The 57,671-nt window shown below is 61.8% G+C and carries 43 protein-coding genes and 1 tRNA gene (1 of these 44 running past the window's edge); 26 read left to right on the top strand and 18 right to left on the bottom strand.

Features of this window, described 5'->3' with window-relative positions:
- On the top strand, positions 1-195 hold the 3' portion of the coding sequence (locus P5205_17595; GenBank protein ID HSA12179.1) for a DUF488 family protein. 216 nt of this gene lie to the left of the window's left edge; 195 of the gene's 411 nt are visible here — the last part of the coding sequence; its start codon lies off the left edge, out of view; it ends in the stop codon at positions 193-195.
- Here P5205_17595 and P5205_17590 read toward each other — a convergent pair.
- The 3 genes from P5205_17590 to P5205_17580 all read right to left on the bottom strand — a co-directional run bounded on the left by P5205_17590 (position 158) and on the right by P5205_17580 (position 2,423).
- Positions 158-928 (bottom strand): AMP nucleosidase, encoded by a 771-nt coding sequence (locus P5205_17590; protein ID HSA12178.1) that lies wholly within the window; start codon positions 926-928, stop codon positions 158-160. The genes P5205_17595 and P5205_17590 overlap by 38 nt on opposite strands.
- Before the next feature lie 10 nt (positions 929-938).
- Positions 939-1,553 carry a 16S rRNA (guanine(966)-N(2))-methyltransferase RsmD gene (gene rsmD, locus P5205_17585; protein HSA12177.1) on the bottom strand — a complete coding sequence of 205 codons (615 nt, stop codon included), beginning with the start codon at positions 1,551-1,553 and terminating at the stop codon, positions 939-941.
- A 93-nt stretch (positions 1,554-1,646) separates the two neighbouring features.
- The gene (locus P5205_17580; protein HSA12176.1) at positions 1,647-2,423 is read right to left on the bottom strand and encodes a dienelactone hydrolase family protein; all 777 of its coding nucleotides are present in this window, start codon (positions 2,421-2,423) and stop codon (positions 1,647-1,649) included.
- Between the two features lie 183 nt (positions 2,424-2,606).
- Between P5205_17580 and P5205_17575 the strand changes: the two genes are divergently transcribed.
- The gene (locus P5205_17575) at positions 2,607-3,110 is read left to right on the top strand and encodes a tetratricopeptide repeat protein (protein HSA12175.1); all 504 of its coding nucleotides are present in this window, start codon (positions 2,607-2,609) and stop codon (positions 3,108-3,110) included.
- A gap of 12 nt (positions 3,111-3,122) precedes the next feature.
- On the opposite strand, the gene P5205_17570 is transcribed toward P5205_17575, so the two are convergent.
- Positions 3,123-4,523: a TonB-dependent receptor gene (locus tag P5205_17570; GenBank protein ID HSA12174.1), complete on the bottom strand. Its 1,401-nt coding sequence runs from the start codon at positions 4,521-4,523 to the stop codon at positions 3,123-3,125.
- 305 nt (positions 4,524-4,828) lie between these two features.
- On the opposite strand from P5205_17570, the gene P5205_17565 reads away from it, so the two are divergent.
- Positions 4,829-5,647, top strand: coding sequence for a prepilin-type N-terminal cleavage/methylation domain-containing protein (locus tag P5205_17565; protein ID HSA12173.1), 819 nt, complete (start codon positions 4,829-4,831; stop codon positions 5,645-5,647).
- Between the two features lie 606 nt (positions 5,648-6,253).
- On the opposite strand, the gene P5205_17560 is transcribed toward P5205_17565, so the two are convergent.
- Positions 6,254-7,663, bottom strand: coding sequence for a hypothetical protein (locus tag P5205_17560; protein HSA12172.1), 1,410 nt, complete (start codon positions 7,661-7,663; stop codon positions 6,254-6,256).
- A 571-nt stretch (positions 7,664-8,234) separates the two neighbouring features.
- Between P5205_17560 and P5205_17555 the strand changes: the two genes are divergently transcribed.
- Complete coding sequence (locus P5205_17555) at positions 8,235-8,882, top strand: choice-of-anchor E domain-containing protein (protein ID HSA12171.1); 648 nt, start codon at positions 8,235-8,237, stop codon at positions 8,880-8,882.
- A 367-nt stretch (positions 8,883-9,249) separates the two neighbouring features.
- Here P5205_17555 and P5205_17550 read toward each other — a convergent pair whose 3' ends face one another.
- Positions 9,250-10,335 (bottom strand): formylglycine-generating enzyme family protein, encoded by a 1,086-nt coding sequence (locus P5205_17550; GenBank protein ID HSA12170.1) that lies wholly within the window; start codon positions 10,333-10,335, stop codon positions 9,250-9,252.
- Between the two features lie 496 nt (positions 10,336-10,831).
- Between P5205_17550 and P5205_17545 the strand changes: the two genes are divergently transcribed.
- The 13 genes from P5205_17545 to P5205_17485 all read left to right on the top strand — a co-directional run bounded on the left by P5205_17545 (position 10,832) and on the right by P5205_17485 (position 31,723).
- Positions 10,832-13,546, top strand: a complete 2,715-nt coding sequence (locus P5205_17545; GenBank protein ID HSA12169.1) for a tetratricopeptide repeat protein — start codon at positions 10,832-10,834, stop codon at positions 13,544-13,546.
- 101 nt (positions 13,547-13,647) lie between these two features.
- Complete coding sequence (locus tag P5205_17540) at positions 13,648-14,349, top strand: endonuclease III domain-containing protein (GenBank protein HSA12168.1); 702 nt, start codon at positions 13,648-13,650, stop codon at positions 14,347-14,349.
- 104 nt (positions 14,350-14,453) lie between these two features.
- A complete protein-coding gene (locus P5205_17535; protein HSA12167.1) occupies positions 14,454-17,465 on the top strand; it encodes a DUF2723 domain-containing protein in 3,012 nt (1,003 codons plus the stop codon).
- Positions 17,466-17,556: 91 nt separating this feature from the next.
- Positions 17,557-18,372: a polyprenol monophosphomannose synthase gene (locus P5205_17530; GenBank protein HSA12166.1), complete on the top strand. Its 816-nt coding sequence runs from the start codon at positions 17,557-17,559 to the stop codon at positions 18,370-18,372.
- A 162-nt stretch (positions 18,373-18,534) separates the two neighbouring features.
- Positions 18,535-19,077 carry a peroxiredoxin gene (locus P5205_17525; protein ID HSA12165.1) on the top strand — a complete coding sequence of 181 codons (543 nt, stop codon included), beginning with the start codon at positions 18,535-18,537 and terminating at the stop codon, positions 19,075-19,077.
- A 393-nt stretch (positions 19,078-19,470) separates the two neighbouring features.
- Positions 19,471-19,743: a WXG100 family type VII secretion target gene (locus tag P5205_17520; GenBank protein HSA12164.1), complete on the top strand. Its 273-nt coding sequence runs from the start codon at positions 19,471-19,473 to the stop codon at positions 19,741-19,743.
- Between the two features lie 4 nt (positions 19,744-19,747).
- The gene (locus P5205_17515) at positions 19,748-20,281 is read left to right on the top strand and encodes a hypothetical protein (protein ID HSA12163.1); all 534 of its coding nucleotides are present in this window, start codon (positions 19,748-19,750) and stop codon (positions 20,279-20,281) included.
- Positions 20,278-20,484 carry a hypothetical protein gene (locus tag P5205_17510; protein ID HSA12162.1) on the top strand — a complete coding sequence of 69 codons (207 nt, stop codon included), beginning with the start codon at positions 20,278-20,280 and terminating at the stop codon, positions 20,482-20,484. The genes P5205_17515 and P5205_17510 overlap by 4 nt, the downstream gene beginning before the upstream one ends.
- On the top strand, positions 20,477-24,388 hold the full coding sequence (locus P5205_17505; protein ID HSA12161.1) for an FtsK/SpoIIIE domain-containing protein: 3,912 nt from the start codon (positions 20,477-20,479) through the stop codon (positions 24,386-24,388). Before P5205_17510 ends, P5205_17505 begins: the two co-directional genes overlap by 8 nt.
- A 206-nt stretch (positions 24,389-24,594) precedes the next feature.
- Complete coding sequence (locus P5205_17500; GenBank protein ID HSA12160.1) at positions 24,595-24,777, top strand: hypothetical protein; 183 nt, start codon at positions 24,595-24,597, stop codon at positions 24,775-24,777.
- 14 nt (positions 24,778-24,791) lie between these two features.
- Positions 24,792-25,406, top strand: coding sequence for a hypothetical protein (locus P5205_17495; GenBank protein ID HSA12159.1), 615 nt, complete (start codon positions 24,792-24,794; stop codon positions 25,404-25,406).
- Between the two features lie 1,745 nt (positions 25,407-27,151).
- Entirely contained in the window at positions 27,152-29,086 is a 1,935-nt protein-coding gene (locus P5205_17490) for a right-handed parallel beta-helix repeat-containing protein (GenBank protein HSA12158.1), read from the top strand.
- A 378-nt stretch (positions 29,087-29,464) separates the two neighbouring features.
- Entirely contained in the window at positions 29,465-31,723 is a 2,259-nt protein-coding gene (locus P5205_17485) for a glycosyl hydrolase (protein HSA12157.1), read from the top strand.
- A gap of 102 nt (positions 31,724-31,825) precedes the next feature.
- Here P5205_17485 and P5205_17480 read toward each other — a convergent pair whose 3' ends face one another.
- The 4 genes from P5205_17480 to P5205_17465 all read right to left on the bottom strand — a co-directional run bounded on the left by P5205_17480 (position 31,826) and on the right by P5205_17465 (position 36,051).
- A complete protein-coding gene (locus P5205_17480; protein HSA12156.1) occupies positions 31,826-33,601 on the bottom strand; it encodes a hypothetical protein in 1,776 nt (591 codons plus the stop codon).
- A gap of 185 nt (positions 33,602-33,786) precedes the next feature.
- Positions 33,787-34,122: a TfoX/Sxy family protein gene (locus P5205_17475; protein HSA12155.1), complete on the bottom strand. Its 336-nt coding sequence runs from the start codon at positions 34,120-34,122 to the stop codon at positions 33,787-33,789.
- Between the two features lie 61 nt (positions 34,123-34,183).
- Positions 34,184-35,707 carry an alpha-L-fucosidase gene (locus P5205_17470; GenBank protein ID HSA12154.1) on the bottom strand — a complete coding sequence of 508 codons (1,524 nt, stop codon included), beginning with the start codon at positions 35,705-35,707 and terminating at the stop codon, positions 34,184-34,186.
- The gene (locus P5205_17465; GenBank protein HSA12153.1) at positions 35,704-36,051 is read right to left on the bottom strand and encodes a hypothetical protein; all 348 of its coding nucleotides are present in this window, start codon (positions 36,049-36,051) and stop codon (positions 35,704-35,706) included. The genes P5205_17470 and P5205_17465 overlap by 4 nt, the downstream gene beginning before the upstream one ends.
- A gap of 523 nt (positions 36,052-36,574) precedes the next feature.
- Here P5205_17465 and P5205_17460 point away from each other — a divergent pair.
- Positions 36,575-36,650 (top strand) — tRNA-Arg (locus P5205_17460).
- Positions 36,651-37,072: 422 nt separating this feature from the next.
- Positions 37,073-37,831, top strand: a complete 759-nt coding sequence (locus P5205_17455) for a prepilin-type cleavage/methylation domain-containing protein (protein ID HSA12152.1) — start codon at positions 37,073-37,075, stop codon at positions 37,829-37,831.
- Here the strand turns inward: P5205_17455 and P5205_17450 are convergent.
- Positions 37,815-40,622 carry a hypothetical protein gene (locus P5205_17450; GenBank protein HSA12151.1) on the bottom strand — a complete coding sequence of 936 codons (2,808 nt, stop codon included), beginning with the start codon at positions 40,620-40,622 and terminating at the stop codon, positions 37,815-37,817. The genes P5205_17455 and P5205_17450 overlap by 17 nt on opposite strands.
- Positions 40,623-41,365: 743 nt before the next feature.
- Here P5205_17450 and P5205_17445 point away from each other — a divergent pair.
- The 3 genes from P5205_17445 to P5205_17435 are packed head-to-tail and all read left to right on the top strand — an operon-like array spanning position 41,366 to position 46,704.
- On the top strand, positions 41,366-42,997 hold the full coding sequence (locus P5205_17445; GenBank protein HSA12150.1) for a DUF1553 domain-containing protein: 1,632 nt from the start codon (positions 41,366-41,368) through the stop codon (positions 42,995-42,997).
- 28 nt (positions 42,998-43,025) lie between these two features.
- The gene (locus tag P5205_17440; GenBank protein HSA12149.1) at positions 43,026-44,438 is read left to right on the top strand and encodes a DUF1501 domain-containing protein; all 1,413 of its coding nucleotides are present in this window, start codon (positions 43,026-43,028) and stop codon (positions 44,436-44,438) included.
- A gap of 19 nt (positions 44,439-44,457) precedes the next feature.
- Entirely contained in the window at positions 44,458-46,704 is a 2,247-nt protein-coding gene (locus P5205_17435) for a PPC domain-containing protein (protein ID HSA12148.1), read from the top strand.
- 92 nt (positions 46,705-46,796) lie between these two features.
- Here the strand turns inward: P5205_17435 and P5205_17430 are convergent, their stop codons facing one another.
- Together P5205_17430 and P5205_17425 are read right to left on the bottom strand one after the other, a co-directional pair.
- Entirely contained in the window at positions 46,797-48,068 is a 1,272-nt protein-coding gene (locus P5205_17430; GenBank protein HSA12147.1) for an alpha-amylase family glycosyl hydrolase, read from the bottom strand.
- Positions 48,069-48,187: 119 nt separating this feature from the next.
- Positions 48,188-50,515, bottom strand: a complete 2,328-nt coding sequence (locus P5205_17425) for a tetratricopeptide repeat protein (protein HSA12146.1) — start codon at positions 50,513-50,515, stop codon at positions 48,188-48,190.
- Positions 50,516-50,667: 152 nt separating this feature from the next.
- Between P5205_17425 and P5205_17420 the strand changes: the two genes are divergently transcribed.
- A complete protein-coding gene (locus tag P5205_17420; protein ID HSA12145.1) occupies positions 50,668-51,864 on the top strand; it encodes a C40 family peptidase in 1,197 nt (398 codons plus the stop codon).
- Positions 51,865-51,882: 18 nt separating this feature from the next.
- Here the strand turns inward: P5205_17420 and P5205_17415 are convergent, their stop codons facing one another.
- The 3 genes from P5205_17415 to P5205_17405 all read right to left on the bottom strand — a co-directional run bounded on the left by P5205_17415 (position 51,883) and on the right by P5205_17405 (position 54,915).
- On the bottom strand, positions 51,883-53,610 hold the full coding sequence (locus P5205_17415) for an NAD-dependent malic enzyme (GenBank protein HSA12144.1): 1,728 nt from the start codon (positions 53,608-53,610) through the stop codon (positions 51,883-51,885).
- Positions 53,611-53,785: 175 nt separating this feature from the next.
- Positions 53,786-54,163: a holo-ACP synthase gene (gene acpS, locus P5205_17410; protein ID HSA12143.1), complete on the bottom strand. Its 378-nt coding sequence runs from the start codon at positions 54,161-54,163 to the stop codon at positions 53,786-53,788.
- On the bottom strand, positions 54,160-54,915 hold the full coding sequence (locus P5205_17405; protein HSA12142.1) for a pyridoxine 5'-phosphate synthase: 756 nt from the start codon (positions 54,913-54,915) through the stop codon (positions 54,160-54,162). The genes acpS and P5205_17405 overlap by 4 nt, the downstream gene beginning before the upstream one ends.
- 99 nt (positions 54,916-55,014) lie before the next feature.
- Between P5205_17405 and P5205_17400 the strand changes: the two genes are divergently transcribed.
- The gene (locus P5205_17400; GenBank protein HSA12141.1) at positions 55,015-55,464 is read left to right on the top strand and encodes a VanZ family protein; all 450 of its coding nucleotides are present in this window, start codon (positions 55,015-55,017) and stop codon (positions 55,462-55,464) included.
- Positions 55,465-55,499: 35 nt separating this feature from the next.
- Here the strand turns inward: P5205_17400 and P5205_17395 are convergent, their stop codons facing one another.
- Positions 55,500-55,805, bottom strand: a complete 306-nt coding sequence (locus P5205_17395) for a PGPGW domain-containing protein (GenBank protein ID HSA12140.1) — start codon at positions 55,803-55,805, stop codon at positions 55,500-55,502.
- A gap of 119 nt (positions 55,806-55,924) precedes the next feature.
- Positions 55,925-56,155, bottom strand: coding sequence for a hypothetical protein (locus P5205_17390; protein ID HSA12139.1), 231 nt, complete (start codon positions 56,153-56,155; stop codon positions 55,925-55,927).
- Between the two features lie 86 nt (positions 56,156-56,241).
- Between P5205_17390 and P5205_17385 the strand changes: the two genes are divergently transcribed.
- Together P5205_17385 and P5205_17380 are read left to right on the top strand one after the other, a co-directional pair.
- The gene (locus tag P5205_17385) at positions 56,242-57,147 is read left to right on the top strand and encodes a LysR family transcriptional regulator (GenBank protein HSA12138.1); all 906 of its coding nucleotides are present in this window, start codon (positions 56,242-56,244) and stop codon (positions 57,145-57,147) included.
- A gap of 170 nt (positions 57,148-57,317) precedes the next feature.
- Positions 57,318-57,557: a hypothetical protein gene (locus tag P5205_17380; GenBank protein ID HSA12137.1), complete on the top strand. Its 240-nt coding sequence runs from the start codon at positions 57,318-57,320 to the stop codon at positions 57,555-57,557.
- Positions 57,558-57,671 lie beyond the last annotated feature (114 nt).

Below are 57,671 nucleotides of genomic sequence, written 5' to 3'. Positions count from 1 at the left end.
GCCGCCGAGTTGGAGCAGAACCCGCGAGCCTGGCAGCCAATCCTGCAAGCGGCTTGTGACGGTATTGTCACGCTTCTGTTCGCCGCCCGCGACACCCGGCATAACAACGCCGCTGCTTTGCGGACGTTCCTGGAGAAGAAACTGGCCGGCCCCGGGGTTAAAACCGCAAGTGTTTCACGGTCAGGCCCTGGTTGATAAGCTGGCAAAGAGAGTCAATCCCCACGCGCAGATGCATATCCGTGTAGTCCGCGGTGACGCGCTGGTCGCTCAGGGAGGTCTTTATGCCTTCCGGGGCCATCGGTTGGTCCGACACCAGCAACAGGGCGCCGCTGGGTATCTCGTTGTGGAAACCGGTGATGAAGATCGTGGCCGTTTCCATGTCAATGGCCATGCACCGGATGCGGCGCAGGTATTTCTTGAAATCCTCATCGTGCTCCCACACCCGGCGGTTGGTGGTATAGACCGTGCCGGTCCAGTAATCGCGCTTGTAATTGCGGATGGTGGTGGAGATGGCCTTCTGCAGGCTGAAGGCGGGCAGGGCCGGCACCTCGGGCGGGAAATAATCATTCGAGGTTCCCTCGCCGCGGATCGCGGCAATGGGCAGGATGAGGTCGCCCAGCTTGTTCTTCCGCTTCAGCCCGCCGCACTTGCCCAGGAACAGACAGGCCTTGGGCTGTGCCGAGCACAGCAGGTCCATGATCGTCGCCGCGTTGGCGCTGCCCATGCCGAAGTTGATGATGGTAATCCCCCGGGCGGTGGCGTTAAGCATGGGGCGGTCTTCGCCGCGCACGGGCACCTTGTGCCATTCGGCGAACCGGCGCACGTAGTTGCCAAAATTGACCAGCAGGATGTATTTCCCGAATTCCGCCAGCGGCGTGCCGGTGTAGCGCGGCAGCCAGTCCGTCACGATCTCGTCTTTGCTTTTCATCGCTCTTTGATCATCCCTGCGGTTCTTTCCGGCCCGCGGCCGGAGCTCCGCGTTCGGCGCGCAGGAACCGCATCATGCTGTCGCCGTGCTTGAGCCGCTTCCGCTCCTGCCAGCAGTCCGGCACGCTCAGCGTATCGCGCCGGGCGTGGCCCAGCACCAGCAAGCCGTCCGCCGCCAGCACCTCGGGCAGCGCCGTTTCGTCCAGCAGCCGCTGGGCGAAGGACGTCGAGCGGTGGCCGACATTCTTCTCGCCGTAGGGCGGGTCCGCCAGGACCAGATCGAACTGCTCCGCCGCCGCTGCCAGTTGGGCCAGGGCGGCGAACACATCCTGCACCCGCAACTGCAACGTCTCGGGCGGGAAGCCGGCGGCTTGAAAATTCTGGCGCAGCACTTCGGCGTGGCGCGCCGATTTCTCCACACATACCGCCATCTGTGCGCCGCGGCTCAGGCATTCGAGACTCAGCGCTCCGGTGCCGGCGAACAGCTCCAGCACCCGCGCCCCGACCACGCGGCCCCCGAGGCTGTTGAAGACCGCCTGCTTGACCAGGTCCGGCGTGGGCCGCACGGACAGCCCCTTCGGCACCTTCAGAATTCGGCGAGCGGCCATTCCACCCGTAATGCGCATGACGGACTATACCGGAAGGGAGAGTGCCATCGCGAGCCCAAACATCCGCAGAAGCGAGGGCAGGCGCGGACGATCGCCCGCCGCCAGCAGGCTTTACCTGAAGATCTCCGCGAAGAACTGCTTCATGTCCTCCCAGGAGCGTCGGTCCGCCCGCTCGTTATACGCCGACCCGCGCTGCGGGTTGTCGCCGGCGTTCCAGTCGGTGAAGCTGTGGACCGCGCCGCCGTATTGCACCAGTTGCCAGTCCACGTTGCCCTGGCGCATCTCATCCTCGAACGCCGCCAGGTCTTTGGCGGCTACGTGCGGATCGTCCGCGCCATGCAACGCCAGCACCTTGCACTGGATCTTCTTGCCGTCTTCGGGCTGGGGCGAATCCAGCCCGCCATGAAAGCTCACCACGCCGGCCATGTCCGCCCCGCTGCGCGCCAGCTCGATCACCGCCGTGCCGCCAAAGCAATACCCGATCGCGGCGACTCGCTTCGGGTCCGTCAGCTCATGCTTCTGCAAGGCTGCCAGCCCGGCCTGGGCGCGCGCGCGCAGCAAGTCGCGGTTGTTCTTGTATTTGCCGGCTTCGGCCCCGGCTTGCTGGCTTGACCCGGGGCGAATCCCTTTGCCGTAAATATCCGCCGCCAGGACGTTATAGCCGAGCTTGGCCAGCATCCCGGCGCGCTTCATTTCGTAGTCCGACAAACCCTTCCACTGGTGAATGATCAGCACACCGGGCCGCTTGCCTTGGACCGCCCGGTCGTAAGCCAGGTGGCCTTCCAGGATCGTATCTCCCTGGGGATATTCGATAGTTTCGGTGTGAACCTGCGCCCCGGCGGTCACGGCGCAGCCCAAACTCAGCAGTGCGGCAAAAAGACATCTCATACCCACACAGATAACCCCGAACGGTCAAAACGCCAACCGTTGGGCAACTTGAAACGCACGGCGTGAGACGCGGGACGCGAATTGAGCGGGACGGGCCGAAGGGCGGGGCATTTGATTTCCCGGTGCGCAGGCCCAACCGGGAGTTTTCAGCGAGCGGGATTGGTGCTAGGCTATGATCGAGCAATGGACAAACTGGAACCGCCCGACACACACTATCTCCGCGGCGCTATCGGCTGGCTGGAGCTGGGGAATCCCGCCGAAGCCAGGGCGGAGTTGGCCCAGATCAGCCCGGCACACCAGGACCACCCGGACGTGCTGGAGGTGCGCTGGTCCATCTCGGCGCACGAACGGCGCTGGGTGGAAGGATTGCAAATTGCCCAGACCTTGCTCCGTCGCGCGCCAAAGCGGCCAACCGGCTGGCTGCACCAGGCCTACGCCCTGCGCCGCGTTCCGGACGGCGGTGTGCAAAAGGCCTGGAAGGCGCTGCTGCCGGCCTTCGACAAGTTTCCCAAAGAAGCGATCATCCCGTTCAACCTCTCCTGTTACGCCTGCCAAATGCGGCAACTGGAGGCCGCGCGAGACTGGCTCAAGCGCGCCATCGTGATCGGCGGGAAGGAGAAGATCAAACAGATGGCGCTCGGCGACTCCGACCTGGAACCGCTCTGGACGGAGATCAAGAAACTCTAGCCTGGCGTTGATTCAATGCCGCGGGCTTGCCTCGTGCCCAAACAGCCGATCCCGCTTGATGATCTCCGCAATCATCGGGGGCACCAGTTGCTCCCAGGAGGCATCGTTGGCCTTTATCTTCGTCAGGACGTCCTGCGAACGGATGGGCAGCAACTCGGCGTTGAATTTGCGGAGGGCCTGAATGAAACGGTTCTCCACGAGGTGGGCGTAAAGGTGCCGCAGATGCGCTGGCGCGGGGAAGTTCTCCACCGTTAACTGGTGACCGGACTCCAGGTCGAGATGCGGGGAGATGTAGAGGCGCCCTGCGTTCTTAAAGAGCTGGCCCAGGCCGCCCAGCACTCCTCCTTCGCTCTCGTTGTAGAACTTCTCGTCGAACAACTCCGCCAGCTTGGAAGCGCCCATCGCCATGCCGATGGGCCGCTGGGTGTAGCGGGACAAATAGGCCGCCAGCCGGTGGAACCGGCGGAAGTTGGAGATGAGCACCGTCTGGCCCAGGGCGCTGAGCATGTCCGCGCGATTCAGGAAGTCTCCCTCGTCTATGTGGTCTCCGCTGGTCAGTTGCCGCAACGTCATCTCCATGAGCACCACGGGCGTTTCCCCGTTCAGCTCCGGCTCCCGCACAAACTGCTCCAGCGCGCGCTCCAGCAAATCCAGGGTAGCCTTGGTGAGCGGGTTGAAGCTGCCGCGCTGGACCAGCACGGGCTTCTGGTGCAGCAGTTCGGCCCACTGCACCGCCTCGCCCTGCGCGGTGAACATCGCCGCCTCGGTGAGGTCCTGCCGGACCAGTTGCAGGGCCATGAGCCGGTTATCCACACCGGCGAACGCCGGCCCGCCAAAGCGGATCATATCCACCTCCACCCGCTCCCAGGTCAGGTCATCCAGCAACGACCGGATGAGCGCCTCCGGCTGGTGGTGCAGGTAAAACGCGCCATAGATCAGGTTCACGCCCAGCACTCCCAACGCTTCCTGTTGCCGCACGCTCTCCTTGTCCAGCATTCGCACGTGGAGGATGATCTCCGACGGGTCCGATCCCGATTCCGCCTGGAACCGGATGCCCAGCCAGCCCCGGCCCGCCTCGCGCCGTGTGGCCACCGTGTCGGCGAAAACAAAGAACGCCGCCTTGGACCCGCGGGTCTTGTCGAGCCTCTCCAGCAGCAGACCGTACTCGTAGTCCAGCATGGAGCGCAGGCGCTGCCGGCTCACGTAGTAATCGGTCGGGCCGTAGATCGCGTCGCTGACCGCCATATCGTAGGCCGAAATCGTCTTGGCCACCGTGCCCGCCGCGCCCCCGGCTCGGAAGAACCAGCGCACCACCTCCTGCCCGGCGCCGATCTCCGCGAACGTGCCGTAGCGTTGGGCGTCGTGGTTGACCTGCTGCGCCTTCTGATTGGTATCCAGTCTTTCGTTAGCCATACAGCCGAAGCCTCCCGCCAGCCTCGTCGCGAGGACATACTCCCATCAGAAGCTCTTGATTTCAAGCGATCCAGCCTGAAATTCGCTCTCGCCCCGCGCGATAAGACGCGTGAGCCTCACGCAAAACGCGTGAAAATCTCACCGCTTGCGCGGATGCACCTTGCGTATTCCTTAGGTATTTGCAGAAAAAGCCCCGTGGCACCGCCATTGCTAAGGGAAAAGTCAATTCGGGTTGACAGCGTGGATGCTTTCGGTAAAGCTCGCGGTCTGTTTGCCAAAACAACAATAGAAACCATTAAAAGTTTATGAAGAACCTACGCAGAAAGATCGGGGCTTTCACTCTAATCGAGTTGTTAGTCGTCATTGCCATTATCGCCATTCTGGCTGCCCTGTTGCTGCCCGCCCTGGCTCGCGCCAAGGCCAAGGCCCAACGCATCAGCTGCACCAACAACCTCAAGCAGGTTGGCTTGGCCATGCGCACCTTCGCAATTGACAACGACGGCAGCATGCCGATGCAATTGCCCTACGCTCAGGGCGGTGCCTCCGAGACCGTGAGCAAGGCCCGGGTCCTGGGCACCCAGGTTACAAGTGAAGGCGCGTGCAAGATTTTCCTGGCCTGCTCCAACGAACTGAGCACGCCGAAGATTCTCTTCTGCCCGTCGGAGTATGAGACCTCTCAGCGCATGGCGGCGACCAGCTTCGCCCCGGACAACTCGGGCACCGTTGCCAGCCAGGTTCCTTACACCAACGACCTGAATATCAGCTACTTCGTCGGCGCTGACGCGCAGGAAACGCAGCCGCAGATGTTCCTGACCGGGGACCATAACCTGGGCGGGAATGGCAACCCTCCGACCCTCGCTTACCTGGCCGCTCCGAGCACGGGTATCTCGAAGGTCTCGCTGGGCACCAACTTCAACAATAACCAGGGCCCCTCCTTCATGGACAACATGCACTCGAAGCAGGGCAACGTTGGCCTGGCGGATGGCAGTTGCCAGGGTTTCAGCCGCTCGCGTCTGCAGGAAGCGCTGAAGAACTCCGGTGACTACGGCCGCGCCCAAGGTCTCTACACCCTCGCCACCGGCGCCTCGGCTGGAGCAGGTTGCAATCGTATTCTCCTCCCGTAACCCGAGTTAGAGTGATTTAGCTCAATCGAGCAAACAGAAAGGCATCCGCAAGGATGCCTTTTTTGTTACTCTTCGCGGTTTCCTGGGGAGCTCCGAGGGCGATTCGCCGTATCGGACTCCCCTTTTCATCTCCAACACCGCCGCCGGACGGGTGACGGCGCCTTTACGGTGCTGCCGCGGGCCGGGCTTGGCTTGCGGCTGGCTGGGGGATGGCTTGTCAGTGTGGCCAGGCTACGGTGTGGTTCCCATGGGGAGCGCTCCCCATGGGAACCACACCGTAGCACCACCGTAGTGTCACCGTAACGCCAAGCCAAACGTGGCGAGGTCAGCGGGGACTGGATAAGGCTGACAGGCAGCAACACTGTCCAAAAAATGGACAGTGCGCGGGTTGGATGCCAGGGGTGCCCATCTGGTCGTGGCCGGGAAGCAATGATGACCGTTTACATCCTGTGCCTCGACCATCCGGGTTGTGCGGGTAAGAACCACCGTTCGCACTTCCCGGGAATTGGTGATGCACCTTTTCTACCGGCCGGGCGCCTTGGTGGCACACGGTGACTGAGCCGCTCTTGGAAGGCTTGAGGGCCGGGCCTTCCTTCGGGTCAGGAATCACTTTCCCAAGGTTAGAACGCGCTCGACGGCGCGGCGGGCGCCCGCGTCAACCAGCGCTTCGACATCATCGGCCCACCGCCACGCCGGCAGCCCGTAAACCAGCATTGCTTGCGCGCCCTCGTAGCCCCAGCGCGACCGGGCCACCGGCGGCTTGTCCTCCTGGAGTACGCGCAGCGAGGGGATGTAGGTCATCACGTCGTTGCAGTAGCCGGCGACCCAGGTTCGGGGGCCGAACTGCTGCTTGAGCCTGAGCGCCCAATCCACCACCGGCTCGCCGCCGATCGTGATCAGCAGTTGTTCGCCACCGAATTGCCAGGCCTGCAAGGGCAGGGGACAGGTGCGGATGAATGGCTTGCCCGCCTTCAAATCTCCCAGCAGGCGCGTTGCCCACCGGCTCACCATGGGCGATTTGTCGGACTTGAGTTTCTCCAGCTCAGCCTCGGTGGGCGCCGGCCCGAGGTTGAGGGTGACCGGCTCGATTGAGGTCCGCAATTCGGGCGCGAGATTGCGCGGCGGCGCCAGCAGGGCTTCTTCGACCGCGGCGGCGAGCATGTTGCCGTAGCGCTCGGCCAGTTCAAGCCGGCGGCGCGGCAGCGCGTTCTGGTCGGCGCCACAGCCCATGAAGAACATTGCCGTGGCGTCCGGGTGGCTCTGTTCCAGCGCGCGCTGGGCGAATCCGGCGTAGTCGCCGCACCACTGGTAGAAATCGAGCACCGTGTTGTGGCAGGCGTATCCGAAGAGCACCGCCTTGAGCCTGCCCTCGGGCTGGTAAACGGCCAGCACCGGCACTGAATGATCCACCGGCCCTTTCAAAGCGCCCTGCGCGATCAGTTTGGGCACATCCGGCTCCAGGTTGTTGCGCCGGTTGACCGCGAACCCGGCGGTACCCTGCCCGGCGGCCAGTCGCGCGGGCGCCAGGTCGCCAATGGCCCTGCCCACGGCGTCCACCATCTTGAGTTCCAGCTCGTCGGAATACTTCTCGATCAGGGCAATCTGAGCGTCGTCAAGCGGATAAATGTCGTAGAGCGCGCCCCGCAGGACGGGCCCGCAATGCGTGTGCGATACCGCGAGGAGGATCTGGTCCGGTTCCAGCGCGAATTGCTCCTTCAGCGCCGCGCAGGTATGCTGGTAGATGGACTGCGGGAAACCCAGCAGATCGCCGCTCAGGACGATGGCGCGGTGCCCCCGGGCGTCTTCGAGGGCCAGCACCTTGATCCAAAGGTCCATCACCTTGCCTTCCGCCGGTTTGGTGCGCGACCCGTAACCAGCCATCCACTGCGGTTGAGCGGGAGTGATATTGGCTCGCGCGGTGCCGGCCTTCCAGGACGGTTCGTCCGCGGCAAACAGCGTGCCGGCCAGCCAGCCAGCCGCCACCATCCAGAGCAGGCGAATGGGCAAGGAGTTCATCACCTCCAACTTTCCGCGCCCGCCCTCGTCACGCAAGGACAAAACCCCGGATTCCTTGTGCCAGCGCAGGACGAGTGACGAAGGGTAGGGCAGGCGTCCTCGCCGGCTGGTTCGCCGGGCGTCGCGACCGGTTACTCCAAGTCGTTTAAGGGAGACTCGCTGGATTTGGAACTGGAGGAAGAGCGGCGTCATTTACCAGGTGCAAGCGGCGCACGAATGCATCCGCGGCAGCGGGAAACCACTAACCATGGGTCCGAGTGCTACGCCCATATTAAGAAGCGGCGGCGGCGGCCTTGGGCTGCGATCCGTGCCCACTCTGGAAGGCCTTTTCGGTCCCTGCGGTGTAAGTGCTGATAAATCAGTAACATTGGCTGGGTGGGATCACCTTGGACCGGGTATTGGGAACGACAAGGGGCCCCCTGGAAAAGGACTATAATCCACGTTCAAGAAAAAGCGGGAAAAGTTGAAGAAAGTTGTTGACGAGAATGCCTTTTCTTGGTTCTCTTTATGCGTTGGTGAGAGAGTGTTAGCAGCGATAGATGTCACAACCTAAGAAAATTGCGAGTGTCATATGAAGAGTCTTATCAAGAATTGCATTTTCAGCTTGGCGATAGCGGGCTTGTTCTTAATGGTGAGCACAGTGAAGGCGGACACTCTTACCTATACCGCCACTCATCCCTCCTCCTTAACGGAGTGGACCGATAATTTTGTTCTCACGCAGTTTGACCCGGCGCTGGGCAGCTTGCAGTCGGTATATATCGCTGCGACTGAAACCGTGGACATGAACGGGACAGTCTACAACGGCTCCACTGGCCCGCAGACATTTAATTTCCAGGCCGGTTCTATGCTCACCGTGACCCTGCCGGGCGTGCTGGGGTTCCTGCAGCCTTCCCCGCTGGCAGCCTTTATTCCGTATGTGAATCTGCCCAGCATGACCGGGGCTCCCTACGGGCCCATTAATGCCTCTCAGACTGTCAATTATACTTACACCGCCCCTGTGGACATGGCATTGTTCACTGGAACCGGGACGGTTACTCTGCCAGGCTACACCTTAACTTTGCAGACGATCGCGGGAGGCGGCGGAAACATCTCTGCAGTGCTCAATACCTACGCTAGCGCGAGCGTGCAAGTAGTTTACGAATACATACCTGTGCCGGAACCTGGGATGATCTCACTGTTCGCCGTCGGGGCATTTCTGCTGTTGCGCAGGAGGCAATAGGCGCATAAGGCAATTTCACAATTCAATCGAAGGGCCGGCTGGAAAGTCGGCCTTTTGATTTCAGAGCCCTAGCCAGAACTGCCGTAAGGCCTCAGTCTTGGGTGGGGCCGCCTCGCCGAGGCGGCCAAACGGTGGCGCTCTCGGCGTAAGCACCCTACCAGACTGAGGGATCACGAACTGCTCAAATTTCCAATCGCGTATGAAGGACCCGCGAAGCGGGTTGTGAGTATCCAGTGGAGTCGTGGCCTGCAGCCGGAACTTGGCAGAATCCGAGGGCGCCTGCTAACGGTCCTGCAAAGGAGATTAGCCAAAGCAGATTGCGGCGACGACGCGAGGCCGAGCTTCGGCGGGTCCCACTTCGTCAGGGTCACAGTGGAGCCAGGACGAGGCGGAATCCAATCTTGTCGCTGACCATAGTTGGGGTCTTGTGATCGCGTTGAGCCGACCGACAGTTGCCCGCGGAATGGAAGTAGTGGCCGCCACGGCAGACGCGGTCCTGGCCTGAACTTGGCCCCTGCGGATCGGTGACGGTCCCGGATGGATAGGTTCCATACCAGTCCAGACACCACTCGAGCACATTGCCGTGCACATCGGAGAAACCCCACGGATTGGGCATCTTCTGTCCCACGGGGTGTGTCGTGACCATGCCGTTATTCCAGTACCACGCGTAAGCAGTCAGGTTGACATAGCCTGGATCATCTCCATAGCTGAAGCGGGTGGTAGTTCCGGCGCGGCAGACATATTCCCACTCCGCCTCGGTAGGCAGGCGATAGTGCCACCCTGGCGCCAATCGTCCGGCCGCAGCCTCCTGTTGCGTGAACTTAGCGCAGTAATTTGTTGCATCGCTCCAACTCACCTGTTCCACCGGGCAGTTCAGGTTGTTGGGATAGCCGTTGGTTGGGGGGAAACGGCTTGGATTCACGCCCATGACCGCCAGGTACTCTGACTGGCGGACCGGGTATTTGCCCATGTAGAAGCCTCGGGTCAGCACCACTGTGTGCTGTGTTTCCTCAGGCCAGCGGTCAACCTCGCTCGTCGGGCTGCCCATGGTGAAACTGCCCGGCGGAATGTAGATCATGTTGGTGGTGACAGACACTCTGACCGCCCGGTAGAAGCGGTTGCCGATGGCGGGGTTCTGAGTGTCGAAATACAGGTAAGGGCTGCTGGGCAGGGTGAGGATCGCCACGTCCACCCAGGAATTCGGTTGCGCCGGGGTCGTGGTGGTTTGAATCGCGTGAACGCGATCCACGGCGCCAGTGATGGTTATTCCCGCGTAGAGTTGCACGCTCGTCACGCCGCAAGGAACATCGGCGGAAGCCGAATTGAACGCGGCAAACAGAGTCAGCGTGCTAATCAGCAAGAGCCGCTGGAAAACGCGGCGCGCATGCATGAGGGAGGGGCGTTGCTTCCTTGAAACGGGTGCCACTGCATTCAACGATTTGACTAAATACATAACCATGTTCTCCGTCGGCATCCCGCGTTGCCGTAATGTCCCGTGCGGCGGAATGCGCATTTCTGTGGCTGATCCGGAAAGCCCCGCCCAATAAGGCTGCTCTCGGCTCAGGCCGTTTGGAACCAGGGGAAAGCACTTTACGAGCCACATGCGGAACCATCATCAATCCGCGCGCCCGCAGGCAGGCGCCCGGCCCCGCAGGTCGGCAACCGTCCAGGAAGCGGACACGAATTGCCTCCATCTGTGCCTGCGAAAGGTCACAATTTGGCCCGGCGCGAGGCAACGCCGCGGTTTGGGCCGCGTCAGCCGTGGCCGTAATGACTGGCGTGGGTGTGCCGGATCTGCCGCTCCGGGAAACAACCTGCTTCGGGGTGTATGGCTGGCAGCCAACAGGGGTTTGGATTTGAAGCTCGCGCCGCTGGTTGGTAGAGTCCGGACAGCAATGGGCGGCTTATCCTGTCGGTGATGCCAGCATGATTGCAATAGTGGTGACTTGATGACAACCGAAGCAGAATCTGCGCGGCCGGAGGGTGTTGTGCTCTCCCGGCTGCCCTGGCTGCTGGCTTGCGGCATGTTGGGAGTCTATTTGCTCACCCTGAACCATGGTGTTTCCTGGGGCAATTTGCGGCAGGTGGCCGAGCTGAGCGGCTGGAACTGGCGTCCGAATGTCTTCGCCCCGGTGACCTTCCTGGTCACCTATCCGCTGCGTTGGCTCCCGGCCAGCGTCATCGCCCCGGTCGCGAACTTGCTCGCCGCCCTCTGTGCGGCGCTGACCCTCGCGCAACTGGCGCGCTCTGTGATGCGGTTGCCGGAACGAAGCCGGTTCTCGCTGCTTGCCGTGCGTGGCGCCTGGCTGCCCCCAGTCCTGGCAGTGCTCGTTTGCGGGCTTCAGCTCACCTTCTGGGAGAACTCCGTGCAGGCGGCGGGTGAGATGCTGGATTTGCTGCTCTTCGCGTGCGCGGTGCGCTGTCTGCTCGAATTCCGGCTGGACCGACGGCAGGCATGGCTGAACCGGTTCGCGGCCGTTTACGGCCTGGCCCTGGCCAACAACTGGGCGATGGCCGGATTCCTGCCATTCTTCGTGCTGGCGTTCCTTTGGACCGAACCGCTTAGCCTGTTCAATGTGCGCTTCCTCAAGCGCGTGGAGCGAATAGGATGGGAGATCGTCGCGCCCGCTCTCAAGGCCGATGTCCGCCTGGTCCTGCGCCTTGCGTTGATCGGGTTGGGCGCGATGTCGTTGCTTCTGTTGCTGCCCCTGATCGCGAGCCTGTCCCACACCAGCCACCTGGATTTCTGGTCCGGCCTGCGGCAGGTGTGGCACTCCTACAAGTTCCTGCTGTTGAGGTTTCCGCGCAACGTGGTTCTGCTGCTGAGCCTGACTTCGGTGTTGCCCATCCTGTTCATGGGAATCACCCGCTGGGGCAAGCTGCTGCGCGCGTCCTCCCGCGGCTGGGTGCGTCTGGCTACCCACAGTGTGCTCCATCTCATTCACGGGTCCTTTCTCATCGCTGCCATTTGGGTCGCGCTCGACTGCCCGGTAAGCCCGCGTCACCGGGGCCTGGGATTTGCCTTTCTCCCCTTTTACTACCTGGGGGCGCTTAGCGTCGGCTACTTCAGCGGTTACTTCCTGCTCGTCTTTGGAACCCGAATTCCGCAGACCCGAAAACGGCGGAGGATTACGCAACTGGTTGACTGGCTGGTCCCCGCATGCGTCTGGTGTTTGCTGGTCGCGGTTCCGGGCTTGCTGCTTTACCGCAACCTGCCGCGGATATGGGCCGGTAATCGAGACCCCATGCAGGGGTATTGTGCCCTGATCGAGCAGTCCCTTTCACCGCGGGCGAGTGTAATCCTCAGCGACGATCCCCTCCGGCTATCCTACTTCCGGGCCGCCATGACTCGCGCGGGCAAGCCATCCCCCCATTTGCTGCTCGACGCTACCTCCCTGGGCGACCCGGCCTACCTTGAGCTGCTGGACAGGCAACACCCCCAGTTCAAGCTGGGCGGTGCGGTGAGCAACCGATTCTCGGAATGCGCCACCGTTCTGGGCCGGATACGGCTGATGGAGACCCTTTCCCGGGGCCACGACCTGTATTACCTGCATCCCAGTTTCGGTTATTTCCTTGAAGCATTCTACGCGCAGGCACAGGGCTTGGTTTACCAGCTCAAGCCGTACGGCACCAACGTTTCGGACGCCCCGCTCCCAAGCCGGGAGGCAATAGCACGAAACCAAGCCTTCTGGGACGCGGCCATCGCGGAGCAGCTCCCGCCTGTTCTTCGCGCGCTGCGGCCGAAGAAACCTCCATCCAACTGGAACCCGGTACAACGGTTCCTGACGCTTGCCCGGCTAAAGGCTGAGCCTGACCGCCGCGCCCAAATCGTTGGCGCCGGCTATTCGCGCGCCCTCAACTATTGGGGCGCCGAATTGCAGGAGTGCGGCGCGCGTCAGGCAGCGGCGAACTGCTTCAGCCTGGCGCGCGAATTGAATCCGGACAACGTGGCAGCCCAGGTCAATCAGGAATTCAACCAGGCCTTGCAAGCCGGCCAGTCGCCCGCCCTCCAGCCGGCCAAAGCTGTTGCCGACAAGTTCGGCCGGCGGCGCGAATGGGACCAGGTCCTGCAGGAGGACGGCCCTTTTGCCGAGCCCAACTTCTGTTACCAGGTTGGCGTTGCGCTTGCCCGGAATGGGCTCTACCGCCAGGCCATCCGGCAGTTCAACCGCGTGCAGGCCCTGGCCCCTGATCTGACCGATGCCCGCCACTGGCTGGCCCGGCTCTTCATCCACACGGGTAACTATTCGAACGCTTTGGCCACCGCGAACCAGCTGCTCCAAACCAGGCCCGAGGATGATAACGCCTTGTTTCTCAAAGCGGTTTCCCTGCTCCAGTCGAAGGCCTATGACGATGCGGTTGGACCGTTCACCCACTTGCTCACCGCCCAAACCAACAACTATGCCGCACAATTGAATCGAGCCATTGCTTATCTCCAACTCGGCAAGCTCGATGCCGCCCGGCGGGATTACGAAGCGGTTGCCCAGGCGCTGCCCCGCTCGTACCAGGCATGGTTCGGCCTGGGGGAGATTGCTTACCGGCAACAGGACGCTCCCGCCGCCATCAGGAATTACCGAATGTACCTGACCAACGCGCCGCCGGATACCGAGGAAGCCAAGCTGGTCAGCGCACGCTTGAAGGAGCTCCAGTTGGACGGACGTTGACGTTGGACCCGGCGCTTCGGCAACGGCAGCAGGGTATGACCATCACCGCGGCGCCTGCCCTTCTGTCTGGCGAAGGAGTGTGAAGCTGCTATATCAGGCACATGGCTAAGTTGTCCAGTCATCCGGTGCCGGCGCGGGTGGAGGCGTTACGACGCGCCTATAGATTGATGCGGGCGCATTTCGGGCATCAGCACTGGTGGCCGGGCGAGACGCCATTCGAGGTCTGTGTCGGGGCGATCCTCACGCAGAACACCAGCTGGAGCAACGTGGAGCGCGCCATCGCGAACCTCAAAGCTGCCCGCGTGTTGGAGCCGGCCAAGCTCTTTGCCCTGGGAGAATCGGAGCTGGCGGCGCTGATTCGACCGGCGGGTTACTTCAACGTGAAGGCCCGGCGGCTGCGCTCGTTCCTCCGGGTGTTGGTCGAGGGATTTGGCGGGGACCTCTCGCGCCTGTTCGCCGGGGACACCGCCGCCGTGCGCGAGCGCCTGCTCGCGATCCACGGCATCGGCCCCGAGACCGCCGACAGCATGTTGCTTTACGCGGGGGGGCATCACCGCTTTGTCATTGATGCCTACACGAAGCGCATCTTTCAGCGGCATGGCTGGAGCGGGGGCGACAGCTCCTACGCAGAATTGCAGGGCCTCTGCGAATCGGCGCTGGATCATAAGCCGCGCCGGGCCCGGCTCGATTACTGGCAAGACTACCACGCCCAACTGGTTATTACCTGCAAGGACTTCTGCCGCGCGCGCCGGCCTCGTTGCGCCGACTGCCCGCTCAAGACCTTGTTGCCGCATCGGCCGTAAAGTGGAAGTTCCACGCCCGACTGCTGGGTTGACAGGGGGCCTCCTCCACCCCACGCTTGAGCTGTTGAGACCTGTACCAGTTGGATGAACACGAGTTTACCTGCATGATCCCGGAAGCCCCGCTGACAACGGAAGGCGGCTTTCTCCGTAAGGGGTTGCCCTGGCTCATCGCGGCGACAGCCCTGCTGCTCTATCTGGCCACGCTCAACCACTGGGTGACGCTCAGCAGCGTGCAACTGGCGGCCATGGTCAACGGTTGGAATTGGCGGCCGATGCTCTCGCAGCCGTTGCTGTTCTTGCTCACCCTGCCTTGCCATTTGCTGCCTGCGCAGGCCGTGCCTTTGGCGCTGAACCTCCTTACAGCCATTGGCGCGTCGCTGACGGTTGCCCTGCTGGCGCGCTCCGTGGCGTTGCTGCCTCATGACCGTTTGGAGGAACAGCGTGTTCTGGTTGAGGACAAACATGCGCTGCTGTCTGTGTCTGCTGCCTGGGTGCCAATTGTCCTGGCAGCGACCGCGCTGGGGTTGCAACTCAGCTTCTGGGAGAATGCCACCGCCGCGTCCGGGGAAATATTGGACCTGTTGTTGTTTGCTTATATTGTCCGATGTCTGCTGGAATATCGGCTTGATCAGCGGCGGACATGGCTGGATCGGGCCTCGCTGGTTTGCGGGGCTGCCATGGCCAATAGTTGGTCCATGGTTGGTCTCCTGCCGCTCTTCGTTGTGGCCGTCCTCTGGACCCGGGGCTTAAGCTTCTTCAAGCTGCGCTTCTTCCGTCGCATCGAGCGGTCCGGCTGGCAATCCGCCCGGCCCGCGGTCGCGGCAGACTTGCGCTTCATTCTGCGAATGGCGTTGCTGGGGCTGGCCGGGCTGTCGCTCCTCTTTGTGCTGCCGCTGGTGTGTGCGGTTGCGCCCGATTCAACGGTCGGATTCTGGCAGGCATTGCGGGCGATCGCGAGTTCCTACAAGAACATCCTCCTGTTCCTTTCCAACGCATTCGTTCGCCGCCATCGTGACGTGGCGTTGCTGCTGGTCGCGGTTTCCCTGCTGCCGGTGCTGCTACTGAGCATAAAGTGGCGCGCATTTGCCAGCAACAAAAGCTGGGGCCAGCTCGACCTGGTCTCGCTTATTATATACCTCTCCCATGTCTTCCTGCTGTTGGTGTGCGTCTGGGTTGCCTTCGATCCCCCTATCAGCCCGCGGCACATCGGCTCCCGGCTCGGATTCGCGCTTCCCTTTCTGCCGCTCTACTATCTCAGCGCGCTGAGTATTGGTTACTACAGCGGCTTCTTCTTGCTCGTTTTCAGCCGCTATTCCCGGAGCCGCCGGATTCTGCGGCGCGCACTGGGTTGGGCGGCGCCCGCGCTTGTTTATGTTCTGCTTGGGCTGACCCTGACGGGTCTGCTGCTGAAGAACTTTCCTGCCATTCGTGCCGCCAATGGGCCCCACCTCGCCCAATATGCCGGATGGCTCGTTCAATCCCTGCCCCCGGAAGGTGGAGTTATGCTCGCGGAGGATTCCCTGCGCCTGGCGCTGATCGAGGCTGCGTTGGCCCGCGGGACCAACGCCGCGAGCTATCTACTGGCGGAGACGCCTGCGCTGTCCTTGCCAGAATACCGTGCCTACCTGGAGCGGAGGCATTCCGGGCGATGGCCCGAATTGGCCCCCGGCCCAAAACTGACCCTGGCCGCTGACTTGCCATCTCCTGCCGACGGTCCGCTGAATGTGCTTGAGCACCTGCAGCTTCTGATCCGGTTGACGGAGAACAATCGTGTCTTCTATTTGCAGCCGGGTCTCGGGCTTTTGCCCGAACGCTTTAACCTGGAACCGCGCGGCATGATTTATGAACTGAAATCCTACCCAACGAATTCCTTCACCGGCCCGCCCCTCACTTCCACCCAAATGGCCGAAAACGAGGCCTTCTGGCAGCGCGCCATCGAGGCTGGTGTGAATCCCCTACTGCGGTTGCTGGACCCACCAGGACGCCTCCAATCCGGTTTTGCAGGCCGCCTGATGAAGCTGGGACATCTCGAACTGTCGCCCCCCGTTTCGGCCCAGGCACTGGCCCCGTGGTACTCCGCGGCCTTGAATTCCTGGGGTGTGACGCTCCAGCGCAATGGCCGTCCGCAACCAGCCACACCATGCTTCGAATTGGCCCTGAAGCTTAACGCGGATAACGTCCCCGCACGGGTCAACCTCCAGTGCAACAGCAACCTGCTGGCGGGCGCGAAAATGACCGTGCTTCGCTCCAACACCCAACAGGATCAACTTGGCAAGTATCGCAATTGGAACCAACTCCTTACCCGAAACGGCCCGTTCGATGATCCGACTTACTGCTTCCAACTGGGAGTGGCCTACGCGACGGAAGGATTCGGGCGGCAGGCCGGCCAGCAGTTCGAGCGCGCCATGGCGCTGGCTCCGGGCGAGATCCCCGTCCAACTGGCGTTCGGCGGATTGCTCAACAGCACACGAATGCCCGACCGGGCCCTCCAAATCGTTGCCCGCATCCGGGCTGACCCCAAGCTGCAACCGCTCAGCGAGCCGATCCAGGCCGAACTGGCGCTCCTCGAGGCCGGGTCGTGGTTTGTCAAGACCAACGCGGCCAATGCCGAGCGGATCATTTACTCGTTGCTGGCTTCACGGCCGGGTGACGTGGCCCTCTTAAACCGAGCCGCGACCACATTCGCGACGTACCATAGTTACTCCAATGTGCTCCATGTCACCGACCGGCAATTGAAGCTCACCCCCGACGATCCCTTCGTCCTGCTTGCCAAAGGCGCTTTCTCCAACCTGGTCGGGGATTACACGAACGCCATTCCAGCCCTGACGCGTTCGTTGTCCCTGACCAACACATACGCTGCCCGGATCGGCCGCGCCCTTGCCTATTTCCGGACGGACCAGCTGGACGCTGCGGAGGCCGACTATCAGGCGCTGCTTCAGGGATTCCCCGGAGATTACCAGGGCTGGCAAGGGTTGGCGGAAATCGCCCGCCAGAAGGGCGACACCAATGCGGCAGTCCGATATTACCAGCGGTTTCTGTCCTCGGCCCGGCCCGGCAGCCAAGAAGCCATGGTGGTTGCCGAGCGTCTGAGGACGCTCCAGTCAGACGTGCCATGAGCCGGACCGCGAGTTGAGTGGCACACACGCTGGAGAAATCCCGCTTGTCTTCGGCGCCAAGGTCGCCTATTTATCCTCGGGCTCTAGCTGCATGAACAAGACACTTGTCGTTGTGCCGACTTACAATGAGCGGGAGAACATTCTCCCGCTGGCACAACGGATTCTCGGCCTTCCGGTTGCCGTGGACATGCTGGTGGTGGACGACAATTCGCCCGATGGCACCGGCAAGCTGGCGGATGAACTGGCCGCCAAGCATCGCTCGATTCATGTTTTGCACCGCACGGAGAAGGGCGGCCTGGGTCGGGCTTACATCGCGGGTTTCAAATGGGCGCTGGAGCGCGACTACGAGTTCATCTTCGAGCTGGACGGCGATTTCTCCCATAACCCGGACGACATCCCGATGTTCCTGGAGGCGGCCCGGAACGCTGATTTGGTCCTGGGCTCGCGCTACCTCAATGGCATTCGCATCATCAACTGGCCCCTGGGCCGCCTGATGCTCAGCAAGTCCGCCGCGACCTATGTCCGGCTCATCACGGGGATGCCCATCACCGACCCGACTGGCGGGTACAAGTGTTTCCGGCGCCGCGCCCTCGAGGCCAGCCGGCTCGATGAAATCCACTCCAACGGTTACAGCTTCCAAATCGAGATGACGCACAAGCTGTGGCGGCAAGGCCTGCGAGTCGTCGAGGTGCCGATCATCTTTACGGAACGCTTTCAGGGTCATTCCAAGATGTCCGGCCATATCATCAGCGAGGCCCTGATCATGGTCTGGCAGCTTCTGTTCCAGAATAAGCTTCGCCGCCGGCCTGCCAGCCAGCCCCGGAAAGCCGAAGCTGCGCCGGCTCCGGCCGCAGCACCGTCCCGGTCTTCGAAGGGGGAAGTGTCGGGAGCGCGGACAGAACAGTAACCACCAAATAGGCGTTGAGGTGGAGGGTTGGTTGGCGGGGTGTGGCAACCTCTTCTTGCGCGCAGAGTTTCGCCTGGGCTTGCGCTTTCCCGGCCTTCAGCAGCTTGCCAAACCCGGCTTTTGCCACGATGATTGTCTGATAACTGCCATGGAAGGATACGTATGAAGATAAGCTCATTCAGCCTGCTGGTTCCGCTGGCCGTCGCTTGCGCGACCGTTCTCACCGTTGGCACTGCCTGCGCGGCCCAGGCACCCAAGGTGGGCGAAGCCGCGCCGCTCATCGAGGGCAAGGACCAGGATGGCAAGACCTGGAAACTAGCCGATAGCGTCGGCAAGAAGGCCGTGCTGCTCTACTTTTATCCCAAGGACGATACTCCCGGCTGCACCCGGGAAGCCTGCGGCTTTCGTGACGGCATGGCCGACCTGAAGAAGGATAAGGTCGAAGTTGTCGGCGTCAGCTTCGACTCGGCTGACAGCCACCAGAAGTTCATCGCCAAGTACAAGCTGAACTTTCCCCTGCTCGCAGACACGGACGGCAGGATCGCCGATGCTTTCGGGGTCAGGCTGACCGGACGGAACATGGCCCGACGTGTCAGCTTTCTCATCGGCTTGGACGGCAAGATCGCTCATGTGACTGACAGTCCCAGTGCTGACACCCACTTGAGTGAGATGAAGACCGCCGTGGCCAGACTCGGGAAGACATGAGCCGGTCCCACTCATTGCCGTAGAGAACTGCCTGAAGGCTTAAACTCCCGCACTGCCATTTTCCTGGCCCTGGCACCACTAGCTGTAGTGGGTTGCGCTTGGGGAGCCACAAGAGGTGTCAAGTGTGTATCCACGGTGTGGATACGGTGTGGATCTGGTGAGGATACGGCGAGGTAACGGACGGAGGGGGTTAAGTCGCTGAAACTGTAACACTTATTGAGGGTGGTTCCGGCTGGCGTCGGCTTGGGCGGAGAAGGGTGGCAGTTCAAGGTGAGTCTGCGCGGTTAAGATTTGCCCAAAGGGCGGAGAAAGGGCAGGTTGGAAGCAGTCGGGGGCGCCCGCCTCAGGCATCCGGCGCCCTTCGCGAGCCACAAACAGAAAGAGACATTAATTATGGCCCAGGCAATCATGGATCCCGAGCAGGTGCGGCGCTTCGCCGAGGAACTCAAGCGATTCAACAACGATCTCAAGGACAAGATTGTGTCGCTGCAGGCGCGGTTTGCGGCGCTGGGCGACACCTGGCAGGACCAGGAGCACGTCAAGTTCGCCGACGAGTTCAAGCAAACCATGAAGGCGCTGAAGAAGTTCGTCGAGGTCTCCAACCAGCACACGCCTTACCTGTTGCGAAAAGCCCAGCGCATCGAGGAGTACCTGAACCAGCGCTAGCGTCATGCCGGACCGCGCCCATGTCACCTCGGTCGAGGCCCTGGAGTCGTTTCGGGCGAGCCTGATCGTGTACCTGAGCAAGGCGCGTCCGGCGCTGGAGGAGGTCAGCGCCGATGTGCAGCGCATGCGAGGCTGGTTGGAGAATGACCAGCGCGGTCATTGGATGAACGAAGTGCGGCGCCGCAGTCAGGCGTTGCAGGAGGCGCAGCAGGCGCTGTTCAGCGCCAAGCTTTCCACTTTCCGCGAGGCCGGTTCAGTGGAGCAATTGATGGTGCACCGGGCCAAACGCGCCCTCGACGAAGCGGACGCCAAGCTGCGGACGGTCAAGCAGTGGAACCGGGTGTTTGACAATCACACAGCCCCATTGGTCAAGCAGATGGAGAAGCTGCAGACCGTCCTGGCCAATGACATGGTGCAGGCGGTGGCGTACTTGACGCAGGCGATCAACACGCTCGACGCCTATGCCGGGACTGTCCCCCCCGCCACCGGCGCGCCTCCCGCGGGGGGCGGCCAGCCGCCGTCGGAGGGCCGGCCGTGAAGACCGGCAGCGCCCGGCTGGCAGGGCTTACCAAGGAACTGCACGCCCAGTGGCTGGATACGAAGCATTACTGGAAGGACGCCAAGAGCCTTGAGTTCGAGCACAAGTACATGGAAGAACTCTTTGCCAGCGTGGACCGGGCGGCTACAGTAATCGAGCAACTGGACAAACTGTTAACCAAAATCAGGACGGATTGTGAGTAGCAACCTGGGAGTCGGCAAGACACTCGAACTGCTGGAGCGTCTCAAGAGCACGGTTCGGGACTTTGCGGCCCGCGCTGAGAAGCTCAACGCCGAGTTCCACGCGCACACGGGCCGGGAGCAGCGGCTCCGCCAGACCGCGCAGACCAAGCAGGCGGCGGATATGAGCGCGGCCACCAACGAGGCCGAGGCCGCCTATGCCGCCGCCGCGGAAGCCGTCCGGGCCAGACACGAGGCGCGGAAGGCGTGGATCGGCAAGGCTTCCCTGGCGAGCAAGGATAAGCGCCTGGCTGACATCGAGACTCAGACCGGCACATGCAGATATGTGCTGCAGAAGAAGATGCTGCAATCCGAGCGCGACCGCTCTGCCGGGCTGGCCGCCGCGACCTCGGCGTTCGAGGAGTTCAAAGCCGACCTGGCAGTGGAGGAGGTCACGCTGGCATCGGTGGAAGCCGAGGCGCATAAGGCGTTCAAAGGTTACCGGAAGCTCGTTCGGCTCCTGCCTGAGGCCCATCAGAGGGCCACCTCACCCAGCCCTTCGCTTGATGAGAAACAACTGCTGGCGGAACTGCGCGACCTGCTAAGCCGTACGCGCGCGGAGTTGGAGCGCTTCAGGAAGTTCCTGCTGTTGCGCCTGTTTAAGCGCTGGCCGCTTTGGGGGCTGATCGTCCTGGGCGTGGTCGCACTGCTCTTGCGGCAATGGGGTTTCAATTCAACGGCCTATTGGAAAGCGGGGCTGTGCGCCGCCGTGAGCCTGGCGTTGATCCTGATTCTGCGTTTGTTTGCGCGGAGCCGGGCGGGGCGGCTGGCGGCGGCGATCGCCGGCGCGCTCGGCAAGGCGCGCCGCCTGCATGACGCCTGCCTGGAACGGGGTGAGGCGCATTGCCAGCAGGAGTTGGAGCGCACAAAGGCGGAGTTCGAGGACACGACCCGGACGGTGGACCAACAGTTGAAGCGGGCGCTGGCGGAAGCTGGGGAGCGGCGGGTGGCTTGTCGGATGCAGGGCGACGAGAACGCATCCCGGGCGCTGGAGAAGAACGACAGGCTCCACCGAGCCAGGCTGGAACGGCTCGATCACCAGCGCGCGGATACGCTTGGGCAGTTGAAGCGAACGGCCGAAGCGCGTGTCAAGAGCGAGGTTGAGGCCAGCGAGCAGAGGGAAGCCAAGTTCAACGCTGATTATCAAACCGAGTGGCAGAAGCTGGAGACTGAGTGGAAAACCACGATTGGCCCGATTTACCAGGGACTCCAGTCGGCCAATGCGCTGGCGGAGAAACTGTTCCCGCCGTGGCAACCGCCGTTGCTGGCGGCCTGGCGATCCCCCGCGGACTTCGCCGCCGCGGCGAAGTTCGGCCGATTGGACGTTGAGCTGGAGAAACTCGCGCAAACCAGCCTCAAGGAGCGGCGTCTGGCGTTGCCCGGTCCGGCGCGGTTCTCGGTGCCGCTCTGCCTGTCCTACCCGCAGCAAGGCTCGATCTTGTTCGAGACTGCCGAGCAAGGCCACGACGAGGCCATCGGCGCGCTCAACAATATCATTCTGCGCCTCCTGGCCACCACGCCGCCCGGAAGGCTGAACTTCACCATCGTTGACCCGGTCGGCCTCGGGCAGAACTTCGCGGGCATCATGCACCTTGCCGACCACGAGGAGCAGATCATCAACAGCCGCATCTGGACGCAGTCGGGCCAGATCGAGCAGAAGCTGGCTGACTTGAATGAGCACATGGAGAAAGTCATCCAGATGTACCTGCGAAACGAGTATGCCACTATCGCGGAATACAACGAGCAAGCGGGTGTCATCGCGGAGAAGTATTACTTCCTGGTCGTGGCGGACTTCCCGGTGAACTTCACTGAGACCGCCGCCAAGCGCCTGTTGAGCATTGCGGCAAGTGGCGCGCGCTGCGGGGTATACATGCTCATTCATTGGGACCAGCGGCAGGCGCTGCCGCCGGAGTTCATCCCCGACGAGTTGCGCGGCAGCAGCGTCTGCGTGGGCGCCAAAGGGAAGCAGTTTCTGTTGGCTGGCAAACCAATTCCCGGGACCGATCTGGCACTCGATCGCCCCCCGCCACCGGAGTTCGCCATCGAGTTTGTCAACAAGGTGGGCCAGGCCAGCCGGGATTCCAGCCGCGTGGAGGTGCCCTTTGCGCATGTCGCGCCGCCGGACGCGGAGGTGTGGTGCGAGGACACGACCAAGGAGCTGCGCGTCCCGATCGGGCGCACGGGCGCGACCAAGTTCCAGTATCTCGCCATCGGCAAGGGGACCTGCCAGCACGGGCTGATCGCCGGCAAGACCGGTTCGGGCAAATCCACCCTGTTCCACGTCATCATCACCAACCTAGCGTTATGGTGCAGCCCTGAGCAGGTGGAGTTCTACCTGGTGGACTTCAAGAAAGGCGTCGAGTTCAAGTGCTATGCGACGCACCGACTGCCGCACGCGCGGGTCGTGGCCATCGAGAGCGACCGCGAATTCGGCTTGAGTGTTTTGCAGCGCCTCGATGAGGAGTTGAAGCGCCGCGGCGACCTGTTTCGCCAGCTCGGCGTGCAGGACGTCGCCGGTTACATGCGGGCAGGCGGAACGGAGCCGATTCCACGGTCGCTGCTGCTCATTGACGAGTTTCAGGAGTTCTTCGTTGAGGATGATCGTGTCTCCCAAACCGCGTCGCTGCTGCTGGACCGTTTGGTGCGACAGGGGCGGGCGTTCGGGATCCATGTGCTGCTGGGCTCGCAGACGTTGGGTGGGGCGTACACGGTCGCCCGCACCACGCTGGGCCAGATGGTTATCCGCATTGCCCTGCAGTGCAACGAGGCGGACGCCTACCTGATCATGGACGAGAACAACCCCGCGCCACGTCTGCTTTCGCGCCCCGGCGAAGGCATCTACAATGACATGGCGGGCATGATCGAAGGCAACAGCCCGTTCCAAGTGGTCTGGTTGCCCGACCAGGTGCGGGAGACCTATCTGGCCAAGGTCCGGGCGAAGGCGGATGAGGAGGAAGGCAGGAAAGCGGCGAAGGGCGTGCTTTATCCGGGGCCGATTGTGTTCGAGGGGAACGCGCCGGCGGACGTGCGCGAGAATGCGCTGTTGCGGACACTGTTGGAAGCCCCGGCTGTCAAACTGTCGGCGGCGGGCCGCATCTGGCTCGGCGCCCCTAACTCAATCAAGGGACCCACCGAGGCGGTCTTCCAGCGTCAGAGCGGGAACAACCTGCTGCTGGTGGGGCAGCGCGACGAGGCCATGCTGGCGATGCTTTCAATCGGGCTCATCTCCCTGGCCAGCCAGTATCCGCTGGGAACGGCGCATTTTATCCTGTGCGACGGCGCCTCGCCGGGCACTGCGCAGCGCGAGTTCATCGAGCGGGTTATCCGCGCCATACCGCACCCGATCACGCTGGCCAAAGCGGGCGACCTGGCGGAGGTCTTGCAGGACCTTGCCGCGGATATGAAGCAGCGGGCCGAAGCGGTGGATGCCGAGGCCGCACCGCCGGCTTTCCTGTTCATCCACGGCCTGCAGAAGCACAACAAGCTGCGCTATGAGGAGGATTTCGGCTTTTCGACCAGCGACGCCGAAGCGCCGCCCAATCCCGCGCTGGTGCTGAACAACCTTATTTGCGAGGGGGCGCGGCTTGGATTCCACGTGGTCGCGACTTGTGATACCTACAACAACGTGAACCGCTACCTCAGCCGTAAGGCGTTCAGTGAATTCGAGATGCGCGTGCTCTTCCAGATGAGCGCAAATGATTCGGCCAGCCTGATTGACAATCCGAAGGCCAGCCTTCTGGGGCTGCATCGCGCGCTATTCTACAACGCGCAAGAAGGCTACCTGGAAACCTTCCGCCCCTACGCCTTGCCCGGCAGCGACTGGATTGAGCAAGCCGTCCGTAACCTGGCTCGGTTGCTCAGGCAGTAGAACTGCTGGCATTTGCTTTTGCGCGCCCGCCTGTACTGAGCGCTGCGCGGGTGAGGAAGAACCAGTTTGAACTTCCACTTGCACAATGCGAATTAAGGACGAGAATCAGTAGTGGCAATGCTGATGACCGGTCCTGCTGCCTCGCGGCTGATGTGGTTAACACTGGCCTCCAGCGCCGACCTGGAGCAAAGAGCGGGACCATTGCTATGAAGACATTCGCCGCCACTTGTTGGGTCGCTACGGCCTTGTCACCTTCGGGGGCCACGTTTACTGTCACCACCGTCAACGATGGCGGCCCCGGTTCGCTGCGCCAGGCTATGTGGGACGCGAACACCAACCTCGGTCCTGACATCATAGCATTTAACATGCCGGGCCGCCTTACACATTAGTTCTCGGCTCCGCGTTGCCCGTGGTGCAGGAGGCCGTGATCATTGGCGGCACCACTCCGGCTGCGCGCGATGTCATTGCCGGCGCGAGTATCGGCATGGACCTCAGCGGCAGCATCTCGGTGGACATTGTGCAGGGGAATTTCATCGGCACGGACCGGCACCGTGCGCGGGCGCTATATACCAGTGCCGCGCAAGGCATCCGGCTGCAATCCAGCGGCAACCTGATCGGCGGTGACACAACGGCTGCGCGCAACATCATTTCCGGCAGTCAAAATGGCATCTTGATCACCGGGACGGCGCGCTTCAACGTGGTGCGGGGCAATTTCATTGGCACGGACGTGACCGGGACGCTGGCGGTGTCGAACATTCTGGCGGGGATAACGGTGGGTGGACAGTCCAACACGATTGGCGGACTGACGCTGGTGCCGGGACAGCCGCCGGCCTGCCGAACCAATGGCAGAATTATCCCGTGCTCACCAACGCCGTCAGCAGCGTGGGCAACACAACCATCCAGGGGTATTTGTCGGGCGCCGCCAACGCGGTTTTCCGGATGGAGTTCTTTGCCGGCGACAGTTGCGATTCCAGCGGCTTCGGAGAAGGGCAGACTTGCCTTGGTTCAATCAGCATGACCAACGCGGCGAATTGCACGAACACGTTTTCCGCTACGTTGCCGGTGGGAGCGTTGGGCGGCAGGAGCATTACCGCCACGGCCACCGACACGAACAACAACACCTCCGAATTCTCCGCGTGCCTGGCTGCGACTGGAACAACCGCAACGCCCACCCTCGCCATTGTTTCCGCCGGCGTGACCCAAACGCAGGTGTCCTGGACCCCAAATCCTCCCGGCTGGATTCTGCAGGAGACCTGGGTGCTGTCACCGTCAAACTGGACAAATTCTGCGAGCGGCACGGCCAACCCCGTTACAGTTCCGGCAACAAATGCAGCCAGGTTCTATCGGTTGTTCGAACCGTCGGCTTAAGCCGATGCGCGTCGGCTGCCGCGGTATTTCCACAAACGGCTCCGCCAGCGTCATCGCTTTGGGCATGGCTTTGGTCTTGTTCACTGTTTCCGAAAATCCGGCTTCCGGTTGGGATTCGTTCACCCAGCCGCCGCCGGCTTGCACGCTGTGCCTAGCCCGCGGGAGCGGGAGAGGGTGGTCGAAGGCCGGTTCATAGGTTGGGCGCGCTCGTTTTCCGACTTCTTGACGGTTACGGATTTTACCATCGTGGGCGGGCGTTCCCAGGAACGGTTGACCCAGACAGCAGGTCATGACTTCAGTGCTCCTGACGGCCACACCGTCGGAAGCAGGTTCTCCCGAAAACAACCCTGGGGATCTCCGTGGCAGCCTTCACCGGCCACAAGCGCAGAATCCGCTTCAAACCTCATCCCGATCCACTCGCAGGATCGACCCCAATCATGACGTTGCTCTTTCATTAACACCCCTGCTTCAGCAAATGCAGGTGGTGCGGGTATACAGGAACTCTCATCAACACCGCGTTTCAACCCAATGGGGGGAGGCTTGCTGTCCAGGGGAAACGGTTTCAACCGTTTCCAACATATAAAGTCCGGTTTGCATATTATTGATCGAAAGATATATTAGTCCCTCTGCCAAAAAGAATAATGGGCTCGTATGAACGCCATTCTCTGCCATTCTCCTCCGGGATGCCTTGCTGTACTTCTTATGCTGATCAGCAGCGTTGCGGAACCAAGGTTAGGTGCCGGAAATTTCTACTCAGGTGCATCACCTCAACATGTCCCATGGCCCGGGGGCGTCGTGCCTTACGAGTTCACAAACACTCTCTCCTCCGCGGAGCAGCAAACTTACCTGAACGCACTTCGTGAATGGGAGCTTGTTGCGAATGTGAAGTTTGTTGCCCGCACCAGCCAGACCCGATGGATTCTCTTCACATACCATGAAAATGGACCCAACAGCGTTTCCAGTACGGACAGCCCACAGGTCGTATCTGTCTCCAGCCTCAGCCGAGCACAGATTTGTCACGAGATGGGCCATTCTTTCGGCCTTACGCATGAGAACATTCGTCCCGATCGTGACCAGTACATTACGGTGCTCACAAATAACATCGCAAACGCGCAGGAAAATCTCTCTTGGTTCGACATAGATCCCGCGAGTGTCACCAACGGTGTCTATGATTTTGAATCCGTGATGCACCTCGGCTGGGACTTTGCATCCCTGGGCCCCGGTGTGCTGCCAACGCAAGAGCCAAAGCAGCCGTTTCTTAACAGGTATAGATACAGAATGGGGAACTATTGTCTCAGCTCCGGTGATCGCGCCGCAATACGCTACTTGTACGGTCCGCCGGCGGAACCAATTACGAACGTCGTTACAACCACCGCCGACACAGGCTCCGGAAGCATGCGTGCTGCGTTGTATTACGTTGCAGACAATCCCGGCTCGGAGGTCCTTTTCGACCTCCCTCCCGGCGACCCGGGATTCAGCAATGGTGTCTTCAGTATCTATCCGACAGGCTTCCTGCCTCCCTTGGCTGTCGATGGCATCAGGGTGAATGGCTTCTCACAACCGGGATTCACGGACCGGCCTCTCATCGTCGTTAATGGCTCGCGGATTTTGCCACAGACGTTTAGCGCCACATCCGGCCTCCTCATCTACTCTGCATCCAACGAGATCAGGGGCCTTTCCATCCAAGGCTTCGAATGGAACGGAATCACGCTGCACTACGGCGATGCCACCAACAACACCATCGCAGGCTGTTGGATTGGCCTGGACCACACCGGCGCAAGTCCGGCCGGCAACGCTTTTCAGGGCATCCTGATCGCACAGGGAGCGCGCAATAACATAATCGGAGGAACGAACACGGCAGACCGAAACGTCATTTCAGGCAACAAAGGGTACGGGGTTTTCGTCACTGATGCAGGCACCGGGGCCAATATCATTTTGGGCAATTACATCGGAACAGATGCAGAGGGTAATGCCGCTGTGCCAAATGAGTTTGGAGGAGCAATCTTCGTCAACCATGCAAAAGCTAACGTAGTAGGTGGAGCCGCACCCGGCTCGCGAAATATCATTTCAGGCAACGCGGACTTTGGCCTTTGGATAGGCGATCACGGCACCAGCGGCAACCTCGTGCAAGGGAACTTTGTCGGCTTGAACCAGGGCGGCTCCGGTCCATTGCCGAATACATTCACCGGCATGTACATCATCCATGGAGCACAGAGCAACCTGGTCAGCGGGAACGTGTTTTCCGGCCAACCTTCCGAGGGCTTGCGCATCGAAGGCGCGGGCACCTCCCACAATACCATTCAAGGCAACTACTTCGGCACGGACTCCACGGGGACCGTGGCGGTGCCCAACGGGTTCGCGGGTCTGACCGTTTTTGGCGGCGCCAGCTCCAATCTCCTGGGAGGCGCATTCTCCTCAGCCCGCAATCTTATCTCGGGCAACGGGTCGTACGGGTTGGTCGTTGGCGATCCGGGCTCGGACTGCAATACAATCGTGGGAAACTGGATGGGGCTTGACGCGGGCGGGACCAACGGGTTGCCCAATGCATTTGCCAACGTGGCTCTATGGAACGGCGCAAGTCGAAACTCAATCGGAAGCATAGCGCTCGGGGAAGGCAACACCATCGCTCATTCCTGGATTGGTGTGGTCCTGTATGATGATGCCACCACGAACAACGCCATCCGGGGCAACGCTATCTTCGATCACGATGGACTAGGCTTGGACCTGAACGGAGACGGCGTCACCACAAACCATGCCCACGCCATCCCGGGCCCAAACGCCATGCAAAGCTACCCGGTTTTGACCAACGCTTTCGCTAACAGCCAGGCCACAACCATCGCCGGCTTCCTGAGCAGCAATCCTGATCGCCACTATTGGATAGATGTCTATCGAAACCCCGTGGCGCATTCCAGCGATCACGGCGAAGGGCAATTCTATTTCGGAACCGCATTTGCTCAAACAGACGCCAACGGAGCAGCGTACTTCTCGCTGGTGATGGATGGCGACTTTGAGGGGCACTACTTCTCGGCAACCGCAAGCGACGTGGTAACGGGCGATACCAGCGAATTCAGCCGCACTCTTCAGGCGACGAATAGCCCATCGGCTCCGGCCTTTCTTCTGCCGTTCAGTTACACCTCCGCCGGGCTTTCGGCACCTATTTCGGTGGAGATCGGGCAGCACTGCCGTATACAAGCGGCTACGAACTTGGCGGCACCTCCGGTAAACTGGACGGACCTAACCAATTTCACCGCCACAACAACGAACTTCTTCTTTCTGGATCCGTTCGCCAGCAATTATCCCGTCCGCTTTTATCGCGTTGCATCACCCTGAGCCGACAGGAGCGGCGGCCTTGCCACCCCCACCGCACGCGCCTGTGCATGAAAGTTCCCGCACTCATTGCAGCAGCCGACAGCAGGAGGTTCCATATTCCATCTTTGCACGGGTATTCGGCCAGGCTTTCGTGGGCCAAAGCGCAGAGCTGCTTGAGCAGATAGCGGTGGCGCTGGAAGTAGGGGCGCAGGATTCTGCTGTCCGCCTGTCCGCCCCCTCCAACAAAGACCATTTGCACCAAATCCAATCTCTAACTACCCTTGGATCTGCAGTCGCCCCCATAGCTCAAATGGATAGAGCGGCGGTTTCTGAAACAAGCTGTGCGGGCACTTGTTTGCCGGGCGCTACTGGCGAGGGTGACTCTTGTTTGTTAGATGTATGAAATCTCATGCCTGGATGATCTTGCTGGCGACCTTGTGGCTGCATCCCAATCCATGCCCGGGACAGGTTTTTCGCAAGGACACATTTCATAACCCTCCGGTCAAATTTTGGCCCAGGCCGCTTTGGTTCTGGAATAACACCACTGTGACCCGCGAGGGAATAACCAACCAAATGCAGGAGTTCCGGGACAAATGCGGTTACGGCGGGTTCGGCATCCTGCCGTTTAAGAAGAACTTCAGGCCCGAGTATCTGACCGAAGATTATTTCCAGATCTACGGTGCGGCGTTGGACAAGGCCAGGGAACTAGGGCTGACCATGAGCTTGTACGATGAATACGGGTTTCCCAGCGGATCGGGCGGGGCTTTCACGACCGGCGACGGTGTCCCGCGCTTTAAGCTCAGATTCCCGGAACAAACGATCAAGCGCCTCGATAAGGCTGAGGAGGAAGTGACCGGCCCGGTTGAGTATGAGAAGCAAATGCCGCCGGGGAAGCTCATGGGGGTCGTGGCAATGAATGTCGCGAGCCTGAAGCGCGTGGACTTGACGGGCAAGGTGTTGAATGGATCGCTGCGATGGAAGGTTCCCCCGGGGCGATGGAAGGTCATGATTTTTGTGTGTGTTAAGGACGGAGAACCTATTGTTGATTACCTCAACCCGGAATACTCGCGAAACTATATTGAGATGACACATGAAGCGTATTATTCGCGCTTCAAGGAATTCTTTGGAACGGTCATCAGCGGAACGTTTTTTGACGAGCCTTCCATGTTTCACGCCGGGTTTCGCATGTGGACGGATTCCTTCAACGAGAGATTTAAGGCGGAATACGGCGTCAGTCCGGTCCTTTTGTATCCCGCGGCATGGTATGACATTGGTCCGGAAACCGAATCAGCCCGGAACCGCTTGTTTGGCTTCCGGGCGGAATTGTATGCCAAGGGATTCACCAAGGAAGCGAATGACTGGTCTGTTGCGCACGGCGTCACCGCGACCGGGCATACCGCGCCCGAGGAGGCGTTGGTGCCGGTGAACGCCTCCGGCGATCTGATCAAGTCCTTCAGGCATCTTGAAATTCCAGGGGTGGATAAGATCGGCGGCAGCCGCCCGGCAGAGAGGTTCTACAAGCTGATCAGTTCCTCCGCTTACAATTGGGACAGGTCTCTGGTGATGTCCGAAACCTACGGCGCGATGCCGGACTATAGGAAGCCCGGGGACCTCTCCTGGAACCAGATTTACTCGATTGCGATGGACCAATATGCCAAGGGGATCAACATGATGATTCCCCATGCCGTGTGGTACGATACGGCCAACGTTACCTACAAGCCCGAGTTGTCGCATCGCAATCCGCTTTACGCGGAGCATCTGCGGGACTTCACGAGGTTTCTGGCGCGGCTGAATGTGATGCTGCAACCGGAGGGACGGCACGTGGCCGACATCGCGGTGCTCTATCCGATTCACTCATTGCAGGCACAACACTTCTTCGATAAGCGAAAAGGCCCTTCGAACATAGACGGCCCGCCGGACCCTGACGACGAATACTACAAAGCGGCGACTGCCCAAATCGATTATGTGGATGTCGCGAACTGGCTTACCGAGACGGCGGGCAAGGACTTCACCTTCCTTCACCCGGAGGTGATGGAGGAGAAATGCGTTGTGGCTGATGGAATCCTTCGACTCCGGAACAAGGTGAACCGCGAGGATTTCCGGGTGCTCATCATTCCTTCGTGCGGGACGATATCCGTCGGCAATATGCGAACGGCAAGGGATTTTTATAAGAGCGGAGGGAAGGTGATTTTTACCACCCGCCTGCCTTCCAAGTCCGCCGAGCCGAACCAAGACCGTGAGATATTGAAACTGGTGCGCTCAATTCTTCCGGACGGCCGGACAGCGGAGATGGCGTCGAATCGCCGCGGCGGAAAGGCGTGCTTCATTCCCCGCCCTGGCGGACAGGTGCTGCGGGATACCCTGCTCAAGATGGCGGACAGCTTTGACGTGGAATACCCGGCTGATGAAAACGTGCGCTGCATTCACAAGGTGGCCGGTGGCCGGCACTTGTTCTATTTCGCGAACCTTGGCGGCACCACAGTGGACGTCCCGGTGAAGCTCAGAGGGAGCTTCGAATTGGAGGTGTGGGACCCGCACAAGGGAACGGTCGAGGCGTTGGCTGGCTGCCGGAACAACGGTCCGGCGTCAAACTCCGCCAGCGCAAAACTCACCCTTGAACCGTACCATTCGCTCTTTTGGCTGGAAGCTGAGCGATAGCGCGCACGGAACTCGCTCTTGGGGCAATTGCCCATGCTGAGCGTTGCGCGGGTGAACCGTTGATCCGAACCAGGGAGATTTTGGGACGCGGTGCACGCGTGTTTACCTGTTGGCTGGTTCAACGATCAACCTCAGCTCACGGCTGGGCTCCAAATGGACGCGTTTCCCCTGATTGAGTGACCTGACCGAGAGGTCCACCCCGCGGTTGCCTTGCTGTCGTCCCATGCCCGCTTTCTTGCCTGGTTCGGTGAAGATATAGCCTGTGCCGGGTTTTGCCGTGAACCACTCCGGGAACTGGTTGATGCGCGGATAGTCCAGCGGCAAACGCATGTGCTGCTTATGACGTTCAATATCGAAGACCAGTTCGCCCTTCCACGGTCTATCGGCTGTCATGCTGATCAGGAGCCTGTTTCCGTGCCTGACAGCACCGAACCGCACATCCGCCCGCCATGGCCGCACCGTGATGCCTTGCGTTTTCCAAAGCGCGTACATGAGCGAGGTCCGCGCCGAGTTTCCGTCCCCGTGCCAGCCCTCGATCACACCGGAACTCCGCTGGCGGCTCCACATGGTGCGGATCTCGGTATCCACCCAGGCAGCCGCCGATGGCACCACTTCGCGGTTCAGGAGTGTTATCGCGCCTTCGATGGAATCAGCATAACCATCGGCGCTGCCGCTCTGGCACATGCCGCCCTGGCCTGTGTAATGCTCGCGCAGGTTGGAAAGAGCTTTGCGCACCGCCTCACGGTATTCCGTCTTCTGCTCCAACAAATAGACCGTGTAAAAGCCATCGTAGTTGTAACCCCAGTTGTCCGTGAGCTCTCGCGAATGCTCGCCGGTCCGGGGATTGACTTTCAGGTAAAACAGCCCGTGCTCGTTTACGGCAACTTCGAGCAGGCGATCATAGAGCTCGTGCAGTGGCTTGCGGTAGGCTTCCCGTTTGGCCGGAGCCGCGTGCGCGCAGGCAAAGTATAGCTCCGAAAGCCCGTTAATGACTTCGCATGAGTGATCGCCGAGCCGCAGCTCGTGATCCACTCGCGTGGGATGTTGATCCCCGAGCAGGTAATAATCCCCCAACCGAATGGCCCAATCAAGGTATTTGCGCTGTCCAGTGAACCAGAACAGCCGCGCGCAGGCTTGCAGCAGGTCTCCGTTAACCTCGAGATTTCGGGTCGGAATTGGTCCGAACTCTGTCTCAACTTTGGCGTGCTTCCAAATGTCATCGGTAATACCCACGGCGCGAGCGCTCCACGGACTCCGTCCGATCCATTCGGTGATTGGGAGCAGGCCATCTTTCACATATTCCGCTCCATCGAAGATAAGCTCTGCAAGTTCAATGTTCTCGCGCCGCCACCCGCGTTTGCTGAAGGAGTAATCGTCCGGCAACCGGTCCAATCTGGAGGTGAGCTTCGTCTCGGTGTGGAGCATCTGGAGCAGGCGTCCTCCGAAAAGTGATGGGTCCGTCATCGCGGCGGTCAGTACCATGAAAGGGTAATTGTCGGCGGCTGTGTCGCGCCCATTCCAGAATCTGCCTTCCGGATCCAGGTTGCGCGGGATCAAGCCCGTTTCGGCGTCGGCGTATTCGAGCCATCCATCTATGAACTTGCGCGAGCGATAAAACGCCTCGTTGGCCTGGCGCGCGTTGTTTTCGGCGAGCCGAAAAGCCGCCTCGACCTCGGGGTTCTTCTCGGGACTGACGGGTTGGACGGCGGTATCCCATTGCTCGCGCATTTCCGGAAAACCCTCGCCCCGGAAATCCGGCACCTGCGAAGCCAGCCAGGTTTGCCTGGCCGCGGCAGGAACGTTGGTCCCCTCCGCAGCCCCGACCTGGACAGGGAGAGACAGCTTAATCAGCAAGCAACATAGGAGCAGTTTCTTCATAATGTCCGAGGCGCTGGAATCGCCGGTCCCGCGCCCAGTTTCACAATGGGCTTAATGAGATTGTCATATACCCAGGTGCGTTTGGCCGGTGGGGGCGGTGCGGGCCGCCTCGCCGCGGCGGCTGACTGCTGGCGCTTTCGGCGAAACCGCCATACCACACAGAGGGATTATGTCGGATTTTCTATTCACGAACTACGTGCCCAGGCGGCGGCGGCGAGGGCCTTCTCGGCCCAGGGACGGAGGGCTTCGACGTCTTCGAGGACGTCGTCGGGCAATTGGTAGTATTGCATGACTTCGCCCTCGGGGCCGTAGGGCTGGAACGGGGGCATCTGGCGGGCTTCGAAGTCGGGGCGGTTGGAGTCGTTCGCTCTGAAGTAGAGGGTGTCATCCGCGATCAGGGCGAAAAAGACGTCGCCGGAGTAGAGGCCGGCGCCGCCGAACATCCGGCGGGCGCGGACCTGCGGCACGACGCGGCTGAGCTGGTCAACGACGAAGGTCTGAAAGCTGGGGCTGACGGGCATGGGGTGGGGTGGGTGGATTACATCGGTTACATGGTGGAAGTGCGCCGACTGACGTCGGCGACTACGGTTTAGAAGGGGTGCCAAGTTTGCGCTGTTCGATCTGGAAGGTCCAGGCGTGGTGGCCGGGGAGGGCGGGGGGAAGCGTGAGGCGGAGGCCGGAGTCGGTCATGGTCCAAGGGACTTTGTGCTGGGTGCCGAGGAGAGTGACAGCGCGCACATTCAGGGATTTGGCGGCGGTGAGAAGGAGTGGCGAGGGCGGCTGCGCGAGGCAGATGGCGTAAAGCGTCGAGCCTTTGCGGGTGTAATGGACGAGTGGGCGTTGGCGGGTTTCAGTCCAGTGCCATTTGGCGTCGAGGTGGGGGTTGAGGGACTCGACGAGCGGGCCTTCGTTGGAGACGGTCCAGGGTCGAGTGTCGTAGATGGCTTCGCCGTTGAGCCGGAGCCAATCGCCGAGTTGGACGAGTCGTTCCTGCTGGATCATGGGGATGGCGCCGTCGCCGGAGGGGGAAATGGCGACGTGCAGGTTGCCGCCTTCGGCGACGGTTTCGACCAGCAGATGGATGAGGTCGCGGGCGCCGAGGTAGTCTTCCAGGCGCTCGAAACGGTTGTAGGACCAGTTGCCGCGGCTGAGGGGGCGGTCCTCGCACCATCTATGGGCGGTGCCGCTTTCGCGGACGCCAGCTTCGGAGGAAAACACGCCGCCGTGTTTGCCACGCGAGCCGCGCCCAAACCGGTCGTTGACGACAACGTCGTCCTTGCAGGGCGAGGCGTTATAGAGCCACGAGAGGAAGTCGCGCATGTCGAAGGCATCGAGAGGGAACTCCCATTCGCCGTCGAAATAGAGGAAGGAAGGGTGATAGCGGTTGACGGCCTCGCGCAGTTGGGGCTGGAGATGCTGGCGGACGAAGGGCTGGAGGTCGCCGCCGGGCTGGCGGGCGGCCTGGTACAGCGGGTGGTTAAACTCGCCGAGAGAGTAGTAGAACCCGGCGCGGAGTCCAGCCGCGCGCATGGCGGCGGAGAAGTCGCCGAGGACGTCGCGTTTGGGGCCGGTGTCGAGGCTGTTCCAGCCGGGGTTAAAGGGGCTGGGCCAGAGGCAGTAGCCGTCGTGGAAGTTGGAGGTGAGGAAGGCGTAGCGGGCGCCGGCGCGTTTGAAGAGGGCGGCCCATTGGGCGGGGTCGAAGGCTTCGCCTTTGAAGAGCGGCGCGAGGGCTTTGAAGGGGACATCGCCGTAGGTCTTGCGGTGGAAGACCTCGACGAGCGCTTGCTGGTCGGGCGCGCGGAGAGGCCGGAGGCGGTCCACGTAGAGGCCATACCAGCAGGAGTGGCCACCGTAGCCGTAGGGTTTGTCCGGGTAAACCCAGGCGACGGCGGGCACGGAGAAGACGCTCCAGTGAATGAAGATGCCGAGCTTCGCGTCGTCGAACCAGGCCGGGTTGGGGCGGCGGTCGAGGGCCGCCCAGGCGGAGTCGGTTTCAGATGAGGGTGCGGCGGTGGCTGATTGGGCAAGGGAGATGGCTGCTGCGGCGCAGAATAGAATCTGCGCCGGCTGACGTCGGCGGCTGCGGGGCGGGAGGCCAGCGTTCACCACGGAACCGGGCCGAAGTCGGCCGGGCGGTAAGAGACGGTCCAGCCTACGGCGGTGCCGATGTTAATGGTGGCCATGTGTCCAGCCACACCGAATTCACGCCTGAGGACGCTGCCGTCCTCGTAAACGAAATTGCCGCCGATTGAGTTGCCCCCGGCGCCGCGATGGTTCGCAAAGGGGAAGCTGGTGCTGGAAACGCCCGCGGACCCGAACCAGGCGAGGTCGGGGAGACTGCCCGCGCCCTGAATTCTATCAAGCGGAAGCAGGCATTTGCTTCTTGCGCGCCCGCCTCTTCGGAGCGCTGCGCGGGTAAGGCAGCATTGGTTCTTGGGCTCACCAAGCATGCCGCAATGCTGCCCGAAGCCGGTGCAAGGTGTCAACTGACTAGGATTCGCTTGTCGGCGGCGCCGTATTCCGTCGGTTGGGTTTGCCTTGGCGGGGTCTGGACCGTGGCTGGCTTGGGTTGGGACGCGAGGCACCTTGCGAACGTGGCCTGGCTGAAAGCTGCAAGCCATTGGTTGCGGCACAAGGTGGAGGATGTTGAGGCGGTGAGTGGTGATGACGGCTGGCCCGCCCCGTTCCCTGGATACATCATCTTGTTCATGTGTAGCTGTCCCTCCGCATCGCCAACAACACACGGAATAGAAGGGGCGCGAACCCGACGCACCCCCACCTGAGGCACCGCGAAGCGCCTGTGAAGAGAATGCTCCAGGCGCGCGCCCGGGTGGGCGCGCGCCGGGCTGGCCTCTTGAGAGTGAAAATTCGCGGTTTTCAGGTGAGACCGTTGCCGCAGCATTCTGCCATCCTTCCTCCAGCAAAGACCATTTGCGCCAAATCCAATCTGTAACTACCCTTGGATCTGCAGTTGCCCCCATAGCTCAAATGGATAGAGCGGCGGTTTCCTAAACCGTTGATCCCCGTTCAATTCGGGGTGGGGGTACCAGCCTCCCGCGGCAGAGGTTCGCGCCGTGGTTGAAACGGGCGCCCGGCACCGAGCGCTGGTCCGGCTTGCGGGAGAGTTGAAGCCGGTCAGTGCCGGATTGAATGAGGTTATTGCTTGCAGAATCAAGCTGCCTTGTCACTCTTGGCTCATGCGAGCCGCTGGCGCCGCTTATGTTCGGTATGAACAGCCGGTTATCGGGTTGCGGACTGGTTCAGGCTCCGTTTTGTGGGGGGGCTTGCTATGAATCAGACCCTAACGGTGCCGCGAACTGCGAAGCCGACTTCGTTTGATATCCCGGCTGCTGCGGAGGATACAGCATGAGCCGATCCTCTTCTCTGATTTCCAGGCGTCTTAACCTTGGAGCCGGCCACTCCCGAAAGGCCAGAGGAAGTGGCGGCAGGTTTGCCGGCGCGGGTTTCACCTTGATCGAGCTACTGGTGGTTATCGCCATTATTGCCATCCTGGCGGCGTTGCTGCTGCCGGCGCTGACCAAGGCCAAACAGAAAGGGCAAGGCATAGGGTGCCTCAACAATCTGAAGCAGCTTCAGCTCTGCTGGATGATGTACGCGCAAGACAACAACGACAACCTCGTTCCCAACGGCGATGGCGCGGTCTATAAGGGTTGGATCGGCGGGCAATTCGCCGTGAATCCGCGGGACGGCACCAATGTCAACCTGCTGAAACCCCCCTCAGGACTCCTGTGGAGCTACAATAAATCGTTGGGCATTTACAAGTGCCCCGCGGATCAGAGCGTTGCCCGCGAGGGTGGCTTGATCCTGGGGTCGCGCGTCCGCAGCGTTGCGCTGAACGGGAATATGAACGGGAACAGTTGGTACACGGAGGGCACCAAAGACACGTATTTCACCTTTCGGAAACTTTCCCAGATCATTCGGCCTCCCCCTTCGCAGGCGTTTGTGTTTCTCGATGAGAATCCCTCGACGCTCGATGACGGCTATTTTCTGGTTGTGTTTAACACTGTCATCTGGGGCAACGATCCCGGGATCTATCACAACGGCGCCTGTGGGCTTTCCTTTGCGGATGGGCACAGCGAGATCCACAAATGGCTGGACCCGGATACGCGGGCTCCTGTCAAACCGGTCAGTCCCAGGGGCCCGCGAGATGTCCCTTGGATGCAGCTTCGCACCTCTGCCCCGATTGATCCCGCTATTCCCTTTCCGTGACTGAAACGGTAACGCGGGCGCGCGGAGCTGGCGCCTCGACTGCTACGCAGGAGAATTTGACCCCGGCAACGCCTGCCGGCAGGGTCGGCCAATCGCCGCGTGGTATTACTTTGCCCAGTGGCTCGCCGCGGGCAGCGTAGGTGGCACAATCGTCGGGTCCGTTGCATTCGATCCAGCTTCCCGAGGCCAGCTCGATTGGGAACTCGACGCTGTGGCCGCCCACGCTGATCCGCGGGTTCTTCACCCGGCCCGCCTGCAAGGCTACGTCTCGGACTGGGCCGAGGCGGCATTGGGTTTTACGACCGGGCGGGAGGTTTTGCAGCCAGATGCTGGCGGATTCGATCGCGCCAAAGTCAATCGTCTCCCGATAAACGTTGTAGGCATGTTTCCCGTCGTTCCAAACATAGTCACTCCAGCGAGCGGACTCGGTCTCGACCAGGGTAAAAGTTCTTCGGCCAGTGAAATCCAGCTTAAGGTAGCGGTCGGCGATGGCTCCGAACGCGATTGCGCGCGGGCTCTCGAGCCGGATTGCGACCAGGGCGCCAGAACCGTCTCCTTCAACCTCCACGGCAAGCCCTTGGCGGTCTTTCAGGTTCAGCACGGGACTGAAGCGCTTCTCGAAGCGCACCCAGGCGGCGTTTCGGGCAACCTTGCCGGTGTTCGTGGCGATCAGGGTGCGCCATGGGTCATTTCGATTGGTGCCGGGGTTCAAAGCGAACGTCACTCCGTTTGCACTGGTGGCCTTCCAAGACTCCGCGTCCGCCATTGCCAGGTCGGCGAAAAGCACTGCGTTCGCGTCGGTGATGGGGGCTGCGGAGATGAGCGCTTCCAGGCGGAACTTCAGCGGTTGCCGCTGGAAGGCATTTGTGACCTGCCAGGCCAGGGTCCAGGGCTCGGCGGGGCAAACGACGTGCTCCTGGGGCGCCACGCGGCGAAATTGGGGTTGTCCTGCGGCATTCGTTACCAGCGTGAACCGGCTGCCTGGCTCGCGCAGGCTGGCGCGGACGGACTCGTCCAAGGCGTTCTCGTGGCGCAAGTTCTCGCAGGTGCGCAGGATGTCCACCGCCCGGCGGAACAGCGGCGTGTTGCGGAGTGTCTCGCGGTCTATGCCCGCTGTCAGTGAAACGCCGGCGTCCCAGCCGACCAGCCGGGCGCCGAGGTTCTCGATCACGTCCGGATAAGTCGGCTCGATTTGCGGCGGATTGAACGACTGGAAGCCCCACCATCCCAGGTGCAGCGGCAGGAGCAGCCCGCCGTTGATGCCCGCCGCGTGCAGGTCAACGAAGCGCACGTGCCCGCGCTGCGGATAGTCCCACGCCTGCCAGCGGGTCCGGTATTGCCAGAACTGATGCCACATCGCGCTCATTTCCATGCCGATTGGTTGCTTGAGGCGCTTTTGAATCTCGACGACGAATTTGTCCGCCCAGTACCAGCACTCATCCGGCCCGCGCAGGATCGAAGACCCGTCAATCGCATCGAGGTAAACGCCGTCAAAGCCGCAACGGTTCACCACGTCGGCATGGTTCGCCGCGATCTCCGTGAAGAGCGACGACTCCGGATCGGGGACAAACAGGCCGAAGCATTCCTTGAGATGGCGGGCCTTGGCGCCTGCTTCGTGGGCGGCCGCCTTGGTGCCGAGCGCGCCGCGCTTGACCCCGGTAAACCGCCAAGGCGCCTGCCGGCTGACTCCGCCAAACGTTACCAGCTCATCGCCGATATGGAGCACGACGCTATTGTGCTCGAAGAAGCCCGTCACCGTGGTAAGACCCGCGGTGGGCTCGTTCACGGCAATTTCCGTTGTGCTCGCGCTGAGCGGTTCGGCCAGCGTGAAGGCGCGAAAGGCATCGAGCCGCCGGTCCGGCACCGGCGTGACATACCTGGACTGCTTATCAATGAAGAAGGCGTAGGTGTGGAAGATCGAGCCGATGCCCGCCTGGTGGAGCCGGGCCACAATCCGCTGCCAGGTGTCCCAGCCGTCCGGCCATTTAGCCCGGTTCAACTCCATGCTCCCGAAGCGGAAGAACCCGGCGCCGCCGCCGTGATTGTCAATCTGCGTGAAACCCAGGCTTTGCGCCATACCGATCCAGTCGGCCACATTTGTCTCGGTGAGAGAGCCGAAGTTGAAGAGATATGAGCCGTGATTGAAAGGCACTTCGCGCGCCCACGGCCCGGCTGTCCGGCACACCGGCAGCTCGCTTGCGTCGGCCAAGGTCGCTTGCAGCGCCGGCAGCATCCGCTTCATCGGCGCGGCGACGATGGCCACGCGGGCACCCGCCAGGCCGAACTTCTTCTCGCACGAGGCGCGCAGACTGCTTTGCAGCGCGGGCAGCGCGTCCACGCGCGTAACCAGATTGAGAGCGTGCGCGCAGGCGCCGAAAGGCTCGTCGGGAGTTCCTTTCAGCGTTAGCGGGGCATTCAGAAACGTCAGGGTCTCAATGCCTTCACCGCTGAGGGACTCGACGCTAAGGACAATACAGGCTGAACGCACCTCGGCCTTGAGCACAGCTCGGAGGTCAGGAGTGCCGAATTGCAGCGTGATCCGACCATCGGCAAGCGTCGCGGCAGTGGCAGCGCGCTCCTGGCCACGAACACGCACCATTGCGCAGGGCGAAGGGTTGCTTGCGCGAAGGTAATCCGTGCCCGTCGCGCTATCCACAAACGCCACGTTCCGGCCCTCGGGCGAAATGGTGTAGCGGAAGTGCTGGCTCTCCAGAAGGAGGGGCGTCGGCTCGGCGGCAAGGCCAATCCGTGCAAGAATTGAAAGACAAAGAACAATGGGCAGAGTTTTCATGGTGCTTCCGCGGGCCAGCATGATGCCGGGCTCCGGTGCCGTCAAGCGGGCGCGAAACCCATGGCACCTTAAAATCGGCCTCGATTCCCTGCTGGGGTTGGTTCGCTGATACGCTTTGGAAATTCAGATCAGGAGGCGCTTCTGTAAAAGCCATCCCGAGAGCTAACAATGCACGTTCTTGATACCTGCCAGGTGCGTAAAATCGCACATCCACTGAAGTAATGCCTGCCAATAATGCAGAATCCAACCTGGACAATATCGATTAGAACCGTCTCATCGGACAGCTGGGCTCAAGAAATGCGCTGCAAGACGGGTGTATCCGGTCACGCCTGCCGACTGCCGTCCCGATTACTGACTCCGCCTGCCTCCCAAGCCTGAGGCACCCTGCTCCGAAGCCAAATACGGCGATGGGACGGTGCCAATCCGGCGGGACTACGGTGTGGTTCCCATGGGGGTCGGGCCCCATGGGAACCACACCGGGATGTCGCAGGCTTCACAGCGTTGTCGCACCGGGGCTGCTACTCGGTCCAGGTATAGGGGATTATGGTAAGCCTGAGGTGAGAGGAGCCGGGGAGATGGCTGGGCACAAATTCGACTTGCAGTTTGGGAGGCGGGGGCTGCCGACCCGAGCCGGCCCGGGTGGAGGCGGATGGCCCATCGCAGACGGGCCGTTGGCAATTGCACTGGTAATGCTGAGCAAACACGGTAATATATGCGGGTCTGAAGAGCGCGGATGTAAGGCGATGATGAAAGTAGCTTTGAGTGCGTTGGTCGCCCTGGTGGCGGTAGTGGCCAACGCCGCAAACCCGGAACCCGATCCGGGTGTCTTTGAGACCTCGATTCTGCCTGCGCCCCAGAGTCAGATTGACAGGCTGGTCCGGGCCCGGTTGTCGGAGTTGGGGATGCAGCCTGTGCTGTGCTCGGACGCGGTGTTTATCCGGCGGGTCTATCTGGATGTCATCGGCCTGTTGCCCACCGCCCAGGAGGTGCGCGAGTTCCTGCAAGACCCGGACACCCAGAACAAGCGCGGCATCCTGATTGATCGGCTGTTGGGGCGGGAGGAGTTCGCCCAGTACTGGGCGATGAAATGGGGCGACATCCTGCGAATTAAGGCGGAGTTCCCCGTCAATCTGTGGCCCAACGCCGCGCAGGCCTATCATCGCTGGGTGCAGGCGTCCATCGCGCGGAATAAGCCTTATGACCAGTTTGCGCGGGAACTGCTCACGTCCAGCGGCAGTAATTTCCGCGTTGGGCCGGTGAACTTTTACCGCGCCATCCAGGACCGCACGCCGGAGGGCATCGCATCAGCGGTGGCGTTGACATTCATGGGCGCACGGGCGGATGCCTGGCCGAAAGGCCAGTTGACGGGCATGGCCGCTTGCTTCTCGCAAATCGGCTACAAGCCGACGCGTGAGTGGAAGGAGGAAGTCGTCTTCTGGGATCCGCTCAACACTGGCGCGCCGGAGACCAATAGCGCGACAAACGTCTCTGCCAGCGCGCGGACCAACGCGGCGTCACAGACCGCGGTCCTGCCTGATGGAACCCGCCTCAAGCTGTCTCCAGAACGCGATCCGCGGGACGTCTTCGCAGATTGGCTGATTACGCCCAGGAACCCGTGGTTCACGCGCAACATTGCCAACCGTGTCTGGTCATGGCTGCTGGGGCGCGGGATTATCCATGAGCCGGATGACATTCGCTCGGACAACCCTCCTGGCAACCCGGCGCTGCTGGCTTACCTGGAAAAGGAACTGGTCACCAGCCGCTACAACCTGAAACACCTTTACCGTTTGATTCTCAACTCCCAGACCTACCAATTCTCCTCGCGGCCTTGCACGGATGTGGCCCAAGGTGAGGCCAACTTTGGCAGTTACTCGGTGCGGCGCCTGGAGGCGGAGGTGCTGATTGACGCCATCAACCAAGTCACCGGCACCTCGGATCTTTACACCAGCGCCATTCCCGAGCCGTTTACCTACATTCCGGCGAACCAGCCCGCGGTGGCATTGGCCGACGGCAGCATCACGAGCACGTTCCTGGCGTTGTTTGGCCGTTCAGCCCGCGCGACCGGAATGGAAAACGAGCGCGGCAACAAGATGCTCTCCGCCCAGTGGCTGCACTTGCTCAACTCGAGCCATATCCAGCGCAAGCTGGAGCAGGGCCCAAAGTTGAAAGAGATCATCAATTCGCGCCGCAAATCGCCGGAGATGACGGAGGAGCTCTACCTGACTATACTGTCGCGCTATCCAACCCCGGCGGAGGTGAAGACGGTCGAGGATTATGGCAGGCCCGCCAGGCCCAGGGCGGCGAAGAAGCGCGAGGACTGGGTGGACATCGCCTGGGCGTTGATCAACAGCACTGAGTTTCTCTATCGCCATTAGCAACAGGCAGCGGAAGGAGAACAAAATTATGAGCCAGATGCATGGATCCAATAGTAAAAGCTCGCTCGCGCAGGGCATCGGTATGACACTGCACCTGCCGATGTCGCGGCGGGAAGTGCTGCGCGTTGGGCTCTTCAGCACCGCCGGATTGCTGCTTGCCCACAACCGGCTGTTCGGCGCTGGCGTTGGGCAGCAGACGACGCCAGCCAAGGCCACCGCGACGGCGCCCGACGTCATCAAGGCGAAGTCGGTCATCCAGATCTTCTTGTGGGGCGGGATGTCGCATAATGACACCTGGGACCCTAAACCGGACGCCGGCTACGATTACAACGGGCAGATGAAGAACTTCCTGTCCACCAACGTGGACGGCATCAGGGTGAGCGAGTGGTTTCCCAAGCTGGCGAAGCAGGCGGACAAGTTTTCTTTGATCCGCAGCATGACGCATCGCAATAACGGGCACGAGACGGCGGCCTACCTGATGCAAACGGCGCATACCCCCGGCGAGCGGCTGGCGTATCCGAGCGTCGGGGCTGTGTTTGCATATCTCAGGAGCGGAGAATACAAAGGGCTCATTCCACCCTATGTGGTGCTGACGCGCCCGCAGGGCCGGTTCTCGGAGGAGGGTTTCCTCGGCCCGCGGTTCAAGCCGTTTGCCACCGGCGGTGATCCCAACGCCGGTCGCTTCGAGGTGGAGGGCGTCGTCGCCCGCGGCATCAATGATGATCGGCAGAAGAACCGGCGCGAACTGCTCCAGAAGTTGAATACGATGGGCAGCGCGATGGCCAGCAGCCCGCAATTGGCGGCCTCCGAGGAGGCCAGGAAGGAAGCATACGATTTGATACTGGGCGAGGGCCGCGCGGTGTTTGATCTCTCGCGGGAGAAGACCGAATTGCGGGATCGCTATGGCCGCCATACGTTCGGGCAGGACTGCCTGGCGGCCCGGCGCATGGTCGAGGCGGGCGTGCCCTATATCGTGATCAACTATCCGGGCGGCTGGGACACCCACAAGGACCACTTCCAAGCCATGGGCCGTCAGTGCCCGCAATTGGACCAGGGCCTGGCCGCGCTGTTGGCGGACCTGAAGGACCGCGGCTTGCTGGACAGCACCTTGGTCTGGTGTTGCGGTGAGTTTGGCCGGACGCCCAAGATTGACTGGCAGCCGCCGTGGAACGGGGGGCGCAACCATTACGGCAATGTGTTCACCGCGCTCGTGGCGGGCGGCGGGTTCAAAGGCGGGCATGTGGTCGGGGCTTCCGACGCGAAAGCCGAAGAGGTCAAGGATCGCCCCGTATATCCAGTAGATTTGCTGGGCAGCATTTACCAGTTGGGCGGCATCAACAGCAGTACCAAGCTGCCTCATCCCATGGGCCAGGATGCCCATGTGCTGCCGTCTGCCGAAGAAGCCGTGAAGTCCGGCGGGCTATTGACTGAGATCATGTAGCCGATTTCCTGAGCGAACCATGCGGACACGACAACCGATGCGGCGTCTCCTGATCAGGATGCCGGAACTCTGGATGCTGAGCTTGACGGCCCTGCTGGCGGCGGGGCTCCCCGCGTGGGGGCAGCAGCGGGCCTATATCGGCTTCGTGTACCCTGCGGGCGGCAAGCAGGGCACGACCTTCCCGGTCAAGTTGGGCGGACAGGGCCTGGATGGCGCCAGGGAGGTGCTGATCACCGGCACAGGTGTTTCCGGCAAGGTCATCCAATGTTACCGGCGGATAGGTCCCCAGGAGATCACCTTACTGAACGAGCAACTCAAGGGGCTGAAACGGTCCAAGCCGGCGACGACGGAGGCAGCGATGATGGGGGCGGAGGCAACCATGATGGCCTCAGAGATGGAGGCAACAGATTTGGGGGCAACGTCGGCAAAGGCGACCGCTGCGTTGGGGCAGGACGATCAATCGCGGAATCTTATCGCCAGGATTGAGAAGCGGATTGCCGAATACTGCAACCGGCCAGCCAGCGTTGCCTTGGCGGGGTTGGTTTTCCTTGAGGTCACCATTGCGCCGGACGCAGAGCAGGGCCCGAGGGAACTCAGGATCAGGACCTCGGTTGGGCTGTCCAACCCGATGGTCTTTCATGTCGGCCAATTGCCGGAGTTCAGCCGCAAACCCATGCTGACCAGCAGCTACCAGGTGTTGGGCAAAGAGGAGTTGGCCCTTCGGAAACGACCGGCAGAGGAGGTGGAGTCGCGGGTTACCCTGCCCTGCACGCTGAACGGCCAGGTCGCTTCGGGTGAAGTCAACCGGTATCGGTTTACCGCTCGCCGGGGCCAGCGGCTGGTCATCACCACCCAGGCGCGGCAGTTGATTCCCTATATCGCCGACGCCGTTCCCGGCTGGTTTCAGCCTGTGCTGGTGCTCCGCGAAGCGGATGGGAAGGAGGTGGCGTATGCTGACGACTACCGTTTCAAGCCCGACCCCACCATCCTCTGTGAGGTTCCCAGGGATGGCGAGTATGTGCTCGACATCTATGACAGCATCTATCGGGGGCGCGAGGATTTCGTCTATCGGATCACCATTGGCGAGCTGCCGTTTGTGACAAGCATCTTCCCGATAGGGGGCCAGGCAGGCGCTCCGCTGGCAATTCGGATGAAAGGGTGGAACCTCGAATCGGCGGAGATGGCGCCGCCCGCGCTTGACGCCGGTCCGGGGATACATGAGTTGGTGGCGCCGGCCAGGAAATGGGTGTCTAATCGCGTGCCGTTTGCGTTGGACCCGCTACCGGATTGCCAGGAGAGCGAGCCTAACAATACCCTGAAGCAGGCGCAGCGGGTGAAGCTGCCGATCTTCGTCAACGGCCGCATGAATCAGACGGATGACCTGGACGTGTTTCAGTTCGCCGGCCGCGCCGGTGACACGATTGCCGCGGAAGTCCATGCGCGCAGGCTTGAATCCCCGCTGGATTCCGTGCTCAGGCTCACGGACCCGGACGGCAAGGTGCTAGCCTGGAATGATGATTACGAGGACGCGGGCTCGGGGGTGAACACGCATCATGCGGATTCGCGCCTGCTGGTGAAGCTGCCTGCCGACGGGACCTATTACGTTCATTTGGGAGATACTACGCGAAACGCCGGCGAGGAGTATGGCTACCGGTTGAGGATTAGCGAGGCCATGCCGGATTTTGCGCTGCGTGTCGCGCCCTCGAGCGTCAGCCTCCGCAGCAAGTCTTCCGGCCAACTCAGCGTTCATGCGATTCGCAAGGACGGGTTCACGGGGCCCATCAAAGTAACGCTGAAGAATCCCCCGGTGGGATTCTGGGGCAATTCGGTCTGGATCTCCGGCACACAACAGGTGGCACGGTTGATGGTGAAGACCAGCCTGGTGGATACCGCTGACCCTGTCAGCCTGACCATTGCCGGCACTGCGCGGATCGGGGAGCGGCAAGTTGAGCGCGAGGCCGTGCCGGCGGAAGATCGCATGCAGGCGTTTCTCTGGCGACATCTGGTGCCCGCGTCAGAGTTGAAGGCGCTGGTCTATGATCCTTCGGCCCTGCCCCAACCCAAACGCCTGGCGCGCGTCCAGCCGGTTTTCCCGCCCAGGACCAACGACACGCTCGCCGTCAACGGCTCTTCAGCCGGCAAGCCCAAGTTCACCCAGCAGCAGATTGCTGGTCGGCTTAGGCAGCTAAAGGCCCTGTTTGAGGAAGAACTCCTCACCGACGAGTTTTACGAGCAGAAGGTCGCCGAATGTGAGGCGGCGCAATAAACTGACCGCCAGGAGCAGGGCAGGTCCGTAAGCCTTTTCAAGTCTCGGCGCGCAAGCAGCGCATGCTCCCTCCACCGCCCGCTGGCCTCCTCCTACTTCCGCGAGGTGACGAGCACAATGCCCTGGCCGGGCCGAAGCGAGTAATGGAAAGGTTCGTGGATGTAGTCCAGCGCGTGCTCCGGGGACACGTCGCGCAGCGGCGCACCGGCCTGAACGAAGTGGCGGAAGTGGTCGGTGTAGAACTCCTGATGGTGGTACGGATCTTTGTTTAGAACCAGGAGCGCTTCGTCCTTGTGTCTCACCGAGGCCTTCCACATGAGCAGGATGCGCGAGTTTGAGCAGGGCAGGATGCTGGTAAGGCTCTCCTCGTGGAAAACGGCGTGGCCCTTCTTGAGGGCGTTGACGCTGGTGATGTAGGAAGCCAGGTCCACCTGGGGCGTCTCCCAGTCTGCCGGCGTGGATTGGACTACGTGCAGGGGTTTGCGGAAGCCGAATTCGAAGCCTATGGGCATCATGACGCCCGCCGAAAAGAGGGCGGCAAAGAGGTAGCGCTGTTTGAGGCCGTTGATATTGCCGTCCAACTCCTGGCAAAGGCGAGGGGTGTCATGGCTCTCCGGGAAACTGATGGAGCGTGTCGTCTCGCGGATGAGGTTGTACTGTTCGATCAGCCACCAACTCTCGAAGTCCCACCACTTGGAACTGTTGAACACGTAGTCAAAGCCGGCGCGGGCGGTGTCCAGGGTCTGATCGGCGGAGCAGCCGAGGGTTTCTGCGACGAAACAAGTGCCGTGATGGCTGGACTTGATTTCCCGGATGAGCCGATGCCAGAAGTTTCGCGGGACCTGGTAGGCGGCGTCGCAGCGGAAGCCCTCGAACCCGAGCGCCAGCAGATGCTCGATCACGCTCAGGCAGTAGCGGTAAAGGCCTTCCGGGTCGCGCGTGTGATGGTGATCGAACTGGGCCAGGTCCTTCCAGACGACCTTCTCGCCATTGTGCTGGCAGGAGGAGTTCGCGACCTGGCCGTCGGGCGTGCGGACGAACCACTCGGGGTGTTCGCGGGTCAACCGGGAGTCAACCGCGCAGTGGTTGATGACCAGATCAATCATTACCTTCAAGCCCGCGACGCGCGCTGCGGCGACCGCCTGCCGAACCTGATCCTCGGGCGAGGCGGAGCTCTGGGGGTCCAACAGGACCGGGTTGAAGCGGAAGTAGTCGGCCACCGAATAGAGGCTGCGCGAGGCGCCTGGCTGCTGAATCGGATTGACATACACCCAGTCGAATCCCATGGCCGCCGCCCGCGATAAGTGTTCGCCCCAACGGGTAAAGGGACCGGCAAGGAGGGGGAAGAGGTTATAGAGAATCATGAGTTGCGGTTGATTGTCGGGAGGCGGGAGGCGCTGCGGTTGCGCGGGTGCGGTCGAATTCGTTGCGGCGCCCCACCCGGGGATGCTGCGATTTGCCTGCTTGATTCCCAGGCATGGAATTATCGGCCCTGGGTGTCATCGCGCTTCTGCGCTCGCTCCTGCTGAATTTGGCGTTCGAGCAAAAGGCTGTCCTGGTGGTCAGAATGGCGCTGGCGCACCTGGCGAAGCGTGTCCAGGGCCTGGTCGAGTTGGCCAGCGCGGTAGAGGTAGAAGGCATAAGTGTAACCGTACTGCGCGTTGTCGGGGCGGAGTTCGGCCGCCCGGCGGCACCAGGTGAGCGCTTCGGCTGGACGATCCTTGAATAACAGGACACCCAGGTTGTAGGCGGCCTGGCCCGTCCTGGGGTCGGCCTGGAAGGCTGCGCGGAACGCTTGTTCCGCCTCCGGCATCTTGCCGACCTCAGCCATCAACATTCCGAGGTTGAGGTGAGTGGCGGCGTTGGTCGGGGCGAGGCGCAGGGCGGCGCGGAGGCTGGCTTCGGCCTTGTCATTCTGGCCCAGGGCATTGTAGGCGAGGGCTACGTTCACGCGGGGCGGAAGGGCATCGGCCTGGAGGCGAATGGCGGTTTCGAATTGGGTAATTGCCTCGGGCATTTGGCCACGGGCCTGGTAGAAGTTGCCGAGATTGTAGTGGGACGCCATGTCGTCGGGCCGGGAGCGCATGGAGTCAATATACTCAGCCGTGGCGGCGCGGACCTGGCGACGTTTGTCGTTGGGGAAGCTGTCCTCCGGGATGCCGGACAGGGCGGTGGCGGCGCGGACTCGGACGAGCCGGTAATCGTCGCCGGTGGCCTTGAGGAGGGCGGCGATGTTGGGTTGGTCCAGACGCTGGCCCAGGGCCTCGGCGACGCCGGCGCGGACGAGCGGAGAGGGGTCGGACATGAGGTTGCGGAGGATAGGCCACTTGTCGTCGGAGGGACACTCGCCGAGAAGGCGGACGAGGGATACGGTGTGAATCTCCTCGCGCTCGGGACTCGCGAGGTAGGCCAGGATGTCGGGGAGCTTCTTCCAATCCTGCTTGCGCGCGGCGGCAATGAGGGCGGCGCGTTCGAGAACCGGCATTTGGTAATCGCGATTGCGCCAATCGCGCACGAGCTTGTCGGCCCAGGCGGCGTCCTTGTTCGTATGGCAGATATTACAGGCGTTGGGGGAGTTGTACGCGATGGTAGTGGCGGGCGTGGGCGGACGCATGGAGTGGTCGCTGCGGAGCATGCGGGCAAACTCGGTCATGGGCATGTGGCAGGAGATGCATTGGTTGCCGGGAGTGCCGACCGGGTGGTGGGTGTGGTTGGTGGCGTTTTGGACCCGCTCAGCGTGGCAGGGGAGACAGGCGTTATTGGCGATGGCAGTGTCCTTGAAGCGGTAACGGCCGCTGGAGGTGTGGCAGTGGATACAGTCGAGTTGGCCTGACTTGGCGCAGGGGCTGAGATGCCACTGAGTCATGGTGTAGTTCTCGCCGAGGTCGCGGCCATCGGGGTAGAAGTCGGCGTGCTCGAAGCCGACCAGGTCGAAGTGATCGAAGTAGCGGTCGCCGGGGGCGAAGTTCATGGTGAGCGGGGACATCTTGGCGTGGCAGGGAGCGCAGGTGTCGTTGCGCTGCTGGGTGGTGAGCTTGCTGGTGACGATAAGCTTGATGTCGGCGGGCGGGGGCTGGTTGGTGGGCAGGGCGCGGAACAGCTCCACGTGGCCGGAAGAGGGGCCGTGGCAGGTTTCGCAGTTAATGCCGGGCTCGGCCCAGGTGGTGCGGTAGCTGTCGGTAGTGAGGTCGTAGTTCTTGGAGAGCTGGCTGACGTGGCAACTGAAGCAGGAGGTGTTGAAGGTGAGCGGGCGCTCCTTCCAGTAGAGGGCCTCGTCGAGGCGGTCGCCGAAATGGCGCATGGCGCTGGCGGTGGTATCGAACCATTCCTTGCGGCGCACGTCGTAGGCGACGGGGAGGACCTGCAGCCAGCCGCGGTCAAGCTGGGTGAGGAAGTAGAAGATGTTCTTGCCGCCCATCGCCTGCACCATCCGGTAGCGGTGTTCGCCTTCAGGGCTGCGCTCGATGACCTCCCCTTTCTTCAGATCGGCGCGGAACCGATACTTGCCCGCAGCGATCTCGGTCGTTTGTTCCGTCAGTTGGTTCCGGGCCAATTCGGGCGTGTAGGGCTGCATGGCCAAACCGTGGAAGGAGGTTGACCAGAGCTGGTAGAAACTCTCGTGGCATTCGCGGCAACTGCTTGAGCCGACGAAGCCCGGGGACGCGGTTTTGATAGCCGGGTTGGTTTGCGCCACGACAACCCAGCCGAGATTCAGGATCAGCAGAGTGATCAAGCCCGCGATTCGATACCGCACGCGCTCCGGGGCAACGCAGGGCCTCACCCGGTTCGCATTACAGCAGCCAGTATTCATAGCGGTCAACTATAGCATCTCGCACGTGGCGGGTCGCCGTCCATCACAAACAGAGACCTCTCCCTTTTGCGACGTCTGCCGCAACCACAGCATTCAAATATGCTGGCTTTTGGCCCGGATTCCAGTTTGCCTGTTGTGCTGATTCTGAATTTGTGAACGCATTGAAGAAAAGCTGGTTTTGCATGGGGTTGATCGCCTTGCTGGCGGGCCTGCCGTGCGCCTGTTCGCGCTTGCCTGCCAATGGCCCCAGGCCTCAGTCGGATAGGCACTCCGCCGCGGAGGACGTCATCCAACAGGTCCGGCAGAAGTACGCGCCGGACAGCCGCCTGGCGATTTTCGAGGTGGGGATCGAGCAGCGGGGCCGTGAGCTCGTTTTGACGGGCGCGGTGGACCGGGCCGAGGCCCGGCTCGATACCGTGCAGGCCATGGCCGACGCCGGCGTCAGAGTCACCGACCGCATCAAGGTGCTGCCGGAGGAAAGTTTGGGCGACCAGGTGTGGGGCATAGGTTGCTTAAGCGTCGCCAGCGGCCGGCTCCAACCGGAGCACAAGGCGGAGATGGGCACGCAGGTGCTGATGGGCGAGGTTGTGCGGGTGTGGAAACGATCCAGCAGCGTGGCGTATTCGTGGTATCTGGCTCAGACGGCAGACGGCTACTTGTCGTGGCTGCAGAACGGCACGTTCGTGCCTTGCACGCGCGAGCAGGTCGAGGCATGGAACCGCGGGCCGCTGCTAATCGTGACTGCCCTCGAGGACTGCATCCTGGAGCAGCCCCGGCCCGACGCACAGCCGGTGTCGGACGTGGTTTTGTGCGACCTGGTCCGGAGGACAGGCGAGGAGGGAGGCTGGTATCGGGTGGAGCTGCCGGACCAGCGCGCTGGGTTCCTTCTGAAGTCAGCGGCCGAGGATTACGCGGCGTGGAAGCAGGCGCGGCGGGCCAGCGCCGAGAACGTCGAGGGCGCGGCGCGGCAATTTATCGGACGGCCTTACCTCTGGGGCGGCAACTCTCCCAAAGGTTTCGACTGTTCCGGCTTCACCAAGACGGTGTTCTTCCTGAACGGCATTGATTTGCTGCGCGACTCCAGCAAGCAGGCGGGGCAGGGGATGGCGATACCACTGGACGCTGAGCTAAGCCAGCTCAAGAAGGGGGACCTGCTGTTTTTCGGTCGGCGCCCGCGCCGCGGTGAACCGGAGCGCGTGGTCCACGTGGGCATTTACCTGGGAGACAAACTCTTCATTCACTCCTCCGGGCGAGTGCGGATTGCCAGCCTCGACCCTCAATCGCCGCTGCGGGACGAAAGCCGCATTCGATCGCTTATACGCGCTCGCCGCCTGTTCCCCAACGACTAACTGACTCAGGTCGCGGGTTCAGACAGTGGCCGTCTCCCGGGCAACGTGCTTAGGCCAGTGCGGGCGGGAGTCGGCGGCAGGATAATCGGGGAACCAACAGAAGTCTTCGATTGCGGTTTTCAGGTCTTTATCCTCGAGGCTTTGGCCGAAGCCTTCATCGCGGGCGGTTTGCGCCACCTTGAAAGCGATGAGCTGGCTGGCGGCTCGGAGGTGCTGCAAGCTGGGGTAGAGGCAGCCCTCGCCGGCCGGATGCTCCACGGTAAACTCCGCCAGGGCGCGCGCGGCGGCCAGGAACATGGAATCGGTGACGCGGCTGGCCTCACTGATGAGGACTCCCAAGCCGACGCCCGGGAACACGAAGGCGTTGTTGCACTGGCCGATCACATGCTTGCGCCCCTGGTAGGCGACCGGCTCGAAGGGCGAACCGGTGGCCACCAAAGCGCGGCCGTCGGAGTTCTGCAGCGCTTCGGTGGGAGTACACTCCGCTTTGCTGGTGGGATTGCTGAGGGGGAAGATGATGGGCCGTTCGCAGTGGTCCGCCATCGCGCGCAGGGCCGCGGGGGTGAAGTCGCCAGCCTGCCCGGTGGTGCCAATCAGGACCGAGGGGCGGACGGCGCTGATCACTGCTTCGAGTGGCCGGGGCGGCGGACTGGATAGCCCCACGGCGGCCATTTCGTCTTTGCGGAGGGCGACATCGCGCTTGTGCTCCTCCAGATCCGACCGGCCTTCCCAAACCACGCCGGCGGAGTCCACGAAGATCTGGCGCTGTCGCGCTTCGGCCTCGGTCAGGCCTTCGGTGAGCAAGGCACTGCGCACCAGGCGGCCAATGCCGACGCCGGCGGCGCCGGTGCCAGCCATCAGAAAGCGTTGCTCCCTCAAGGGCTTGCCCGTGATCCGCAGGCCCGACAAGATGCCGGCCAGCGTGACGGCCGAGGTTCCCTGGATATCGTCGTTGAAGCTGGGCAGCCGCCCGGCATAGCGCCCGAGCAGGCGGAAGGCATTGGCCTTCTTGAAATCCTCCCATTGCAGGAGCGCGCGCGGAAAGACGTTCCTGACCGCCTGAACAAACTCCTCGACAAACGCGTCGTATTCCGGGCCGCGCAGCCGGCGGCCGCGGTAACCAAGGTAGAACGGGTCTTCAAGCAGGGCGCTGTTGTCTGTCCCGACGTCGAGACTTATGGGGAGCGTCAGTGAGGGATGAATGCCCGCGCCGGCGGAGTACAGGACGAGCTTGCCGATGGGAATGGCCATGCCGCCCGCGCCCTGGTCGCCGAGCCCCAGGATGCGTTCATTGTCGGTCACCACGATCAGGCGGACGTCGTGCTGGACAAAATTGCGGAGGCGCTGGGCAATCTGGCCGCGGTCGGTGGGCACGAGGAACAGGCCGCGCGGGCGGCGGTAAATATGACTGTAGCGCTGACAGGCCAGGCCGACCGTCGGCGTGTAGATAATGGGCGTGAGCCGTTCGAGGTTTTCCACCAGTAGCCGGTAGAACAGGACTTCGTTTCGGTCGAGCAGGGCGATCAGACCGATGTATTGCTCCAGCGGATCGGATTTCGAGAAGATGTGCTCCAGTTCCATCGCGACCTGCTGTTGGATGGTCAGCACCGCCGGCGGCAGCAGCCCTTCAAGCCCGAGCTTCCTGCGCTCCTCGATGGAGAAGGCGACATCCTTGTTCTGGGATGAGTCGCGAAGAATTTGCTCGCCGCGCGACCAATAGGTGTGAAGGCCTGCTTTGGAGTTCATGGCTCAAATTGCATAGGACGATTCTGGACTGCAAAACTGTCCCCGAGGATAGCCGCTCAGAGAGTTTGCCCACCCCGCAGGCCAGTTAGCATATTTCCGGCCAAGTTGTGGCACCATTCTCTAGCCTTATGCTACGCGGCAATTGCCATTCCCTTTGCGTATTTTGCTGCCCGGGTCAGCCTTCGAGCAGGGCCACGGCTGCCGCGTAGGTTTGCGTGTGGCTCAGGCTGATCAAAATCTGCCGCCCGCCCCGCGCCTCCAGGAGCTTTTGGCCCCCGTCGTGCAGGATGACAAACGGCTCGCCGGTCACCTTTCGCCCGACCTCCATGTCCTGCCAGCCGAGCTGAGCGCCAATGCCCGTGCCGAACGCCTTCGAGATCGCCTCTTTCGCGGCAAACCGCGCCGCCAGGAACGGCGCGGGGGCTTTGTGGGACAGGCAGTAGCTGATTTCGTTCGGGTGCAAAATGCGGGTCAGGAACCGCTCGCCGAACCTTTCATGCGAGGCCTGAATCCGGCCGACCTCGATGATGTCAATGCCGATGCCCAGTATCATGCCGGCCGGCCGGCTTCCCGGTAGTTGGCCATCAACCGCAGCATCTCCTGCACGGCAGCGGATAGACCGACGGTGATGGCGCGGCTGATAATGCTGTGGCCAATATTGAGCTCAATCAAGTGGGGCACCCGGTGTATCAGCGGCAAGTTCTGGTAATTCAGGCCGTGTCCGGCGTTGACCTTCAAACCGAGCCCGTGAGCCTGCCGGGCGCCCGCTATCAATCGGTCCAGCTCGGCCTGGCGTTCCCCCTCATGTTCAAACGCCTCGGCGAAAGCCCCCGTGTGAAGCTCGATGAACTGGCTGCCGGTGCGAGCCGCGGCCTCGATTTGCGCCGGATCGGGGGCAATGAACAAACTCACTTCAATCCCGCCGTCGTTCATCTTCTTCCGCGTCTCGGTGATCGCGCCCAGATTCGCAGCGACGTCCAGGCCGCCCTCCGTGGTGACCTCCTGGCGCCGCTCCGGCACCAGGCAAATGATGTCCGGTTTGAGTTGGAGGGCGATGCCAACAATTTCCGGCGCATTGGCCATTTCGAGGTTGAGCCGCGTCCTGATCACCTCGCGCAGCCGCCACACGTCGCGGTCCTGCATATGGCGCCGATCTTCCCGGAGGTGGGCGGTGATGCCATGTGCTCCGGCCGCTTCGCTGGCCAGCGCCGCCGCCACGGGATCGGGCTCGCCGCGCTCGCGTCCGCGATAGCGCGCCTCGCGCAGTGTTGCCACGTGATCAATGTTTACGCCCAGTTTCAGCATGCGCTGCGATTATGGTTTGGCCCCTGGCCCTTTCGCAACCCAAACATATTTGCAGTTGCCGTTAACCGCAACCCTTTGGTTCCATGCTTTGTGCCCCAAATGCGATCGCTCATTGGGCGTTGGCTGCCCGTGCTGGTCTGGATGTGCGTGATCTTCTCCGCCTCCAGCGACCAGTTGTCTTTTTCCCGCTCCTCCCGCATCGTTGGGCCGCTCGTGCGGTGGTTGTTCCCCGACGTCTCAGACGAGGCGGTGCACGCCATTGTCATTGCCGCGCGCAAATGCGCCCACCTGCTTGAATACGCCGTCCTGGCGCTGCTGTTCTGGCGCGCGTTGCGCAAGCCGCCCACGCCGGGGACTCCTCCCTGGCAGTGGTCGCAAGCGGCCCTGGTCCTGGCCCTCGTAGTTCTCTACGCCGCGACCGATGAATTCCACCAGGCGTTTGTCCCGTCGCGTGAGGGAAGTCTCCGCGACCTCCTGGTGGACGCACTTGGCGGGGCGTTGGGATTGCTTGGCTTGTGGGTCATCGGCCGCGTGCGCAGACGCTGGTAGCTGGCGGGCGCGAGCAGTGGCCTGCCAAACAAAGGTTATATGAGCTTCCTTTTCGGGAGCAACGTGCGGCGAGCCTGCCGGAGCAGAAAGGCGGCGCCGCGCCGAAGCGATTGGAAGCTCACTTGCTTTCTTTTTGGGGAAGAAGCACTCCCGGCATTCAGCGGCAGAAGGGCGCGCGCCGATCGGAGCCAGCGCCTGGCCCAGGCAAATTCGACTGCCAAAATGGCCAGCCCAACCGGGATGACGAGGAATGCCGGCCCGGGGAGCACGATCAGCACGACTCCAACGGCCAACACTGTGCCGCCAACAACCGCCACAACGATGCGCTTGATCTGTTTCATGTCGGATCGCCCGTGTCCGGGTCTTTCAGCAGGTTAGTCTTCGTCCCGCCTTGGCAATGCCAAAGCGGCAGCGGACCAGCTCCACGGCGCTTCAAAGCGAGCATTGGTTGGCTGGCCTCCTATTCGTTTATCCCCCAGTGGCGATAATCGGACGATAACGCGTAAGGCGTGGTGTAGCGCTTGTCAAGCGATGCACGCACTTGATCCAGCTGTGTCGCTGCCGCATCCGGGCCCGCATCCGCCATGAGCACGGGCTCAAAGGCGTCCTGGGCTGGCGCGGGTGCTCCAGGGGCCGCGACTTCATCAAGAGGCAGAGCGCTAAAGCTTTTGAAAACACGTTGGCTTTTCATGGGCGCAACTTCGATGCGAGCGCCCGTTTAGACCAATACGATTTTTCGATTGGATTTATAGATTAAAGTGAAAGAAGGTGTGCGGTATGGAATTCCTGAATTACCACCACCTGCGGTATTTCTGGACGGTGGCCAAGGAAGGCGGCCTGACGAGGGCCGCCGCCAAACTCCACGTTTCGCAACCCACCATCAGCGCACAGATTCAGGCCCTCGAGGGCATGCTGGGGGAAAAGCTCTTCCGCCGTGTGGGCCGCAACCTGGCACTGACCGATACCGGCCAGCACATCCTGGGTTTCGCGGAAGAGATCTTCTCGCTCGGGGAGGACTTGTTGAACTCGGTGAAGCAGCGCCCCACCCGGCGTCCGCTGCGGCTGCATATTGGCGTGGCCGACGCGCTGCCGAAGCTGGTGACCTACCACATCATTGAGCCGGTATTCCGCCTGCCGCAGGCGGTGCAGGTTTCGTGTTGGGAAACCCGGCTCTCGGACATGCTCGTCGAGTTGGCGGCGTACCGGATGGATGTCGTGCTCGCGGACGAACCGGCCTCCAGCGGGGTGGCCTCCAATGTTTTCAACCATTTGCTTGGTGAAAGTGACGTGACGTTCTGCGCCGCGCCGGCCCTGGCGGCGAAGCTGCGGCGCGGCTTTCCCAAATCGCTGAATGGAGCCCCCGCCCTGTTGCCGATGTCCCACAGCGGGCTGCGCCGCTCGCTGGAAAGGTGGTTTCAGACCAGGGGTGTGCGCCCGCGGCTGGTCGGGGAGTTTGAGGACGCCGCCCTCGTGTATATTCTGGCGGGGAACGGCCTGGGTTTCATGTCGGTTCCGTCCATCGTGGCGAAGGAAGCCATCACGCGCTATGGCTTCCGCCCGATTGGCCGCACGGACGAGTGCCAGCAGCACTACTACGCTATTACCGCCGAGAGCAAGCTCACGCATCCAGGCGTATTGGCGATCACCTCCACCGCGCGCCGGCGGCTGGTCGTCGAAAAGTGAGGATTGGTCTCGCACCCGGCACCGGGCGGGTCGCCGGGCGCCGTGGCGACGGAGGGGCAGGGGCGCATGGCGGTTCGCGCCGGCGGGCTGGATGGCGCCGAAAGGGGGGGGTGGCGGGCTGAAAATAAAAATTTGAATAAAGCTGGTCGTTATGCTATCTAATGGCGCATATGAAAAAACTAGTCATACTCCTCAGTGTTGTGGCGGTGTCGTTTGCGTTGCAGGCGGGCGACGGCACATGCTCTAAAGACAAGACGGCCTGCAATAAGTCCAAGACCGCGACTGGTGAGAAGATCAAAGTCGGCACGTGCAACAAGGGCACCGCCGAAGCCAAGGGCTCCTGTCCCGCCTCCAAGAAGGCCGGGGAAGCGGCAAGCAAGCCCGTTCAGAGTCCGAAGGCGAGTTCGTAGCCAATAGCCAGTTGACTGACGCATATCCCTGCCCCGTTCAAGGGGCGGGGATTTTTTTGTGGGTGCGCCCGGCAGGGCGCACTGACTAGTTGGTTAGAGTCCAATGCACACCCG

The sequence above is a fragment of the Candidatus Paceibacterota bacterium genome, from assembly GCA_035452965.1.
Taxonomy (GTDB): domain Bacteria; phylum Verrucomicrobiota; class Verrucomicrobiia; order Limisphaerales; family UBA8199; genus UBA8199.
The sequence above is the reverse complement of the archived record's forward strand: the minus strand, read 5'-3'. Positions and strand labels throughout refer to the sequence as shown.

Excerpts from the sequence above, each read along its gene's own strand:
- P5205_17395 (HSA12140.1), bottom strand. The coding sequence starts at position 55,805 with ATGAAACAGATCAAGCGCATCGTTGTGGCGGTTGTTGGCGGCACAGTG.
- P5205_17385 (HSA12138.1), top strand. The coding sequence starts at position 56,242 with ATGGAATTCCTGAATTACCACCACCTGCGGTATTTCTGGACGGTGGCC.
- P5205_17580 (HSA12176.1), bottom strand. The coding sequence starts at position 2,423 with ATGAGATGTCTTTTTGCCGCACTGCTGAGTTTGGGCTGCGCCGTGACC.
- P5205_17540 (HSA12168.1), top strand. The coding sequence starts at position 13,648 with ATGGCTAAGTTGTCCAGTCATCCGGTGCCGGCGCGGGTGGAGGCGTTA.
- P5205_17530 (HSA12166.1), top strand. The coding sequence starts at position 17,557 with ATGAACAAGACACTTGTCGTTGTGCCGACTTACAATGAGCGGGAGAAC.
- P5205_17435 (HSA12148.1), top strand. The coding sequence starts at position 44,458 with ATGCGGACACGACAACCGATGCGGCGTCTCCTGATCAGGATGCCGGAA.
- P5205_17550 (HSA12170.1), bottom strand. The coding sequence starts at position 10,335 with ATGTATTTAGTCAAATCGTTGAATGCAGTGGCACCCGTTTCAAGGAAG.
- P5205_17515 (HSA12163.1), top strand. The coding sequence starts at position 19,748 with ATGCCGGACCGCGCCCATGTCACCTCGGTCGAGGCCCTGGAGTCGTTT.
- P5205_17560 (HSA12172.1), bottom strand. The coding sequence starts at position 7,663 with ATGAACTCCTTGCCCATTCGCCTGCTCTGGATGGTGGCGGCTGGCTGG.
- P5205_17480 (HSA12156.1), bottom strand. The coding sequence starts at position 33,601 with ATGAAGAAACTGCTCCTATGTTGCTTGCTGATTAAGCTGTCTCTCCCT.
- P5205_17520 (HSA12164.1), top strand. The coding sequence starts at position 19,471 with ATGGCCCAGGCAATCATGGATCCCGAGCAGGTGCGGCGCTTCGCCGAG.
- P5205_17450 (HSA12151.1), bottom strand. The coding sequence starts at position 40,622 with ATGAAAACTCTGCCCATTGTTCTTTGTCTTTCAATTCTTGCACGGATT.
- P5205_17430 (HSA12147.1), bottom strand. The coding sequence starts at position 48,068 with ATGATTCTCTATAACCTCTTCCCCCTCCTTGCCGGTCCCTTTACCCGT.
- P5205_17575 (HSA12175.1), top strand. The coding sequence starts at position 2,607 with ATGGACAAACTGGAACCGCCCGACACACACTATCTCCGCGGCGCTATC.
- P5205_17425 (HSA12146.1), bottom strand. The coding sequence starts at position 50,515 with ATGAATACTGGCTGCTGTAATGCGAACCGGGTGAGGCCCTGCGTTGCC.
- rsmD (HSA12177.1), bottom strand. The coding sequence starts at position 1,553 with ATGCGCATTACGGGTGGAATGGCCGCTCGCCGAATTCTGAAGGTGCCG.
- P5205_17535 (HSA12167.1), top strand. The coding sequence starts at position 14,454 with ATGATCCCGGAAGCCCCGCTGACAACGGAAGGCGGCTTTCTCCGTAAG.
- P5205_17555 (HSA12171.1), top strand. The coding sequence starts at position 8,235 with ATGAAGAGTCTTATCAAGAATTGCATTTTCAGCTTGGCGATAGCGGGC.
- P5205_17390 (HSA12139.1), bottom strand. The coding sequence starts at position 56,155 with ATGAAAAGCCAACGTGTTTTCAAAAGCTTTAGCGCTCTGCCTCTTGAT.
- P5205_17485 (HSA12157.1), top strand. The coding sequence starts at position 29,465 with ATGAAATCTCATGCCTGGATGATCTTGCTGGCGACCTTGTGGCTGCAT.
- P5205_17440 (HSA12149.1), top strand. The coding sequence starts at position 43,026 with ATGAGCCAGATGCATGGATCCAATAGTAAAAGCTCGCTCGCGCAGGGC.
- P5205_17405 (HSA12142.1), bottom strand. The coding sequence starts at position 54,915 with ATGCTGAAACTGGGCGTAAACATTGATCACGTGGCAACACTGCGCGAG.
- P5205_17380 (HSA12137.1), top strand. The coding sequence starts at position 57,318 with ATGAAAAAACTAGTCATACTCCTCAGTGTTGTGGCGGTGTCGTTTGCG.
- P5205_17490 (HSA12158.1), top strand. The coding sequence starts at position 27,152 with ATGCGTGCTGCGTTGTATTACGTTGCAGACAATCCCGGCTCGGAGGTC.
- P5205_17445 (HSA12150.1), top strand. The coding sequence starts at position 41,366 with ATGATGAAAGTAGCTTTGAGTGCGTTGGTCGCCCTGGTGGCGGTAGTG.
- P5205_17475 (HSA12155.1), bottom strand. The coding sequence starts at position 34,122 with ATGCCCGTCAGCCCCAGCTTTCAGACCTTCGTCGTTGACCAGCTCAGC.
- P5205_17545 (HSA12169.1), top strand. The coding sequence starts at position 10,832 with ATGACAACCGAAGCAGAATCTGCGCGGCCGGAGGGTGTTGTGCTCTCC.
- P5205_17565 (HSA12173.1), top strand. The coding sequence starts at position 4,829 with ATGAAGAACCTACGCAGAAAGATCGGGGCTTTCACTCTAATCGAGTTG.
- P5205_17500 (HSA12160.1), top strand. The coding sequence starts at position 24,595 with ATGAAGACATTCGCCGCCACTTGTTGGGTCGCTACGGCCTTGTCACCT.
- P5205_17570 (HSA12174.1), bottom strand. The coding sequence starts at position 4,523 with ATGGCTAACGAAAGACTGGATACCAATCAGAAGGCGCAGCAGGTCAAC.
- P5205_17590 (HSA12178.1), bottom strand. The coding sequence starts at position 928 with ATGAAAAGCAAAGACGAGATCGTGACGGACTGGCTGCCGCGCTACACC.
- P5205_17400 (HSA12141.1), top strand. The coding sequence starts at position 55,015 with ATGCGATCGCTCATTGGGCGTTGGCTGCCCGTGCTGGTCTGGATGTGC.
- acpS (HSA12143.1), bottom strand. The coding sequence starts at position 54,163 with ATGATACTGGGCATCGGCATTGACATCATCGAGGTCGGCCGGATTCAG.
- P5205_17525 (HSA12165.1), top strand. The coding sequence starts at position 18,535 with ATGAAGATAAGCTCATTCAGCCTGCTGGTTCCGCTGGCCGTCGCTTGC.
- P5205_17465 (HSA12153.1), bottom strand. The coding sequence starts at position 36,051 with ATGCTTGGTGAGCCCAAGAACCAATGCTGCCTTACCCGCGCAGCGCTC.
- P5205_17415 (HSA12144.1), bottom strand. The coding sequence starts at position 53,610 with ATGAACTCCAAAGCAGGCCTTCACACCTATTGGTCGCGCGGCGAGCAA.